At 67.9% G+C, this 55,131-nt stretch carries 56 protein-coding genes and 1 tRNA gene (2 of these 57 running past the window's edge); 22 read left to right on the forward strand and 35 right to left on the reverse strand.

The features are described from left to right. Positions 1 to 858, forward strand: the final stretch of a protein-coding gene (locus tag E0L17_RS04970) for a LamG-like jellyroll fold domain-containing protein (protein WP_167930151.1). It extends 2,739 nt beyond the left edge of the window; the window shows 858 of its 3,597 coding nt (coding positions 2,740-3,597); the start codon falls outside the window, past its left edge; it ends in the stop codon at positions 856 to 858. A 34-nt stretch (positions 859 to 892) separates the two neighbouring features. Here the strand turns inward: E0L17_RS04970 and E0L17_RS04975 are convergent, their stop codons facing one another. From E0L17_RS04975 to E0L17_RS04985, 3 genes are all read right to left on the reverse strand, one after another. After that, the gene (locus E0L17_RS04975; RefSeq protein ID WP_167930152.1) at positions 893 to 1,501 is read right to left on the reverse strand and encodes a hypothetical protein; all 609 of its coding nucleotides are present in this window, start codon (positions 1,499 to 1,501) and stop codon (positions 893 to 895) included. 79 nt (positions 1,502 to 1,580) lie between these two features. Beyond that, a complete protein-coding gene (locus E0L17_RS04980; RefSeq protein WP_167930153.1) occupies positions 1,581 to 2,018 on the reverse strand; it encodes a hypothetical protein in 438 nt (145 codons plus the stop codon). A 90-nt stretch (positions 2,019 to 2,108) separates the two neighbouring features. Continuing rightward, complete coding sequence (locus tag E0L17_RS04985; protein WP_167930154.1) at positions 2,109 to 2,594, reverse strand: hypothetical protein; 486 nt, start codon at positions 2,592 to 2,594, stop codon at positions 2,109 to 2,111. A gap of 111 nt (positions 2,595 to 2,705) precedes the next feature. Between E0L17_RS04985 and trhA the strand changes: the two genes are divergently transcribed. Both trhA and E0L17_RS04995 read left to right on the forward strand, forming a co-directional pair. Continuing rightward, positions 2,706 to 3,383 (forward strand): PAQR family membrane homeostasis protein TrhA, encoded by a 678-nt coding sequence (gene trhA, locus E0L17_RS04990; protein ID WP_167930155.1) that lies wholly within the window; start codon positions 2,706 to 2,708, stop codon positions 3,381 to 3,383. A gap of 247 nt (positions 3,384 to 3,630) precedes the next feature. Continuing rightward, positions 3,631 to 5,052, forward strand: coding sequence for a Sapep family Mn(2+)-dependent dipeptidase (locus tag E0L17_RS04995; protein ID WP_167930156.1), 1,422 nt, complete (start codon positions 3,631 to 3,633; stop codon positions 5,050 to 5,052). A gap of 134 nt (positions 5,053 to 5,186) precedes the next feature. Here E0L17_RS04995 and E0L17_RS05000 read toward each other — a convergent pair whose 3' ends face one another. From E0L17_RS05000 to nadA, 6 genes are all read right to left on the reverse strand, one after another. After that, positions 5,187 to 6,710 (reverse strand): alpha-amylase, encoded by a 1,524-nt coding sequence (locus E0L17_RS05000; protein ID WP_167930157.1) that lies wholly within the window; start codon positions 6,708 to 6,710, stop codon positions 5,187 to 5,189. A 126-nt stretch (positions 6,711 to 6,836) separates the two neighbouring features. Next, entirely contained in the window at positions 6,837 to 7,775 is a 939-nt protein-coding gene (locus E0L17_RS05005; RefSeq protein ID WP_167930158.1) for a hypothetical protein, read from the reverse strand. A gap of 251 nt (positions 7,776 to 8,026) precedes the next feature. Then, positions 8,027 to 8,581, reverse strand: coding sequence for a transcription repressor NadR (locus E0L17_RS05010; RefSeq protein ID WP_167930159.1), 555 nt, complete (start codon positions 8,579 to 8,581; stop codon positions 8,027 to 8,029). After that, positions 8,578 to 9,432 carry a carboxylating nicotinate-nucleotide diphosphorylase gene (gene nadC / locus E0L17_RS05015; RefSeq protein ID WP_167930160.1) on the reverse strand — a complete coding sequence of 285 codons (855 nt, stop codon included), beginning with the start codon at positions 9,430 to 9,432 and terminating at the stop codon, positions 8,578 to 8,580. Before nadC ends, E0L17_RS05010 begins: the two co-directional genes overlap by 4 nt. A gap of 42 nt (positions 9,433 to 9,474) precedes the next feature. Then, the gene (locus E0L17_RS05020; RefSeq protein ID WP_167930161.1) at positions 9,475 to 10,785 is read right to left on the reverse strand and encodes an L-aspartate oxidase; all 1,311 of its coding nucleotides are present in this window, start codon (positions 10,783 to 10,785) and stop codon (positions 9,475 to 9,477) included. Between the two features lies 1 nt (position 10,786). Further along, on the reverse strand, positions 10,787 to 11,713 hold the full coding sequence (gene nadA, locus E0L17_RS05025) for a quinolinate synthase NadA (RefSeq protein WP_167930162.1): 927 nt from the start codon (positions 11,711 to 11,713) through the stop codon (positions 10,787 to 10,789). 429 nt (positions 11,714 to 12,142) lie between these two features. On the opposite strand from nadA, the gene E0L17_RS05030 reads away from it, so the two are divergent. Genes E0L17_RS05030 through E0L17_RS05040 form a run of 3 tightly spaced genes read left to right on the forward strand, consistent with a single transcriptional unit; the run spans position 12,143 to position 16,661 of the window. After that, on the forward strand, positions 12,143 to 12,610 hold the full coding sequence (locus E0L17_RS05030; RefSeq protein WP_075279747.1) for a MarR family transcriptional regulator: 468 nt from the start codon (positions 12,143 to 12,145) through the stop codon (positions 12,608 to 12,610). Beyond that, positions 12,607 to 14,856: an ABC transporter ATP-binding protein gene (locus E0L17_RS05035; protein WP_167930163.1), complete on the forward strand. Its 2,250-nt coding sequence runs from the start codon at positions 12,607 to 12,609 to the stop codon at positions 14,854 to 14,856. The genes E0L17_RS05030 and E0L17_RS05035 overlap by 4 nt, the downstream gene beginning before the upstream one ends. Next, entirely contained in the window at positions 14,856 to 16,661 is a 1,806-nt protein-coding gene (locus tag E0L17_RS05040; protein ID WP_167930164.1) for an ABC transporter ATP-binding protein, read from the forward strand. Before E0L17_RS05035 ends, E0L17_RS05040 begins: the two co-directional genes overlap by 1 nt. A 184-nt stretch (positions 16,662 to 16,845) precedes the next feature. Here E0L17_RS05040 and E0L17_RS05045 read toward each other — a convergent pair whose 3' ends face one another. After that, the gene (locus tag E0L17_RS05045; protein WP_167930165.1) at positions 16,846 to 17,007 is read right to left on the reverse strand and encodes a hypothetical protein; all 162 of its coding nucleotides are present in this window, start codon (positions 17,005 to 17,007) and stop codon (positions 16,846 to 16,848) included. A 772-nt stretch (positions 17,008 to 17,779) separates the two neighbouring features. On the opposite strand from E0L17_RS05045, the gene E0L17_RS11045 reads away from it, so the two are divergent. Beyond that, the gene (locus tag E0L17_RS11045) at positions 17,780 to 17,905 is read left to right on the forward strand and encodes a hypothetical protein (protein ID WP_286163303.1); all 126 of its coding nucleotides are present in this window, start codon (positions 17,780 to 17,782) and stop codon (positions 17,903 to 17,905) included. A gap of 21 nt (positions 17,906 to 17,926) precedes the next feature. On the opposite strand, the gene E0L17_RS11050 is transcribed toward E0L17_RS11045, so the two are convergent. After that, positions 17,927 to 18,049, reverse strand: coding sequence for a hypothetical protein (locus E0L17_RS11050; RefSeq protein WP_286163304.1), 123 nt, complete (start codon positions 18,047 to 18,049; stop codon positions 17,927 to 17,929). A 335-nt stretch (positions 18,050 to 18,384) separates the two neighbouring features. On the opposite strand from E0L17_RS11050, the gene E0L17_RS05050 reads away from it, so the two are divergent. Beyond that, a complete protein-coding gene (locus E0L17_RS05050; protein WP_167930166.1) occupies positions 18,385 to 18,591 on the forward strand; it encodes a hypothetical protein in 207 nt (68 codons plus the stop codon). A gap of 32 nt (positions 18,592 to 18,623) precedes the next feature. Here E0L17_RS05050 and E0L17_RS05055 read toward each other — a convergent pair whose 3' ends face one another. Then, a complete protein-coding gene (locus E0L17_RS05055) occupies positions 18,624 to 18,806 on the reverse strand; it encodes a hypothetical protein (RefSeq protein WP_167930167.1) in 183 nt (60 codons plus the stop codon). A 638-nt stretch (positions 18,807 to 19,444) separates the two neighbouring features. Between E0L17_RS05055 and E0L17_RS05060 the strand changes: the two genes are divergently transcribed. The 8 genes from E0L17_RS05060 to E0L17_RS05100 all read left to right on the forward strand — a co-directional run bounded on the left by E0L17_RS05060 (position 19,445) and on the right by E0L17_RS05100 (position 25,333). Further along, entirely contained in the window at positions 19,445 to 19,822 is a 378-nt protein-coding gene (locus E0L17_RS05060; RefSeq protein WP_167930168.1) for a helix-turn-helix transcriptional regulator, read from the forward strand. After that, on the forward strand, positions 19,819 to 21,180 hold the full coding sequence (locus E0L17_RS05065; protein WP_167930169.1) for a hypothetical protein: 1,362 nt from the start codon (positions 19,819 to 19,821) through the stop codon (positions 21,178 to 21,180). Before E0L17_RS05060 ends, E0L17_RS05065 begins: the two co-directional genes overlap by 4 nt. Positions 21,181 to 21,244: 64 nt before the next feature. After that, a complete protein-coding gene (locus E0L17_RS05070) occupies positions 21,245 to 22,210 on the forward strand; it encodes a DUF2806 domain-containing protein (RefSeq protein WP_167930170.1) in 966 nt (321 codons plus the stop codon). 58 nt (positions 22,211 to 22,268) lie between these two features. After that, the gene (locus E0L17_RS05075) at positions 22,269 to 23,138 is read left to right on the forward strand and encodes a DUF2806 domain-containing protein (RefSeq protein ID WP_167930171.1); all 870 of its coding nucleotides are present in this window, start codon (positions 22,269 to 22,271) and stop codon (positions 23,136 to 23,138) included. 56 nt (positions 23,139 to 23,194) lie between these two features. Next, positions 23,195 to 23,470, forward strand: a complete 276-nt coding sequence (locus E0L17_RS05080; protein WP_167930172.1) for a hypothetical protein — start codon at positions 23,195 to 23,197, stop codon at positions 23,468 to 23,470. Next, a complete protein-coding gene (locus E0L17_RS05085) occupies positions 23,454 to 23,822 on the forward strand; it encodes a hypothetical protein (RefSeq protein WP_167930173.1) in 369 nt (122 codons plus the stop codon). Before E0L17_RS05080 ends, E0L17_RS05085 begins: the two co-directional genes overlap by 17 nt. Before the next feature lies 1 nt (position 23,823). Next, the gene (locus E0L17_RS05090; RefSeq protein ID WP_167930174.1) at positions 23,824 to 24,096 is read left to right on the forward strand and encodes a hypothetical protein; all 273 of its coding nucleotides are present in this window, start codon (positions 23,824 to 23,826) and stop codon (positions 24,094 to 24,096) included. 718 nt (positions 24,097 to 24,814) lie between these two features. Then, on the forward strand, positions 24,815 to 25,333 hold the full coding sequence (locus E0L17_RS05100; RefSeq protein ID WP_167930175.1) for a tyrosine-type recombinase/integrase: 519 nt from the start codon (positions 24,815 to 24,817) through the stop codon (positions 25,331 to 25,333). A 221-nt stretch (positions 25,334 to 25,554) separates the two neighbouring features. Here the strand turns inward: E0L17_RS05100 and E0L17_RS05105 are convergent, their stop codons facing one another. The 5 genes from E0L17_RS05105 to E0L17_RS05125 form a co-directional block, all read right to left on the reverse strand. Beyond that, positions 25,555 to 26,496: a polysaccharide deacetylase family protein gene (locus tag E0L17_RS05105; protein ID WP_206109011.1), complete on the reverse strand. Its 942-nt coding sequence runs from the start codon at positions 26,494 to 26,496 to the stop codon at positions 25,555 to 25,557. 106 nt (positions 26,497 to 26,602) lie between these two features. Beyond that, on the reverse strand, positions 26,603 to 27,844 hold the full coding sequence (locus E0L17_RS05110; RefSeq protein WP_167930176.1) for a coiled-coil domain-containing protein: 1,242 nt from the start codon (positions 27,842 to 27,844) through the stop codon (positions 26,603 to 26,605). Positions 27,845 to 28,201: 357 nt separating this feature from the next. Continuing rightward, positions 28,202 to 29,257, reverse strand: coding sequence for a nucleoid-associated protein (locus E0L17_RS05115; RefSeq protein ID WP_167930177.1), 1,056 nt, complete (start codon positions 29,255 to 29,257; stop codon positions 28,202 to 28,204). Between the two features lie 79 nt (positions 29,258 to 29,336). Continuing rightward, entirely contained in the window at positions 29,337 to 30,956 is a 1,620-nt protein-coding gene (locus E0L17_RS05120; protein ID WP_167930178.1) for a 4Fe-4S dicluster domain-containing protein, read from the reverse strand. 397 nt (positions 30,957 to 31,353) lie between these two features. Continuing rightward, positions 31,354 to 32,031: an RluA family pseudouridine synthase gene (locus E0L17_RS05125; RefSeq protein ID WP_353652951.1), complete on the reverse strand. Its 678-nt coding sequence runs from the start codon at positions 32,029 to 32,031 to the stop codon at positions 31,354 to 31,356. A gap of 249 nt (positions 32,032 to 32,280) precedes the next feature. Between E0L17_RS05125 and E0L17_RS05130 the strand changes: the two genes are divergently transcribed. From E0L17_RS05130 to E0L17_RS05140, 3 genes are read left to right on the forward strand one after another with little or no spacing between them, the layout of a single operon-like run. Next, positions 32,281 to 33,597, forward strand: a complete 1,317-nt coding sequence (locus E0L17_RS05130) for an efflux RND transporter periplasmic adaptor subunit (RefSeq protein ID WP_167930179.1) — start codon at positions 32,281 to 32,283, stop codon at positions 33,595 to 33,597. 2 nt (positions 33,598 to 33,599) lie between these two features. Continuing rightward, positions 33,600 to 34,418 carry an ABC transporter ATP-binding protein gene (locus E0L17_RS05135; protein ID WP_167930180.1) on the forward strand — a complete coding sequence of 273 codons (819 nt, stop codon included), beginning with the start codon at positions 33,600 to 33,602 and terminating at the stop codon, positions 34,416 to 34,418. Then, entirely contained in the window at positions 34,415 to 35,668 is a 1,254-nt protein-coding gene (locus tag E0L17_RS05140; protein ID WP_167930181.1) for an ABC transporter permease, read from the forward strand. Before E0L17_RS05135 ends, E0L17_RS05140 begins: the two co-directional genes overlap by 4 nt. A 147-nt stretch (positions 35,669 to 35,815) precedes the next feature. On the opposite strand, the gene hisS is transcribed toward E0L17_RS05140, so the two are convergent. Beyond that, positions 35,816 to 37,132, reverse strand: a complete 1,317-nt coding sequence (gene hisS, locus E0L17_RS05145) for a histidine--tRNA ligase (protein WP_167930182.1) — start codon at positions 37,130 to 37,132, stop codon at positions 35,816 to 35,818. 381 nt (positions 37,133 to 37,513) lie between these two features. On the opposite strand from hisS, the gene E0L17_RS05150 reads away from it, so the two are divergent. Beyond that, complete coding sequence (locus E0L17_RS05150) at positions 37,514 to 38,758, forward strand: hypothetical protein (RefSeq protein WP_167930183.1); 1,245 nt, start codon at positions 37,514 to 37,516, stop codon at positions 38,756 to 38,758. A 303-nt stretch (positions 38,759 to 39,061) separates the two neighbouring features. Here E0L17_RS05150 and E0L17_RS05155 read toward each other — a convergent pair whose 3' ends face one another. Next, positions 39,062 to 40,108 carry a branched-chain amino acid aminotransferase gene (locus tag E0L17_RS05155; protein ID WP_167930184.1) on the reverse strand — a complete coding sequence of 349 codons (1,047 nt, stop codon included), beginning with the start codon at positions 40,106 to 40,108 and terminating at the stop codon, positions 39,062 to 39,064. A gap of 551 nt (positions 40,109 to 40,659) precedes the next feature. Between E0L17_RS05155 and E0L17_RS05160 the strand changes: the two genes are divergently transcribed. Beyond that, on the forward strand, positions 40,660 to 41,697 hold the full coding sequence (locus E0L17_RS05160; RefSeq protein WP_286163305.1) for a threonine aldolase family protein: 1,038 nt from the start codon (positions 40,660 to 40,662) through the stop codon (positions 41,695 to 41,697). Positions 41,698 to 41,797: 100 nt separating this feature from the next. Here E0L17_RS05160 and E0L17_RS05165 read toward each other — a convergent pair whose 3' ends face one another. Then, the gene (locus tag E0L17_RS05165; RefSeq protein WP_167930186.1) at positions 41,798 to 42,427 is read right to left on the reverse strand and encodes an HAD family hydrolase; all 630 of its coding nucleotides are present in this window, start codon (positions 42,425 to 42,427) and stop codon (positions 41,798 to 41,800) included. Between the two features lie 144 nt (positions 42,428 to 42,571). Between E0L17_RS05165 and E0L17_RS05170 the strand changes: the two genes are divergently transcribed. Next, positions 42,572 to 43,279 (forward strand): helix-turn-helix domain-containing protein, encoded by a 708-nt coding sequence (locus E0L17_RS05170; RefSeq protein ID WP_167930187.1) that lies wholly within the window; start codon positions 42,572 to 42,574, stop codon positions 43,277 to 43,279. Between the two features lie 7 nt (positions 43,280 to 43,286). Here E0L17_RS05170 and E0L17_RS05175 read toward each other — a convergent pair whose 3' ends face one another. The 15 genes from E0L17_RS05175 to E0L17_RS05245 form a co-directional block, all read right to left on the reverse strand. Further along, entirely contained in the window at positions 43,287 to 43,745 is a 459-nt protein-coding gene (locus tag E0L17_RS05175; protein WP_167930188.1) for a type II toxin-antitoxin system VapC family toxin, read from the reverse strand. Beyond that, positions 43,742 to 44,044, reverse strand: a complete 303-nt coding sequence (locus tag E0L17_RS05180) for a type II toxin-antitoxin system RelB/DinJ family antitoxin (RefSeq protein ID WP_206109012.1) — start codon at positions 44,042 to 44,044, stop codon at positions 43,742 to 43,744. The genes E0L17_RS05175 and E0L17_RS05180 overlap by 4 nt, the downstream gene beginning before the upstream one ends. Positions 44,045 to 44,243: 199 nt before the next feature. Continuing rightward, positions 44,244 to 44,870 (reverse strand): DUF47 domain-containing protein, encoded by a 627-nt coding sequence (locus E0L17_RS05185; RefSeq protein WP_167930190.1) that lies wholly within the window; start codon positions 44,868 to 44,870, stop codon positions 44,244 to 44,246. Between the two features lie 43 nt (positions 44,871 to 44,913). Next, positions 44,914 to 45,963 carry an inorganic phosphate transporter gene (locus E0L17_RS05190; RefSeq protein WP_167930191.1) on the reverse strand — a complete coding sequence of 350 codons (1,050 nt, stop codon included), beginning with the start codon at positions 45,961 to 45,963 and terminating at the stop codon, positions 44,914 to 44,916. Between the two features lie 143 nt (positions 45,964 to 46,106). Then, positions 46,107 to 46,337, reverse strand: coding sequence for a helix-turn-helix domain-containing protein (locus E0L17_RS05195; protein ID WP_167930235.1), 231 nt, complete (start codon positions 46,335 to 46,337; stop codon positions 46,107 to 46,109). Positions 46,338 to 46,535: 198 nt separating this feature from the next. Further along, positions 46,536 to 46,611, reverse strand: a tRNA-Thr gene (locus tag E0L17_RS05200). A gap of 108 nt (positions 46,612 to 46,719) precedes the next feature. After that, the gene (locus E0L17_RS05205) at positions 46,720 to 48,165 is read right to left on the reverse strand and encodes a family 43 glycosylhydrolase (RefSeq protein WP_167930192.1); all 1,446 of its coding nucleotides are present in this window, start codon (positions 48,163 to 48,165) and stop codon (positions 46,720 to 46,722) included. Positions 48,166 to 48,395: 230 nt separating this feature from the next. Next, complete coding sequence (locus E0L17_RS05210; protein ID WP_167930193.1) at positions 48,396 to 49,586, reverse strand: purine-nucleoside phosphorylase; 1,191 nt, start codon at positions 49,584 to 49,586, stop codon at positions 48,396 to 48,398. Positions 49,587 to 49,596: 10 nt separating this feature from the next. Continuing rightward, positions 49,597 to 50,511, reverse strand: coding sequence for a hypothetical protein (locus tag E0L17_RS05215; protein WP_167930194.1), 915 nt, complete (start codon positions 50,509 to 50,511; stop codon positions 49,597 to 49,599). 101 nt (positions 50,512 to 50,612) lie between these two features. Further along, positions 50,613 to 51,176, reverse strand: a complete 564-nt coding sequence (locus tag E0L17_RS05220) for a hypothetical protein (protein ID WP_167930195.1) — start codon at positions 51,174 to 51,176, stop codon at positions 50,613 to 50,615. Between the two features lie 31 nt (positions 51,177 to 51,207). Further along, positions 51,208 to 51,990 (reverse strand): NYN domain-containing protein, encoded by a 783-nt coding sequence (locus tag E0L17_RS05225; RefSeq protein ID WP_167930196.1) that lies wholly within the window; start codon positions 51,988 to 51,990, stop codon positions 51,208 to 51,210. A gap of 60 nt (positions 51,991 to 52,050) precedes the next feature. After that, positions 52,051 to 53,094: an NAD(P)-dependent oxidoreductase gene (locus E0L17_RS05230; protein WP_167930197.1), complete on the reverse strand. Its 1,044-nt coding sequence runs from the start codon at positions 53,092 to 53,094 to the stop codon at positions 52,051 to 52,053. A gap of 100 nt (positions 53,095 to 53,194) precedes the next feature. Then, positions 53,195 to 54,241: a DegV family protein gene (locus tag E0L17_RS05235; protein ID WP_167930198.1), complete on the reverse strand. Its 1,047-nt coding sequence runs from the start codon at positions 54,239 to 54,241 to the stop codon at positions 53,195 to 53,197. Continuing rightward, complete coding sequence (hpf, locus tag E0L17_RS05240; protein ID WP_167930199.1) at positions 54,231 to 54,824, reverse strand: ribosome hibernation-promoting factor, HPF/YfiA family; 594 nt, start codon at positions 54,822 to 54,824, stop codon at positions 54,231 to 54,233. The genes E0L17_RS05235 and hpf overlap by 11 nt, the downstream gene beginning before the upstream one ends. 128 nt (positions 54,825 to 54,952) lie before the next feature. Then, on the reverse strand, positions 54,953 to 55,131 hold the 3' portion of the coding sequence (locus tag E0L17_RS05245; RefSeq protein ID WP_167930200.1) for a substrate-binding periplasmic protein. Its footprint extends 778 nt past the window's final position; 179 of the gene's 957 nt are visible here — the last part of the coding sequence; the start codon falls outside the window, past its right edge; the stop codon is at positions 54,953 to 54,955.

Below are 55,131 nucleotides of genomic sequence, written 5' to 3' on the forward strand. Positions count from 1 at the left end.
GGCACCAAGATCGCCCGCGCGGCCATCCTCTCCAAGGCCCCGTCCGAGGACGAGATCAAGGCCATCGCCGCCGGCTTCCCGCTCGACCCCAACGCCGAGCCCGACACCGTCACGGTGAGCTTCGCCTGGGCCGGCAGCCTCGCCCCCGAGGGCGCCGCGCTGCCCGAGGACATGACCGTGGAGAAGGGCTCCTCCGTGACCCTTCCCGCCTCCCCCGCCAAGGGCGAGACCGTCAAGGGCGAGAAGGACGGCGTCGCCGGCACCTGGACCTTCGGCGGATGGGACCACGAGGACGGCTTCCTCGCGGAGGGCAACGTCATCGTGAGCGGCACCTGGGCCTTTGTCGCCGACGAGGTCATCCCGGTGGTCGACAAGACCGAGCTCCAGAACAAGGTGGACGAGGCCGCCTCGCTCATCCAGGGCGACTACACCGCCAGCTCCTGGGCCGCCTTCGCCGCCGCCCTCTCGCAGGCCAACGCAGTTCTCGCCAACCAGGGCGCCAGCGAGAAGGACGTCTCCGACGCGCTCGCCTCGCTCGACGCCGCCCGCAACGCGCTCGTGAGGAACTCTGGCACCGGCTCTGGCACCGGCAGCGGCTCTGGCACCGGCAGCGGCTCTGGCGCCGGCTCTGGCACCGGCAGCGGCGCCGACTCCACCGGCAAGAGGCCGAGCTCCGGCACGGGCTCCGGCTCTGCCGTCCCCGACACCGGCGACGCCACGTCGATGATCGGCTCCGTGGTGGGCGCGCTCGGCGTCCTCTCCCTCGGCGGCGCCGGCATCCTCTCAGGCATCAGCCGTCGCCACGCTAGCGACGACGTGATCATCTACGACGAGGACGACGCCGACCTCGTCGACTAGCGTGACGCAGGGGCGGGGCGACAGCCCCGCCTCGCTACTCCGTGCGCGTCTGGACGATCGAGCCCACGATGGTGAGCGCGATGGTGCCAACGAGGATGGGGGTCGCATAGGCCGCGGCGAAGTCCCCGCCCACGAAGGCCGTGAGGGAGTCGAAGGTCGCGAGCGCGTCGCCGGGCACCGCGCACGCGGCGAGCTGCCCGAAGGCCAGCACGGTGGCGAGCACGTTGGGCACCAGGAAGGATGAGCCGGCCCAGGCGGTGCCGATGCGCACGGCGGCGTCGGCCCAGTGCACGGCAGCGAGGCCGAGCAGGACGCCCGCCACGACCATGATGATGCCGAGGTAGTCAGCCGCCTCCTGGGGCAGCAGCATGGTGACGATGAAGCCGAGCGCGGCGCCGGAGACGAGACCGACGATGAAGACGCCCGCCTTGTAGGCATACTTGGAGAGCAGCGCGGCCACCACGCCGAGCACCGCGCCGATCGCGAGCGACACGGGCGAGGCGTCCGTGGAGCCCAGCGCCACGTTGAAGACGCCGATGAACACGAGCACGCCGAGCAGCACGTAGAAGAGCTTCTTTCCGAAGAAGCACGCCGCGGCGCCGGCGGCGATGTTGACGAGCAGGTAGAGAATGACGAACTCCATGCGTTTCCTCTCCGCGAGAAGGGCGGTCACAGGCGAAAAACAGAATTATTAATTATAGCCGAGAAGAACGGGATGCCCCTCAACGCCCGCTTGACCCGCCCTCGTCAGGGACGTCGCCGAGCGCGGCCGGCACGACGGGCGCCACCAGGGCGAGCGAGAACATCGCCAGGAAGGGAGAGAACCCCAGCCAGTCCACCGTGAGGGCAGGCACCAGGGAGAGCGCCACGTTGCCGAGCGCAAGCGTGGTCACCACGCGACAGGCCATGCGGGCGGGCGCGGGAATCGCAATGCCGCGGCGGCGGACCCACACGAGGCCGCCCACCACGCCGACCGCGTACAGGACGCCGGGGAGGGAGTACGCCAGCAGCGCCCGCAGCGAGGGGTCCGTCGACGAGTACGTGGAGCCGTACACGTACGAGGGGGCGCTTCCCAGGCGCGAGAAGACGAGGAGCATGCCAAACAGGACGATCACGAGACCCCAGGCGACGAGGTTGATGGCGTAGGACCTCTGCTTCATGGCGACCTCCCCGTCCGAGGCCGGCAGACCATCGGGATACCACCAGTATTCCCATCGGGCGGCGCGGGCCGCCGGCACATCGCCCAGCGGCTACTCCGCGCGCTCGTCCGGCAGGTGCCTGGAGAGCGGCCCGCGCTTGGCGGCGTCGACCGGCGCGATGCCCAGCGCGTACAGGAACCCGAAGAACATGACCATGATCGGCGCCACCATCGTGACGTAGACGACCACCACCGTCGGGATCATGAGCGCCCCCGCGGTGTCCGGCGCAAGCGCGGGCACCGCGGCGAGCAGCACGAACGCGAGGACGAGCAGCGCCAGCACGAGGCAGGCCGTCCGGGAGACGCGCCCCATCCTGATGCGCTTGAACCACACGAGCAGAAGGCCGATGAGCGCGCCGATCGCATAGAGCAGCAGCGGGGACGCGAGCACGACGCCCAGCTGCACGAGCGCGGAGTCGCCAATGGCGGCGGAGACGACCTCGAAGTCGGTCATGTGGTACCACGCGAGAAACGCGACGGACGCAGCCGCTACGACGACCCACGCGGCAAAGTTACCAATGAACGTAGATTTCTTCACGACGTCCTCCCTCGACGCGCGTCGGGCTATGCTTTCCCACGGCGCAACGACAGCGTGCAACGTGAGCATTATACCCGCGTTGCGCACGGCCCTCGTCAGCGGGGAGGAAGCATGGCACACGTCAGGGAAGCCGTGACCAGCGGAATCGAGAAGGTCAAGAAGCGCTACACGCTCGGCGAGGAGATCGCCAACTCCGTCAGCCACGGCGTGGGGGCGCTGCTCGCCATCGCCGCGCTCGTGCTGCTGATCGTGGCGTCCGTCTCGCACGGCGGCGGGGTGAGGCTCGCGGCGGCCCTGCTCATGGGCATCTCGCTCATCATCGAGTACCTCTTCTCCACCCTCTACCACGCGCTCGCGCCCGAGAAGGCCAAGGCCGTGTTCCGGGTCCTCGACCACTGCGGCATCTACCTGCTCATCGCCGGAAGCTACGCGCCCTTCTCGCTGATCACGCTCGCGGACCGGGGAGGCCTCGCGCTGTGCGTGGCCGTGTGGGCCGTGGCGGTGGTGGGCATCGTCGCCGAGTGCCTGCTGCGCGAGCGCCAGCCCGTCTGGCTCACCGCGCTGATCTACGTCCTCATGGGATGGCTCGTGGTCTTCCACATCGGCGACCTCTGGGAGCTCCTGCCGCCGCCCGCGTTCTGGCTGCTTCTCGCCGGCGGGCTCAGCTACACCGTGGGGGCGCTCCTCTACGTCTTCAAGAAGGTGCGCTACCTGCACTTCGTCTTCCACCTGTTCACGCTCGGCGGCAGCGTCTGCATCACGCTCTCCGCCCTGCTCTTCGTGGTGTAGGGCGCCCCGCCCGTCCTTCTCGCCCGTTCTTCCCGCCCGCCCTTCTTGTCGGGCACGTCCTGACAGGCCGCTCACCCAGACAGAGCGTCCGGACAAAATCCTCCCCGCGCGGGGGCGTTTTTGTCCGGACGCTCTGTTTCGGCGCGCAACGGGACGAGGCGCCCGCCGCCATACTCGGGCGGAACCCGCGCTAAGATGGACAGCGAGAAGAACGCACGCGCCGCGGCGCACGACGTCAGGAGGGCACATGGTGGACGAGCAGTTCAAGCAGCAGGTGGACGCCTACGTGGACGAGGTCTGGGAGGACGTCGTCGCCGACATCAACCGCCTCGTGCGGCACGAGTCCGTGGAGGACCTCTCCGCCGCCGAGCCCGGCAAGCCGTGGGGCCCCGCCTCCAACGCCGCGCTCGTCGAGGCGGAGCGCATGGCGGGGCGCCTGGGCCTCGAGGTCACGGACGTTGACGGCTACCTGGGCTTTGCCGACGTCCCCGGCGCCTCCGGGCCCGAGCGCCACATCGCCACGATCGCCCACACCGACATCGTGCCGCTGGGCCTTGGCTGGAACTTCCCCGCGCTCGAGGTCACGCGCAAGGACGGCTACCTCGTCGGGCGCGGCGTGCAGGACGACAAGGGCCCCTTCGTGCTCTCGCTCTACGCCGCCCACTTCTTCCAGCGCCTCGTCGATGCGGGCCAGGAGCTGCCGTACACGCTCCGCTGCATCATCGGCAACAACGAGGAGACCGGCATGGGCGACGTGCCGTACTACCTCGAGCGCTACCCCGAGCCGCTCTTCTGCTTCTCCCCCGACGCCGACTTCCCGCTGATCTGCGGCGAGAAGGGCCTCTACCAGGGACGCTTCACCTCCGGCCAGGTGGCCGGCGAGATGATTGTGGAGCTCGACGGCGGCACCGTGCCCAACGCCATCTGCGGCCAGGCCACGGCCGTCGTCCGCGCGGACGCGGCGTCGCTGCCCGCCGCGGAGCGCATCGCCGTGGAGCCTGCCGGCGAGGGCCTCGCGCGCATCACGGCCACCGGCATCGGCGGCCACGCCTCGATGCCCGCCGGCACCGTCAACGCCATCGGCGTGCTCGCGCGCTACCTGCTGGCGCAGGGCCTCGCCGGCGAGGGCGAGCGCAGCTTCCTCGAGCTCCTGGTCACCCTCACCGAGGACGCCTACGGCCGCGCCTCCGGCATCGCCGCCGCCGATGACAAGTTCGGCGAGCTCACCTGCGTCGCCGGCACCATCCGCACCGTCGACGGCCGCTTCGTGCAGACCGTGGACTCGCGCTACCCCACCACCACGACCGGCGAGGCCATCACCGCGCGCCTGAGCGAGCTCGCCGCCGCGCACGGCTGCTCCTACGAGCAGACCTCCGGCGACGCGCCGTTCTACATCAGTCCTGACAGCCCGGAGATCCAGGCGCTTCTCGCCACCTACGCCGAGTATGCTGGAAAGCCCGACGCCCAGGCGTTCACGATCGGCGGCGGCACGTACGCCCGCCACTTCGCCCGCGCCTGCGCCTTCGGCCCCGGCGACTTCGACCCCGACAAGCCCGCCTGGGTGGGCAGCGAGCACGGCCCCGACGAGGCGGTCTCCGAGGAGGCCCTGCGCCGCGCGCTCAAGATCTACATCGTGGCAATCGCCCGCCTGATGGAGCTCGAGCTGTAAAAAGGGGACAGGTTTTTTCTCTCAGAGAAAATGGGACAGGTCTCAGAGCGGTCGCTCCGGGGCCTGTCCCCTTGCTGTTGCGCCGCGTGACAGAGGGGACGGGGCGATGACAGAGCCGCCGTCCCCATTTCGCGTTACGCGCGCATCTCCTCGGTGTCCTCGGCGATCTCGCGCGCGATGCGGTGGAGCTGGCGGTCGTTCTCCAGCGCGTCGGCCGTCCTCTCCGGCAGATAGACCGAGAGGCGCCCGCCGAGCGTGCGGAACGTGGCCCAGCCCTCGGCGTCCACCACCACGTCGTCCTGCTCGCCGATGACGCAGCTCCAGGTCTCGCCGGCGTGGCCCGCGCCCACGAACATGCGCTTCTCGCCGCCGGCGCGGTCGGTGAGGACCACGGCCACGCCGCTGCCCGGATGCTCGGCGTCGCCCTCGCGCGTCCAGCCGATCACGTCCGGCGCGTCCAGGAAGTCGTGCTGAGGCCCGTAGGCGAGGCGGCGGCGGATCTCCATGAGCAGCGGCAGCTCGCGCACCGCGGGGATGTTGCCGTCGTTGGGCATGCCGTAGAGGTCGCCGTAGAAGACGCAGGGGTAGCCCGCCTCGCGCAGGAGGATCAGCGCGTAGGCGGCGGGCTTGAACCACGTCTGGACAAAGGACTGCAGCGCCTGGCCCGGCTGCGTGTCGTGGTTCTCGGCGAAGGTCACGGCATGCACCGGGTCGCGCTCCACGAGCGTGCCCGAGAAGATCTTGGAGAGGTCCACGTCGCCGTTCGAGCAGCTCGCACGGTAGAGGTTGTAGTGCAGCGGCACGTCGAAGAGCGAGAGGGCCTTCTCGGCACCCAGGTAGGCCGTGAGCTCGTCCGCCGTGCGACCCCAGTACTCGCCCACCGTGAAGAGCTCGCGCCCCGCGTGCTTGCGCACGGCGTCGAGCCAGCGCAGGTAGAAGCCGCGGTCGATGTGCTTGAGCGCGTCCAGGCGAAATCCGTCCAGCCCGCAGGCGTCCACGTACCAGCAGCCCCAGCGCACGAGCTCGTCAAAGACGCGCGGGTCGTTCACGTCGACGTCGGCGCCCATGAGGTAGTCGTAGTTGGCGTTCTCCGTGCGGTCCACGGCGCTGTCCCAGTGCTTGCCGTCAAAGAGGAAGATGGCCTTGCGCTTGGCGCGGTCGTCCCAGTCCACGCCATGGAAGCAGGTCCAGTCCCAGGTGAAGTCCGAGTAGGTGCCCGCGCGGCCGGGGAACGAGAAGCGCGTCCACGCGGAGATGGTCTGCGCGTCCCCGAGCACGACCTCGCGGTTGTTGGACTGCACCTCGCGCGCGACCACGTCCTCGCAGCCGTCCGCGCCGAGCCGCTGATTGAGCACGATGTCCGCGAGCGCCTGGATGCCGTTTGCCTGCAGCGCGCGCACCGCGGCCTCGTACTCCGCGCGGGTGCCGTACTTGGTGCGCACGGTCCCCTTCTGGTCGAACTCGCCCAGGTCGTAGGTGTCGTAGACGCCGTAGCCCACGTCCTCGGCGCCCTTCTCGGCCTTGTAGGCGGGCGGCAGCCAGACGGCGGTGATGCCCTGGTAGGCGAAGTCGGCAGCCTGCTCGGCGATGCGGTGCCAGTGCGAGCCGTCCGCGGGCAGGTACCAGGAGAAGCCCTGGAGCATGGTTCCGTTGGTCATGAAAGTCCTTTCTGGTGACGTGAGACAAGGGGGACGGTGAGACAAAGGGGACGGGTTCATTTGTCTCATTACATAATGTAATGAGACAAATGAACCCGTCCCCTTTGTCTCACCGTCCCCCTTGAATCACTCCTCTTGGCCGGAGACGAGCGCGACGCCCGCGGCGGCGGCGAGCTCCTCGGGCGTGGGCTGGCGCAGCACGCGGACGGCCAGGTACACGCACACGCCCATGAACAGCAGGTCAAATACGGCGTCGAAGGTGACGCCAAGGATGCCGCGCTCGAGGAACATGCCCACCACCTGCACGAGGTCGAAGGCGCAGACGATCGACGCGAGCACGAGGAAGGGCACGATCTTCTGCGGTCGGTTGGACCCCCGGATGCCAAGCCCGCCCGCGAGCACGCTGACGCCCGACGAGAGCCCGCCGACGGCGAGCAGGGCATAGAGCGTGTCGGAGACGGTTACCGGGACGCCCGAGATGACGGCGCGCTCCCCCTCCCCGTACACGACGAGCGCGGCCGCCAGCACCACGATCACCACGACCGTCACCACGCCCTTGAGGATGATCATCTCGGAGAGCAGGTGCAGGACGCGCTGGTGGCGCGAGCGCAGGAAGGTCTCGCCGCGGACGCCGTTGTCGTGCTCCTCCTTCACCTTGTCGGCAAGGCGCGAGCAGATGAGCACGTAGACGATCGTGGTCGTGAGCACGATGGGGTTGAACAGGATGAACGACCCAACCCCCCAGCCCCAGACGATGGCAACGAGCACGGCGAGCCCGACGAGGTAGCACAGGAAGCGGTAGGGCTCGACGCGGGCGGAGTTGTTGGAGGCGACGATGCCCAGCGCCGCGGTGAGGATGAGCAGGCCCGCCGCGACGACGATCATGACGCCGAAGGTGGCAGCGGTCCAGATGTCGCCTCCCGGGAGCAGCCCCATGACGTTTCCCACGAGCACCGCGACGCCGCCGAGAAGAACGAGCAGGCCGATGATGCCCATGAGGATGGAGACCATGCGAAGCACGGCCTGGGCCGGCGTGCGGGGAATCGAGGGCTCGAGGTCCTCCATGCGCTGTCACCTCCCTGACGGTTGTCTGAACGTAGGGAGTATACCCAAACGTCATGGAGGGACTCGCGCCTTGCCGCGGTCCTTCTCGCCAGGGGCCGGCGGGCATAAGGCTGCGCGAGAAGAACGCGGGGACGCGGTCAGGCGGACGCGCGGGCCAGCCGAGCATGCCCTATGGCACGGATTTCGCCCATCGGGACGCGCATCCGTGCGCCGGGGCATGCCCGTCGCGCCCCAGATGCGCGGGCAGCCCGTCAGGAGAAGGTCGCGGCCTCGTAGTCGGTGAGCTCGGCGAGGTAGCCGCGCTCGGAGAGGGCCCGCTCGACGTCGTCCAGCACCTCCTCGCTTCCCGCGCTCACGTGATGGAAGTGGTAGCCGCTCGTGACCTCCAGGAGCGGGGCGGACACGCCGGAGGCCAGCTCGGCCATGAAGCGCTCGACGTCGCGGCGGCTGGAGATTCCCAGCTCGGAGGACACCTTCCCGTAGACGCGATGGTTCACGAAGACGTCCTCCACGCACCCGCCCAGGTCAACGACGCAGGTCAGCTCGTCGGCGGTCTGCTCGGCGGTGTGCCGGCACTTGAACAGGCGCGTGGGACGCACGGGCGCATCATCGGCGGCCAGGACGTAGCCGCGGTTGGTGGAGACGATCTTCTCGCCCCGGGTGCGCAGGAGGGCGATGTCGGTGACCACTACTTGACGGCTCACGCCGCACTTCTCGGCAAGCGCGCCGCCCGAGAGTGGCCCCTCGGCGCCGCGCAGGGCCTCCAAGATCTTCTCGCGACGGGCGTCCCCGGAGCCGGCGCTCACCCCAGGACCTCTAGGTGCTTGAGCGAGAGGTCGAGGATCGGCGCGGAGTGCGTGAGCGCGCCGCAGGAGACGAAGTCCACGCCCAGGTCCACGTAGCGCCCCACGTTGGCGGCATCCACGTTGCCCGAGGCCTCGGTCTGGGCGCGGCCGTCGATGAGGGTAACAGCGGCGGCCATGTCATCGTGGGACATGTTGTCCAGCATGATGATGTCGGCACCCGCCTCGACGGCCTCGCGGACCATCTCGAGGCTCTCGCACTCCACCTCGACCTTGTCCACGAAGGGCGCCGTGGCGCGCGCCATGGCCACGGCCTCGGCCACGCCGCCCGCGGCGTCGATGTGGTTGTCCTTGAGCAGGACGCCGTCAGAGAGGCCGTAGCGGTGCAGGCTGCCGCCGCCCAGGCGCACGGCCTCGCGCTCGAAGAGGCGCATGCCGGGCGTGGTCTTGCGCGTGCAGACGAGCGTGGTGGCCGTGCCCTCGAGCGCGGCCGCGATAGCGGACGTGTAGGTGGCGATGCCGCTCATGCGCTGCAGGTAGTTGAGGGCGGTGCGCTCGCCCTCCAGCAGCACGCGCACGTCTCCCTCCACGGTGGCCACATGCTGGCCCGCGCTCACGCGCTCGCCGTCCGCCACGTCGGCGGTGACGCGCGTGGCGGGGTCGAGCAGCGCAAAGACGCGCGAGAAGACCGCGAGGCCCGCGATCACGCCGTCCGCCTTGGCGATGAGCTGCACGCGGCCGGGACGCGGCTCGGGCATCACGGCGGCGGTGGAGACGTCGCCGAAGGGCATGTCCTCGCGCAGCGCAGCGCGGATGTGGTCGTCCATCTGCATCTGGATCATCGGGTCGGTCATTGGGTCTCCTCTCGTGAGACAATGGGGACAGGTTCATTTGTCTCATTGAGGCACATGAGACAAATGAACCTGTCCCCATTGTCTCACGGCCTCCGCAAGCTGCGCCGCGGTGTCCTCGGCAAAGCGGTCACGCATGATCTTGTCGGCCGCCCTCTGGGCAAAGACGAGCGACTCGAGCAGGCTGTTGGAGGCAAGGCGGTTCTTGCCGTGGACGCCGTTGCAGCAGGTCTCGCCGCAGGCGAAGAGGTGCGGCAGGGTGGTCTGGGAGTCCGAGTCCACATGGATGCCGCCCATGAAGTAGTGCTGGGCGGGCACCACGGGAATCGGGCGCTCGCGGATATCGTAGCCCTCCTCGAGGCAGCGCTCCAGGATGTGCGTGAAGTGTCCCTCTATCACCTCGCGGGGCACCCGCTCGAAGGAGAGCCACACGTGCTGCGCGCCCGTTCTTCTCATCTCGGCAAAGATCGCCGCGGAGACCACGTCGCGCGGCTGCAGCTCGTCCGTGAAGCGCTCGCCGGCGTCGTTCAGCAGGATCGCCCCCTCCCCGCGCGCGGACTCGGAGATGAGAAACGCGCGGCCGGGTCGCTCGCTCCAGAGCGAGGTGGGATGGATCTGCACGTAGTCCATGTGCTCAAGGAGGACCCCGTGCTCGGCGGCAATGCGGCAGCCGTCCCCGGTGAGGCACGAGAAGTTCGTGGAGCGCGAGTAGAGCCCGCCCACGCCGCCCGTGGCAAAGACCGTAGCGTCCGCGCGGATCTCGATCCTCTCGCCGTCCGGCCCCGTGGCCACGACGCCGCGGCACACCCGCGTGCCGCTGCCCTCGGAGCTCTCGAGGATGTCCGTCATGCAGGTGTGCTCGAGAATGCGCGCATGGGGCAGCCTGCGCACGCAGGCCAGCAGGTGCGTGGTGATCTCCTCCCCCGTGACGTCCTCGTGGTAGACGATGCGCGGGCGGGAGTGCGCGCCCTCGCGGGTGTAGTCGAGCTCGCCGTCCGGCCTGCGGGCGAAGCGCACGCCGCGCTTGATGAGGTCGTCGATGATGGGGCGACTCGCGCGGATCATGAGGTCCACGCTCTCCAGGCGGTTCTCGTAGTGGCCCGCGCGCAGCGTGTCCTCGAAGAAGGACTCGTAGTCGCCCGGGTCGTGCAGGACGCAGATGCCGCCCTGGGCGAGCATGGAGTCGCAGTGGTCCACCTCCTCCTTGGAGAGCAGGACCACCGAGAGCGCCTCCGGGAGGTTGAGAGCGCAGTAGAGGCCGGCCACTCCGCAGCCGACGATGACCACGTCGCAGTCGATCACGCGCGCGGGGCGCGATTCGTCCGTCGCGATGACACCGTCCTTCTCGCCCGCCATGCTACCTCCCCAGCTCGAGCATGCGGGTGAGCGCCGCGCGGGCGCCCTCGGCCACCTCGGCCGGCGGCAGGCCCACCTCTCCGGAGCCGTCGCGCAGGCAGGCGACGAGCCGCTCCACCGTGATGCGGTCCATGTCCGGGCAGGCCGGGCGCGTGGCCGGGAAGTGGAAGCGCTTGCCGGTCCCGGCCGTCTGGCGCTCCAGCTCGCCGCGGACGCCGTCCACGGTGAGGACGATGTAGTCGCGCGCCGAGCCCGCCACGGCCGCCTCGATGATCTGCGAGGTGGAGCCGGCAAAGTCCGCGAGCGCCATGACCTCCGGACCGCACTCGGGGTGCGCGAGCACCGGCGCGTCCGGGAACGCTGCCTTGAGCGCGCGGACTTCGTTAGCGGAGATGTCGCGGTGGATGGGGCAGTAGCCGTCGTTCAGGATCACGTTCTTCTCGGCCACCTGGCTCGCCACATAGCTGCCGAGATGGCGGTCCGGCACGAAGAGGACGTTTCCCTGCGGCAGCGCGCGCACGATGCGCACCGCGTTCGAGGACGTGACGCAGACGTCGGACCACGACTTCACCTCGGCCGTGGAGTTGACGTAGCAGGCCACCGCCAGGTCGTCGCCGTAGCGCTCTCGCGCGGCGTCCACCGTCTCGCGGCGCACCATGTGGGCCATAGGGCAGTCGGCGGCAGGGTCCGGCATGAGGACGGTCTTGTCCGGCGAGAGGAGTTTGGCGCTCTCCGCCATGAAGCTCACGCCGGCAAAGACCAGCGTGCGGCACGGCAGCGTGGCCGCGAGCTTGGCGAGGGCGAAGGAGTCGCCCACGTGGTCGGCCAGCTCCTGGACCTCGGGCGGGACGTAGTAGTGGGCCAGAATCACGGCGTCGCGCCTCTCCTTGAGACGCTCGACCTCGGCGCGCAGCTCGTCTGTGAGCATGTCCGCTCCCCTCGTCGACAAACCATGACAGTATACAGCTTGCTTGACAGCTGACAAGACAGTGAGGCGGAAGACACGCATTCCGTGCGCCCCGGCATGCTCGAGCGGGTCCCGGAACGGCAGGACGCCCGGCGAGAAGGGCCTGGGCATGCCCCCGCGCACGGAACGCTCGGGCATGCCTGAGCGCACGGTTTTCACTCCGTGAAGGCCTAAACCGTGCGCAGGGGCATGCTCGATGCAGACGACGGGCACTTGCCATGGCACCAGGCCAGGACCGTGCGCCGCGACATGCTCGACGACGCCCCCCAAGCGCCCTTCTCACCGTGTCGCGTTGTGGAGAACGCGTGGCGAGAAGAACGCGCGGCGCTGAGGGCGCGCTCGGCGGGTATCACCTAACACCGTAAGTATCTTCTAGTAGTAGGGAGTGAGATGGACGACTACGAACCCTCCTTCGCGCCGAGCTACGCCGAGCTCGCCCAGGAGCTCCTCCAGGAGCTCGGCCAGCTCGGACGCGCCGTGGGACCCAAGGCGCTCAACGCCACGCGCGGGGAGACCGCCGTGCTCATGACGCTTTTCCGCTCAGAAGAGCCGCTCACGCCCGGCTCGCTCGGGTCCTTCGCACAGGTCTCGAGCGCGCGCACGGCCAACATCCTTCGATCCCTCGAGGAGAAGGGGCTCGTCACGCGCACGCACTCGAGCGAGGACCGTCGCTGCGTCAGGGTGGCGCTCACCGACGAGGGGCGCCGGCGCGCGGACTCCATCAGGCAGGAGCGCACGCAGGCCGTCGCGCGCTACCTGGAGTCCCTCGGGCCGAGTGACGCGGCGGAGCTCGTGCGCATCGTGCGGCGCTCGCGCGACATCCTCGTCGAGGCGGTCACGGGGGAGGTCGCCGAATGAGGATTCTAAGGCTCTTCAAGAACCACCTCCTTGCGCTTGCCGCCGTGGCGGCGCTGCTCGTAGTCTCCGCCAACGCGGATCTGGCGCTCCCCTCCCTCATGTCAGAGATCGTCGACGTGGGGATCCAGCAGGGCGGCATCGAGAGCCCCGTGCCAGACGCCATCCGCGCGAGCTCGCTCGACGACCTCGAGCTCTTCATGAGCGACGAGGACGTCGCACTCGTGGAGGCGGCCTTTGCCCCGGCGGACGACGCCGGCATCCGCGCCTTCCAGGGAACGGACGCCGAGAGGGACGCGGACTCGGACCTCGCGCGGGCGATGGAGCTCCCCGAGGTCGCCGCCCTCGCGCTCGAGCAGGGCGTTGACGCCTCCGCGCTCGGGAACGACACCGCCATCCCCGCCGGCGCCACCCTCACGCTCGACTCCCTCCACGCCGCCGTGGACGCGGGCCTCGTTGCTCGCGACCAGCTCGCGAACGCCGCCGAGGCGCTCGGTGAGCAGATGGGCAGCATGGGCGGCTCGCTCGTCACCCAGCGAGCCATCTCCTACGTGAGCGCCGAGTACGCCGCGCAGGGCATCTCCGCCGCCGACGTCCAGAACGCCTATCTCGGCAGGACCGCGCTCGAGATGTTCGGCCTGTGCCTCGTGAGCCTGGTGGCCACGGTCCTCACGGGCGCCGTCGCCTCCCACACCGCCGCCACCATCGCACGCGACCTGCGTCGGCAGACCTTCGCCCAGGTCATGCGCTTCTCCCCCGCGGAGGTCAACCGATTCTCCCAGGCCTCGCTCATCACGCGCTGCACCAACGACATCCAGCAGATCCAGATGGCCACGACGATGTTCATGCGCCTCGTCCTTCTCGCCCCCATCATGGGCGTTGTGGCGGTCACGCGCGTGCTCGCCACCTCAACGGGGCTCGAGTGGACCATCGGCGTCGCCGTGATCGCCGTCTGCGCCGTCGTCGGCGCGCTCATGGGCCTCACCCTGCCCAAGTTCAAGAGGATGCAGCAGCTCGTGGACCGCGTGAACCTCGTGGCGCGCGAGATGCTCGACGGCATCATGCCCATCCGCGCCTTCGGCCGTCAGGGCCACGAGCTCGCGCGCTTCGACACGGCCAGCACCGAGCTCATGGGCACGCAGCTCTTCACCAACCGCGCGATGAGCTTCATGATGCCCCTGCTGATGTTCGTCATGAACTGCGTCACGGTGATGATCGTGTGGTTTGGCTCCCACGGCGTGGCCGACGGCGTCATGCAGGTGGGCGACATGATGGCCTTCATCTCCTACACCATGCAGATCGTCATGGCGTTCATGATCCTCACCATGGTCTCGGTGATCCTGCCGCGCGCCGAGGTGGCCGCCGAGCGCGTGGACGAGGTCATCTCCTGCCCGCTCTCCGTGACCGACCCGGCGAACCCCAAGCTCCCCGCCGAGGGCGCGCCGCGCGGCGAGCTCACCTTCCGCAACGTGAGCTTCCAGTACCCCGACGCCCGCAAGGACGTGATCCAGGGCGTGAGCTTCACCACGCATCCCGGCCACATGACCGGCATCATCGGCTCCACGGGCTCGGGCAAGTCCACGCTCGTGCAGCTCATCCCGCGCCTCTACGACGTCACCGGCGGCGCCGTGCTGCTCGACGGCGTTGACGTGCGCGACTGGGGCCTCTCGGAGCTGCGCCGGCGCATCGGCTACGTCCCGCAGCAGGGCATGCTCTTCTCGGGGACCGTTGAGACGAACCTCAAGTTCGCGGGGGACGAGGTGACGGACGACGACATGCGCGCCGCCGCGCGCGTCGCCCAGGCCGAGGAGTTCATCGAGGAGCGCGCCGAGGGCTACGACGCGCCCATCTCCCAGGGCGGCACCAACGTCTCCGGAGGGCAGCGCCAGCGCCTCGCCATTGCGCGCGCCCTCGCCAAGCGGCCGGAGGTCATCGTCTTCGACGACTCCTTCTCCGCGCTCGACTACGCCACGGACGCGCGGCTTCGCGCCGAACTCGCGCGCACGGTCACGGACGCTGCTGTCGTGGTGGTGGGCCAGCGCATCGCCACGATCATGCACGCCGACGAGATCCTCGTGCTCGACGAGGGGCACGTGGTCGGCCGCGGAACCCACGAGGAGCTGCTGCGCAGCTGCCCCGAGTATCTGGAGATCGCCCAGAGCCAGCTCTCCGCCGAGGAGCTCGGGCTGGACGTGCAAGGGGGACAGTCACTTTTGCACGCTGACGACACGAAGGGAGGCGAGCGCTGATGCCGCCCGTCGGAAGGGGCCGCGGAAGCGGCGAGAAGCCCAAGGACTTCAAGGGGACCATGCTGAGGCTGCTGGGATACGTGGGGAGGCACAAGTTCGCCGTCCTTCTCGCCCTGCTCTTCGCCGTGGGGTCCGTGGTGTTCAACATCGTGGGCCCGCGCGTGCTGGGCACCGTGACCACCAAGCTCTTCGAGGGCCTCGTGGCCACGGTCCAGGGCACCGGGTCCGTTGACTTTGCCTGGATCGGGACAACGCTGCTGGGGCTTCTGGGCATCTACCTGGCGAGCTCCGCCTGCAACCTCGTCCAGGGCTGGCTCATGACCGGGGTCACCCAGAAGGTCTGCCACCGCATGCGCACCGAGATTGCCGAGAAGATCGCGGTGGTCCCCATGGGCTACTTCAACGAGCACAGCAAGGGGGACGTCCTCAGCCGCATCACCAACGACGTGGACACGCTCGGCCAGTCGCTCAACCAGTCCATCACGCAGCTCATCACCTCCGTCACGCAGGTCGTGGGCGTGCTCGTGATGATGCTCTCCATCAGCCTGCCGCTCACGGGCGTGACGGTGCTCACGCTGCCGGCCTCCGTGCTCATCGTGGGCGTGGTCGTGCACTTCTCGCAGCGCTACTTCCGCGAGCAGCAGCAGGTCCTGGGGTCGGTGAACGGCATCGTGGAGGAGGACTTCGCGGGACAGGGCGTCATCCAGGTCTTCGACCGTGCCGACGCCTGCGTCGAGGAGTTCGAGCGGGAGAACGACCGCCTGTTCACGAGCGCGTGGCGCAGCCAGTTCCTCTCCGGCCTGATGATGCCGCTCATGAGCCTCGTGGGCAACATGGGCTACGTGGGCGTCGTGGTGGTGGGCGCGGGGCTCTGCCTCAACGGCGCCGCGGGCCCCGGCGACATCCAGAGCTTCATCCAGTACGTGCGCAACTTCACGCAGCCGATCCAGCAGCTGGCCAACGTCTCCAACACGATGCAGTCCATGGCGGCCGCCACCGAGCGCGTCCTCGAGTTCCTCTCTGCGCCCGAGGAGACCGAGCCCGAGGCGCCGCAGGTGCCCGCCCGTCGCGAGGGCCGCGTCGTCTTCGACCACGTGCGCTTTGGCTACGTGCCGGGCCAGACCGTCATCCACGACTTCTCCTGCGTGGCGGAGCCAGGGCAGACCATGGCCATCGTGGGGCCCACCGGAGCCGGCAAGACGACCCTCATCAAGCTGCTCCAGCGCTTCTGGGACGTGGACGAGGGCTCGCTGCGCGTCGACGGCGTCGACGTGCGCCAGTGGGACCGCGCCGCGCTGCGCGAGGAGTTCGCCATGGTGCTGCAGGACACGTGGCTCTTCAACGGCACCATCCGAGAGAACATCCGCTACGGACGGCCCGACGCCACCGACGAGGAGGTGGAGGCCGCAGCCCGCGCGGCGCGCTGCGACCACTTCATCCACACGCTCGCGGGCGGCTATGACTTCGTGATCAACGAGGAGGGCACCAACCTCAGCCAGGGGCAGCGCCAGCTCGTGACCATCGCGCGCGCCGTGCTGGCCGACCGTCCGGCGCTCATCCTCGACGAGGCCACCTCAAACGTGGACACGCGCACCGAGGAGCTCATCCAGCGCGCGATGGACGAGCTCATGCGCGGGCGCACGAGCTTTGTGATCGCGCACCGTCTCTCGACCATACGCAACGCCGACGTGATCTTGGTGCTGCGCGACGGGGACGTCGTGGAGAAGGGCACCCACGAGGAGCTCCTCGCCAAGGGCGGCTTCTACGCGGAGCTCTACAACTCGCAGTTCGACCACGCGGCATGATAATTTTGTCACATGCATCTCTAGCTGCGATTTTAGCGTTGTAAAAGCTGTAAGAGCCATAAGAATTGGCACGTAGGGACAATCTTGGGACACGGTTTTTGCATAAGATTCCGTATCTTCTAGACATGAAAAGACCCCTCCCCCACCCCGCAGGGTGAGAGAGGGGTCAGCTCTTGCTATACCGCTATTCGACCACGCTGTTCCCGTCTGCGCGGTCGTCGGAGCGCGCCTCGAGGATGTCGACCGCCGGGAAGAAGTCCGCACTGGGGATGCCGCCTCGCACGGCCTGGAGGAAGCGCTGGAATTCCGGCGTCTCCCGGCTGCCGCTCATCTCGATGACCGGCATCTCCCACCTAGATGCAGGTATACTCATTCCTAATCACTTCCGTTGGTCGCACCCCCCACCAAGCTGCATCTCAACGGGGTCTTCTTGTACTTTTTCTCGACTAGTGCGAACAAGGAGGTCCGGATGGGGGCCGCCGTTCGCACCCCGCCCTCCTCTCGCCGCCTGGGTCACGGACGCCCGTGGAGAAAGGAGGCGACCACGTTGCTGATGGCCGCGCGCCCGCCCTCGTTCGAGGGCGGGCGCGCGAGGGGAAAGCCATCATGGCGACGCCGTTGCGACGGCCGGCGATACGTTATGAGCGCGCGCCCGAGCCCTATCCCGCCGGACGAAGCCGGGCGGCAGCGAGGGACGGGCCGGTGGTGCGATGTCGCGAGACCGTTAGGACCCCCTCCTCCCTCGTAGAGGTCGCACACCTCGACGCCGAGCGCGCCCGCGATGCGAACGGCATAGTCGACGATCTCGGGGACGCCCAGCAGCTCCCACTTCTCGAACGTGGGACGCGGAATCCCTGACCGCTCGGCAGCTTCGGCAACGATTAGATTGTTTTTCTTCCTTAGACCTTTTAGGCGTGACGTCATCCTCACCTGGGGATTCACTGCCCTTCAACAACATGTAGACATGTTATCAACAATATCTTGTGCTTTTGTTAAATGAACATCCACCAGATGCGGTGTATCATGTGTCACGACCAAACAGAGGTTCGTCCTTCTCGGAACGCCTCCCACTGATCGCCACTAGCACAAATCGAAACGCACGTTAGGAGGTGAAGCGCATGGCAGTCCACCACGGCGGCAAGGTCGGCAAGGCCGCGAGCACCCTCGCCAAGAAGGCGAGCTCCAAGCCCGCGAAATCCAAGGCAGGAAAGACCCTCGCCAACCACAAGGCCGCAAAGCACTAGTAAGCGTCGTGGCCCCGGACGCTAAACGGGGCTCCACTGCGGGAAGAGGGCCATCTGCAGGCCTATCGCGAGCCCCTGCGTCAGTGTCTCGTCCTCGTACTCGTCGTTCCGCGCCAGACCATGCACCAGCTCGTGGAGGTACATCTGTGCCTCCTCCTCCGGGCACACCCCTCCCTCAGGCGTATCATCCGCGCCGACGGGCTGCAGGTACCATTCTCGTCCGGCTCGACGCCGCCGCGCTCGACGGAATACGGCACGCCGAGCACGTTCACAGCCTCGGGTATCTCAGCGTCTTTCTCTCCTCTGGTTGTGGGCGAACCGCCTCTCGCCCCCTCCGCACACGGAGAGGGTCTTCACTCGGCTCGCGGGGTCGTACCCTCGGGTGCCCCGCGTCCGGCCCGCCGCGTTCTCTTCTTGGGGTGTTGCAGTGGCATTCGGCTTTCAAGGAATAGTGACTCTGTAGATCGAAGGTGATTAGAATGGAGAAGGACTTCAGCGAGTTTGAGGCGCTGTGGGATGGGACAAAGTCGGTGACCCCCGCGATGGCCGCCCTTGAGAAATCGTTCGGAACCGCCAAGCTCGACGAGATTTCTGAGGAGTACGGGCTGTCTCACGCGGTAATCAAGGCGGCAAACGCCGTCGTCCTTGAGATGCTGCGGGAGTACCACGACTGGGCGACCTCCTAGCCCTCCGAGAGCACGGCAAGTCGCTCCGAGAATCAATCCGGCGTCTTGCCGCGCCTCTCCCACTCGTCCCTGTGCTGCTTGAGGAACTGCTGGCGAGAGGAGTTGAAGGCGCGGTCAACCGTCGCTAAAACCTTGAGCCATTGACTTCTGTCAAGCCTGCTCAACAGTTCGCAGAGCCGGTCAATGTCGTCCTTCGTCAGCCTGTCGTTCGTCATTTCTCCCCCCTGCACGCCAGCTCGTCGATCGCCTTGCCGAACACGTCGAAGACGAGGCGGCGCCATCGAGGCCCATGTCGCGCCTGCCGTACAGCCAGCCCTTGAGCGTGGAGACGGGCACGCCGAGGTGCCTGGCGGTGTCCTCGAGCGTCCAGCACGCGGCCGCCATCCAGCTGCGCAGGCTGCGGCTGACCTTGTCGTAATCTACCTAGATCACCCCCCATGAGCCAAAGGCCGAGGAGGCACGCGACGGCCCCGCATGCGAAGCACCCCGCCGTCATCAGGATGCTGACGTCAGTCCTGACCACGTCGGTCCCAGTCGCCCTGGCATACGCACGGAACGTCTTGGCGTCGTAGACCGCATTGAGAGCGTTTTCGAGCGCCTCGTCGATGTCACTCGCGCCAGTGAAGGTATACGGGACCTTCGTCTCCCGCCCCTCGTATGTGAGCTCGTTTCGGCGACCCATCGGGTGTACCTCCCTGTCTTAAATCACGTCTACTTCGTAATAAATAGACGTTATTTCGTTTACAGTCCTGCGATTAGACGTGATTCTCGTCCATGTCAACAGATTTTCGTCTATTTGTTGAAAAAAGGTCGCTATATATGTACGATTCAGCTATCGACCAAAGGAAAGAAGATGAAGCTCCAGCTCATGAGGCTTCGCAAAGAAGCTGGATACAAAAACAGAAAGACCATCGCCGATGAACTTGGAATATCTGAACGAAAGTACAAGTCATGGGAAACTGGAGAAGTAAAACTAACGCTGGCTGATGCCTGTGACATCGCCGATCTTCTCCACTGCACCCTCGACGAGCTTGCCGGCCGCGACTTCCAGCCCGTCGCGTACTCGGATCCCCGCCAGCAGGCGCTCAACCACTCCTACTCGCTCCTGGACGAGAAGAGCAAGGGCGACCTCGCCGGCATAGCGTCCACGTTCACGGCGGATCCGTCCCGCCTCGCGTCTAAATCGGGGCGGGGTGCTGAGGATGTGGTAGCCGGGGAGGGGGCGGCATGAGGAAGACCCTCGAAAAGGCACTCGACTGGTCGCTCGGCAGCGTGGTCGGCAACTTCGTCTGGATCGGCCTCGCGAGTCTGGGTACATGGCTTTTCAACGAGCGCACCGGTCTTCTCGCGACCGTAGCCGAGTTCGCAGTGGAGCACACTCAGGGGTTCGCGACATGGACGGCTTCCGTTGCGCTTGTCGGTTCCCTAGTCGGCCTTTTCATCCGACATCGAGTTGCCCTCGGTCAGCTCGCCAAGAAGGACGCCGAGATCGCATCCCTCGAGGGGGAGCTCGCGGGCCGCCCGACGCAGGAGGACGTGGACGAGAGAGACGCCACGATATCGTCCCTCGAGAGGGACCTCGGCGCGCGGGACCATGCCGACGCAGAGCGCACCGGTCTGCGCGAGACGTTCCTCCACAAGATCGACTTCGACCAGCAGGCGGCGGTCGTGGGCGCCTGGCTCTCCCCCGGGCGGAGGCTCGACGTCTCCGCGAGGCCGGTCCGCGGGCTCGGCGGGGGCTTCTCCCTCGACGAGCTCCTCGTCCCGGACGGCGACGGCTGGGCGCGCGCGACGGACAGGGCGGTGGCGCTCCTGGATTCGAGCGGAGACCTCGTCGCCCTCGTCATGGGCCGCGAGCTCGAGTCGGGCGGCGGAGCGGCGCGCGACGACTTTGCTAAGACGCTCCGGGAGATGGACTTCTGCACGAAGAGCACGCTCGTGGCCGTATGGGAGCACGGGTCCGCCGACGTCACCTGGATCGACCCCGATGACCCGGACGTCTACGACGACATGTTCAGCGAGACGGACGAGAACTTCCTGAGGCTGACCAACGAGCGGCTCCGCGACCTGGAGTCCCTCGGGCTCGTGCGCTACGAGACCGTCTCGGGGTGGGACCGCAGGTGGACGCTCGAGGACGGTGTGGCCGACCTGCTCGCCGCCCACGGGGACGCGCTCGACGTCGCCCGCGAGGACGCGGGGCTCACGTGGGAGCGCCTGACGGAGATCCCCGGACAGGGGGACCCGCCCTCGGGCGGGGCGGGGGCGAAGGAGGACCTGGACTCTCTCGAGCTCCGGTTCCGCTCCATGTCCTTCGGGGCGAAGATGCCCTGCGCGGGCATCTGGCAGAACGGTGGGATAGAGCGCGAGCCAGGTCCCACCACGCCGGCCGAGGAGGAGGTGGAGGAGGCGTCCGGGGCAGGGTTCGTGCTGGCCGAGCCGACCAGCGAGTTCGGCAGGGTCAGGTTCCTGGCGACCGGCGATCTGACGACGCTCTTCACCGAGAGACCTAAGGAGTACGAGCGGGTGAGGTCGGACTTCTCGCGGGGAAGGTACCAGATCCGCGACGGCAGGCTCGTGAGGGTCGGGTGACCGCTCGCATGGCCTTGGGAGAGGCCGCCGAACGTGGAGTTGATCAGGAAGGGGTGGATGCGTGATGGGCGAGATCAAGCAGAGCGCCTCGGCGTCGGCTGAGGCGAACGCCGTCAAGCTGTCCGGCAACACGGTGAATTTTAACCTCTCCCCTGGCGGCACGTCCGACAGGCTCGGCCCGCTCGCGAGCATCGTGAGGCTGGTCAGCCCCGCCTTCTACGAAAGGCGCGAGGCGGAGGCGAGGGCGATAAGGGCGGAGTCCGTCATTGAGGCCGCGAGGCGGATCTACGACGAGTTCCCCTGCATGAGCGAGCGCAGGGCCGTCATGGAGGCCATGGGGTACCGCATGACGAACGAGCAGGCCGACAACGTCGTCGAGGTGCTGGAAGAGGCCCAGGGAATCCTCGACTCGCGAGACCGGGAGGCGAGAGGGCTCCTTCCCGAGGCGCGCGACACGATCTTCGAAGGGTCGAGGGGGGCCTACGACAAGGACGTCCGCTCGTTGTGGGCGCGGCTCGCGGCCGAGGAGGCGTCCCATCCGGGCGTGTTCTCGCTCAGGACCCTCCGGGTCCTCTCGAGCATGGACGCGACGGACGTGAAGGACTTCTCGACCCTCTGCACCTGCATCGTGCGCAACGAGCGCGCGAAGACCTATCGGGACAAGGTCCACATCCTGCTTCACTCGAGCCGCAGCGGCAGACACCTCAACGGCGGTGCGTTCGACTATGGCAGGCTGTCCTCGCTTGAGTCGATCGGGCTGCTCTCGACGAGCGTCTTCGACGTGAAGAACCTCAACCACGGACAGACGCTCGAGCTCTCGACCGCGAGCTCCGTCATCGTCGCCCGAAACGATCACGACAAGCCCAAGGCATGCTCGTTCCATATCAGCCTGACGCGCGCGGGACTCGAGCTCTCGACCCTATGCGAGTGGGGAACCTGCCCGAACCTCGACGAGTTCGCCGCCATCAGGGTCAGGGAGTGCGGGCTCACGTTGATAGGTACATATGGCAACGACGGTTCAGAGGGGTGAAGGCGGCGCCCATGGGCCGCGTAGTCTGGTGCTGCATGCCGTTCGACTGGGGGTTCTGATGACTGCAGAGCACAGAGAAGGAAGCTCCACACTATCGGGAGTAGGGCAATTCATACAGTCCATAGCTAAGGCTTTTCCTGGCATTCCCGTGGCAAGTGAGGCGCGTGGGAAGGCCAAGGCCAACCAAGTCATGCTCGGCGAAATAGAAAGGATGCGTGGAAGTCTCATCCAGCAAGGCTATAGCCAAAGCACCGTCGACGGCATGTGCCTGCACTACATCAACGAATGCAGCAAATCAAACAACCTTGCCGAATGCCTCGCCATTGCCCAATCAGAGCTGGGTCGGGATTACGAAACAAGCAAGATTGACCACAGCTGGTTCCTCAGGTGGTCGGATGGGGCATCAGAGCAGTTCGACGACGAGATGCGGCTCATCTGGGGCAAGGTCCTCTCCGGCGAGCTCGACCAGCCGGGAAGCTACTCGAAGCGCACCCTTTCGATATTGTCAGACATGGGCGCGCGTGACGCAGGCCTGTTCCAGAGGCTGTGCTCGCTCTGCGCCAGATGCGTCGACGAATACGGAAACATCACCGGAGTCGTCCCGTGCGTATTCTTGGATAACGGTGGGGCATCGTACTGCGACGGGGAAATGACCTATTCAGAAATCGCCCACCTCGCATCGCTCGAACTCGTGGTGCTCACGTCGAAAACGTCGCTCGACGTTGGCGAGCTCATTGTGATAGATGGAGATAGATATGCGGTAGAAGGCGACGCAAAAGGACCCGTGTCTTTCAGTGATATCACGCTCACAAACTATGGCAACGAGCTGTCGCAGTTGTCTGGAGACGCGATTGGATCACACCGCGACCTCCTCAAGTTCTTTGAGCGCGAGGCACAGAGGCAGGGCGGAAGGATAGTCAGGGCGTAGCCGTGGTTCCAAGCGAACCACGACGAGTTCAAGAGATGGTAGAAAGGGGAAAGAGAATGGCAGAAGAAATCATCCCGAGCGTCAATGTCAGGCTCGACCAGGACACCCAGTCCAGGAAAGGAGTGTTCGCCGATTTCGTGATGGCAAGAACGAAGGGAGGGACAACAAGGCTCGACTTCTCCCAGCTTGACTCCGAGGCGGAAGATGGCACGAGGAAGGGGGTCATGGTTTCGAGGATTTTCATGAACAACGAGGATCTGATCTCTCTCAGGGACATGCTCAACAAGCACACCGCGCAGTGGAAGGTCGACGGCGATGGTTCGAACGAGTAGAGAGATAGACCCGTTCGACGTCGAATGGTCCGAAACAGACCCTCTTGACCGCGAGGTCACCATGCTCAAGTCGATCGTCGAGCTTCGCGAGAGACAGGGCAAGCACCCCGACCCACCAGAGTTCATCTCGACATCTGAGGTCAGGACCGTCGTTTCCGACCCGGACAGAATCGACGAATCTGCAACCCACGAGTTTCGTGAAGTCTATTACCGGAACGAGTCCGAAGAGGATTACCCGTACTCGCGCGCCGTCGTGGATTTCCGAGACAACCCGCAGAGAGGCATCGTGGTATCGTGGAGCAGATACGAGGCTCCCGTCAGCTCATACGGAGTCAAGTGGAGGAGGGGTTAGCATGAGGTCATACAGCGCCGCATCGGCAAGCTATGCCGACGTGGTCGACATGCTGTACGTCCTGATCGACCCGAGCGGGAGCCTCTCCAGATGCCATTCCGTCGAGGACACGCCGTCCGGAATCACCGTCATGTACTCAGCCGATGGCTCTGCCATAGGCGCCGAGGTCTCCGACTTCCTAGAGCGCTACAGCCTCCCGGCGACCATACACGTCGACGCGAGGGAGCCGTTCGACCTCACGATTAGCGAGGCAAACGGAATCGGCGCCGCCTAGCGCGCAGACAAACAAAAAAACCGCGCCCACCGGAACCGCCAAGTCAAGCCGGTGGGCGCACAATATTCCACCCCTCGACAGGATGGAGAACTCAATTATGCCACGGAAGCGAGGCAGGAAGTCCCGCAGCGCGTGGGGCAGCAACGACGACGCCGCGCCGGGCGCAGACGTCTGAGGTTCTACGCAGACCTCCACGACGGGCGCGGCTACACGCGCCACAGCAAGACGATCGTCGGCACCAAGACCGACGGTGACGAGGAGCTGGCGCGCCTGAGGGTCCAGCACTCCCAGGACGCGCCCGTCCCGACCGTCGGCGAGATGTGGGAGAGGTTCGAGCTCCCGCACCTCAGGGATGGGGTCAGAGACGGCAATGTCGCGAAGAGGACACTCATCAACTACGAGTCCAAGTGGCGCAATTACGTCGGCCCACGCTTCGCCGACGTCCCGTGCACGGACGTCAGGCCCATCGACATCCAGGACTGGCTGCTCGAGATGTCTGCGGCCAGCGGAAAGATATGCCGCGCCGTCCTCAAGGTGACGCTCGACTACGCCGTCATGTACGACGTGATGCAGGCGAACCCGGCCGACCGCAAGTTCAGGTATGGCGAGAACACGTCCCGCGAGCGCGGCACCTACTCTCCGGATGAGCTCCTCAGGGTGTGGGACGTCGTGAGGGGGTCCGTCTGCGAGGCTCCGTTCCTGATCTCTGCCTACGGGGGTGCGCGCGTCGGGGGGGGCGTGCGGTCTGGCGCTGGACCACATGGCCTTCGACGTCGACGTGGCGCTGGTCCTCATCAGCGACCAGCTCACTCAGGACGACGACGTGGGGGCGCAGCTCAAGACCCGGGAGAAGTCGAAGCGATGGACGGGGATAGGCGGCCCGCAGGCCGCGAGGCTGCGCGAGATAGTCGGAGGGCTGCCGGACGGGGCCCTGTACCTCAACGACCGGGGCGACGGCACGCCCGTGCCGAGGTGGCGTGTCCGCGACACGTGGAACAGGCTGCTCGAGGGGTCAGGGGTGCGACGGCTCCCGATGAAGGAGCTGAGGCCGTCCTTCGAGACCCACATGCACTGGGACAGGGGCGTGCCGATGGAGAAGCTGGCGAAGATCATGGGGCACACGAAGCCGACGACCACTTTCAGATACTATGACCGCCCGGACGACTCGCAGCTATCGCAACTTGCACGAGACATCGCCGGAAATTCCGGTCCGTTGGGACAAATTGGGACAAGTTAGCCTATATCAACCGTTCTACCTGCGGTTTTATCGATTACTATATAACTCGCAATTCGACCACGCGGCCTAGCGGAGGGCGCGGGCATGCCTGGGCGCACGGTCCTTCTCGCCCAAGGCGGGAATCCGTGCGCCGGGGCATGCTCGGCCGAGGCGTGCACAGGGGCATGCTCGAAGGGCGAGAAAAACCGGCGAGAAGGACCGGCGAGAAGGACCTGCCGCCCTTAGTTGTTGACGCCGTGGTGGCAGACGAAGCTCTCGCGGTCGATGGCGCGGAACTCGTAGCCGCGCTCCTGATAGAACTCGATGATCTGCGGCAGGGCGTCGACGGTGGTGGTCTTCGTCGCGGCGTCGTGGAAGAGCAGCATGATGTTGGTGTATCCCTCCACGCAGGAGGACTGCACGATGGTCTCCGCGGGGACGTTGTTGCCGGAGGCGTCCGCCGAGGTCACGTTCCAGTCGTAGAACTGGTAGCCGCGCGCGGGGACGTCCTCCACGAGCGCGGACATGATGCCCGTGCAGTAGTTCGCCGAGATGGTGTTGGAGGCGCCACCGGGGAAGCGCGTGAGGTACGGCACGAACCCGATCTGCTCCTTCACGACCTCGCCCACCTGCTCGAGGTCCGCAAAGAACGCCTCCTCGGAGACGTAGATCTTGTCGTAGTCGTGCGTCATCGAGTGCAGGCCGATGCTGTGGCCGCGGTCGTATGCGTCCTTGATCGAGCTGCGGTAGTCGGGCTCGTGCCCGGTCACGAAGAACGTGGCCTTGGCGCCGTACTGGTCGAGGATGTCGAGCACGCGGCCCGTGTTCTTGGAGGGGCCGTCGTCGAAGGTCAGGTAGACGATCTTCTCGCCGTTGGACTCGTAGTTCCAGTCCGTCTGGCGGTCCGGGTCGAGCGCGAGTTCCGCGGCGCGCGTGTCGTCCTGCGCGGGCTCGGGCTCGGGCTCGGGCTCCGGCTCGGGCTCGGGCGCGGCGGGCTCGACGATCGTGGGGAGCTCCCGCACCTGGGAGTCGGCCTCCCCCGACGCCCCGGCCACCACGAGCGCGCTCAGCGCGCCCACACCACCGAGAAGCGCCACGACGAGCACCATCGTCACCACGAGAAGCCCCCGTGCGTGACGCTGCTGGTCCTGTGCGCTCGGCCGCCTTCCTGCCCTGCCTGCCATGAGTCTCCTCGCAGTTGCTCGCCTTGTCGGCAGGTCATTGTACGAGAACTCCGCGACGCTCGGTCACCCTGAATCCAAGGTTGAGGGCGCCAGCGTGGGGCCCGCCCTACGAGAGCACGATGCCGCCGAGCCAGCCGCACAGCGGCGTGGCGAGCGCGCTGTAGTAGCTCACCCAGGACGAGAGGCTCATGTTCTGGATGAAGCCGACGTTGTGGCGCACGATGCCGTTGCCCATGTAGATGCCGATGTGGCCGTAGATGAGGCCGGCGGCGCTCGCCGGGGACGAGTTGACGGCGATGATCATGCCGGGCTTGATCTGCGACGTGGCGGTGTGGCACCAGCTGTAGTACATGTCGTCGGCGTTGCCCCAGAACGAGCCGAGCCCCGCGTACTGGAAGACGTCGGTGACCCAGGCGGCGCACAGGCCCGTGCCCGGCGAGCCCACGGCGTAGGCGGCGTTGAGCACGGCCTGGAGCGAGCCCGATCCGTTGGTGGGGGTGTCCCCCACCCAGTTGGAGGAGCCGCCGCCCTGCTGGTTCTGCTGCTCCTGCTGCCTGCGGGCCTCCTCTTCCTGGCGCTTGCGCTCCTCCTGGCGGCGGGCCTCCTCGGCAGCGCGCTGGGCGGCGAGGATCTCCTCGTCGCGCTGCTGCATGAGCTCCTGGACCTCGGCGGAGAGGCCGTCGACGAGGCTCTGGGCCTCCTGCTGCTTGGCACGCGTCTCCGCGAGCTCCTCCTGCTGCTGGGCCTGGAGGTCCTCGAGGTCGGCGCGCTGCGCCTCGAGCTCGGCCTTCTGGCCCTCGAGCTCGGCCTTGCTCGTCTCGAGCTCGGTCTTGAGGGTCTTGACCTCCTCGATCATCTCGCGCTCGGACTCGCTCACCTTGTCGAGGTAGAAGATGCTGCTCGTCAGCTCGTCGAAGGTCGTCGCCGAGAGGATGAGGTCGAGCGTGCCCTGCGCGCCCGACTTGTAGGCGGACGTCATGCGGTCGCCGAGCCGCTCCTGCTTCTCCTCGATCTCGGCCTGGCGCTCGTCGATCTCGTCCTGCTTGGACTCGATGTCGGCCTGCGTCTGGTCGATCTGCGCGTTGAGCTCGCTGATCTGGACCTGGGTCTCGGAGAGCCGACCCGCGACCTCAGCGGTCTCCTGGCCGATGCGGTTGAGCTCGGCCTGGGCATCCTCGAAGCTCATCTGGGCCGCGTCGAGCTTCTCCTGGGTGGTCTCGGCCCGCGCGACGGCGGGGAAGAACGTGGCGCAGATGCCCGCGCCCATAAAGAGCCTGAGGGCGTCCCGGCGCGTGACGCTGCGAGGCGTGATGCCGGCGTCGCCCATGCTGACATGCGTTCGGGGCATGAAGTGCCTCCTTGGGTACGAATAAGGTGCAGAGGAACGCTCCCCTATTCTATCCGTTATCCCCCGGGGCCACGAGATGCACACGGGGCCAAAGCGCCGTGCGAGAGCTGGATGCGGGGCGTGGCGCAGGTCGGGGCTATGGCAGCGGCAGCCGCTCGCGCGTTGCGCAAATCGGGGTCGTGGCAGCAGGCGAGAAGAACGAGCTGGGGTTCTTCTCGCCCGCGCTACAAGAAAGGGGGTCATGGCAGCCCGATTCCTGCCACGACCCCAAACGGCGCAGCGCCGGCACCGCTGCCACTGCCACAGGCCCGCGTTCCGCAGCGGCCGCGGGCGGGCGGTTCTTCTCGCCCCTCTTGCCTAGCGGTTCTCGATGCTCGCCACGTTGCCCACGGTGATGGTGATGCGACCCTCGGCGTCCGTGGAGAAGTCCAGGTAGCCGGGCTTGGTGGCCAGGTCGGAGGGGAAGGTGATCTCCACGCCCGTGTCGGTGCGGATCTTGTGGCTGCGCGTGAGGCGGTTGGCCACGCCCCGGCGCACGGGTGCCTCCTCGGGCAGGGCCGCCTCGCGGACGCGCTCCTCGAAGCGCTCCTGCAGGTCGGGACGGTCCTGGAAGACCTCGCGCCCCACCTCGGCCGGCGTGAAGGACTCCTCGACCTCGGCGGCGCGCGCCACCACGGCCTTCGCGCGCGAGACCTCGACGGCCGGCGTGAGGCCGAACTCCTCGGCGACGTCGCGCACGATGACGTTGACCTCGTCGATCACCTCGTGGCTGGAGGCCTCGCTCGAGCACTGCAGGAACCGCTCCGGAATGAGCGAGACGCTCGTCCCGCCCACGGAGCGCTCCTTGTCGTGGAAGTCGATGGCCCCGGTCTCGGCGTCCACCAGCACGTAGGAGGCCACCTTCTGCGAGGGGTTGGGCAGCGTGGCGTCCACGCGCGCGATGTCGTTGGAGTCGCCGCCCACCTCGTGCACGAAGGCCTGCCGGCGCGGCAGCAGCAGTATCGAGAAGAACCGGCGGCCCGCCGGCCCGTCGAAGGCGGCGTCCACCTCGGCGTCCGTTGAGGCGCCGTCCACGCCGCCGGCGTCGGTGTCGCAGAAGTCCGCGACGAGCAGGTCGCACTGCTCGAGGTCCTCCGTGCGGCGCAGCTCCTCCCAGAACCACTGGGCGATCTCGACCGAGAACTCCACGAACTCCCGCTCGCCGGCGAGGTAGCGCTGGAGCTCCCCGGCAAAGCCCGAGTCGGGCGCGAACTCGCCGTGGCGGCTCTCCGCGTTGGACGAGATCTTGCGCAGGTGGCGCTGGACGTAGGAGCGCGTGGCGCGGACCGTGAGGTCGAGCGGGCGCTCCGAGAGGTACGTCGACCCGGACTCGAAGTCGAAGACGTGAAGAATGGCGTGGTCTACCTTGAGCATGTGTTCTCTCTCGTGCGTCACGCAAACTCGCCTAAAAGGGGACAGGCCCCTTTTAGGCGAGTCTTGGGTGGATTTCTGCTTACTCCTTGGGACGCTTGGCCTCGATGGTCTCGGCGAGCGCCTGCTCGCCGGTCATCTTCTTGCCGTCGGCGTCGCGCTCGAGCGCCGGGATGAGCATGCGATAGGCGTTCTCGGTCGCGTTCTTGCGCGGCGACTTCTTCGCGTAGCGCTTGACGGCGGCGGCGGTGCGGTTGATGGCCTGGAGCGTGCCGGCGCCGGCGACGCAGCCGCCCGGGCATGCCATGCCCTCGATCAGGTAGCCGGGGTACTTGCCCTTGACGGCGTCCTTCATCATCTTGCGGCACTCCTCGAGGCCCTCCGCGTTGACCACGTTGACCTCGCGGTCCGGGTAGCGGCGCTTGATGGCGTTGACCACCGCGTTGGCCACGCCGCCCGCGACGGCGAAGCCGCGGCCGTCGGCCGACGCCACGCCGAAGTCCGAGCTGCCCTCGCCCTCGAGCTTGGTGTACTCGTCGATGCCGCGCGCCTTCATCATGCCCATCATCTCCTCGAAGGTGAGCACGAAGTCGACCTCGGAGCGGACGGACTTGCGCATGGCCTCGAGCTTCTTGGCGGAGCACGGCCCCACGAAGACGATCTTGGCCTCGGGGTGCTGCTTGCGGATGAGGCGGGCGGTGAGCGTCATGGGCGTGAGGGCCATCGAGATGCAGTCGGCGTGGTCCGGGAACTCGGTCTTGGCCATGACCGACCAGGCCGGGCAGCACGAGGTTCCCATGAACGGGATCTTCTCGGGCACCTCCTCGACGAAGTCCTCGGCCTCCTGGACGGTGCAGAGGTCGGCGCCGATGGCGACCTCCTCCATGCCGGAGAAGCCGAGCGTCGTGAAGGCCTGGCGGAGCTTGTCCACGTTGCCCTTGCCGCCGAACTGGCCGACGAAGGCGGGGGCGACGGCGGCGATGACCTCGTCGCCGCGGTTGATAGCCTGGATGACCTGGAAGATCTGGCTCTTGTCGGCGATGGCGCCGAAGGGGCAGTTGATGAGGCACTGGCCGCACGAGACGCACTTCTCGTAGTCGATCTGGGCGCGGCCGTTGTCGTCGGACCCGATCGCGTGCATGCCGCAGGCGTCCGCGCACGGGCGCACCTGGTGCTGGATGGCGTGGTAGGGGCAGGTGTTGAAGCACATGCCGCAGTGGATGCACTTCTCCTGGTCGATGTAGGCCTTCTTGTCCTTGAAGGAGATGGCGCCCTTGGGGCAGATCTCGCGGCAGGGGTGCGCGAGGCAGCCCTGGCAGCCGTCGGTCACGCGATAGGTGTTGTCCGCGCAGGCGTTGCACGCGAACTTGATGACGTTGATCAGGGGCGGCTCGTAGTAGGTCTCGGCGACGGAGGCGTCGGCGAGGCCGTCGGTCAGGCTCTCGCGCTTGTCGACGCTCTGCAGCGGCAGGCCCATGGCCAGGCGGATGCGCTGCTCGACGATGGCGCGCTCGAGGAAGACCGACTCGCGGTACGTTGCCACGTCGCCGGGGATGATGTCGTACGGCAGGTCGCGGATCTTGCGGCGGGTGGTCTTCTCGTCGTCGTCCTTCATGTCGTAGGCGACGCTCGCCACGGAGCTGAAGACCTTGCGACGGATCTCGGTCAGGTTGGTGTACACGCCACGCATGGTGTCGGCCATCGTTGCCCCTCTCCCGGCTCTCTTCTCCCTTGTCCGGCGCTTCCCCTCAGAGGCGCCTCTAACAGACTAGTATCGCACACGTTGGGAGGTTCTCGCCGAAGGGGGCGGCGGGCGGCGCGGGGGATTTCCCCGCCGCGACGCCGGCCGTGGGTCCGGCCACGGCGCCGGCCGTGGGTCCGGCCACGGCGCCGGCCCCGACGCGAACCGTCGCCTCTCCCCCGCAGAGCCAGCGTGCGGGGCCAAGGCGACGGTTTGCCGAGAAGAACCGTCACGAATCCCCCGCAATGCTGCCGCGCGGGGGATTCGCGACACCTCCGACCAGACGGCGCGTCAGGCACGTGCCGACCGTGCCAAACACGTCTGACGTCAGTGGCACACGTGCCAGGCACGTCTGACGTCAGTGGCACGCCCGCGCCTCCGGGGGCGGGGACGGCCAGAGGCGCTCGGGCCAGGCGGTCTCAAGGCGCAGGAGCTCGCCGGTCACGGGATGGACCACCTCCTCGCGCCAGGCGTGCAGCAGCAGGCCCTCCGTGCTTCTCGCCCCGCCGTAGAGCTCGTCGCCCACGATGGGAAACCCCATCGAGGCGAGGTGCACGCGGATCTGGTGGCGCCTGCCGGTGAGGAGCTCGACCCTCAGCAGCGAGCGCCCGCCCGAGCTCGCCACGCGCCGCACGCGCGTCTCGGCGGGCCTGCCCTGCCCCGGCCGGCAGGCGCGCATGCGCCGGGCGTCGTGGCGGTCGCGCCCGATGGGCCGGTCGATCAGCCGCTCCCCGCCCGGGAACGCCCCGCGCACCACCGCGAGGTAGGTCTTGCGCATGGCGTGGCCCGCCACCTGGCGGTCGAGCTCCGCCTGCGTGGCGCGGTCGAGCGAGAAGAGCACGAGCCCCGTGGTCCCCACGTCGAGGCGCTGCACGGCCTGCGGGCGCGCCTCCGGGCGGCCCTCTGCCGCGAGGTGCTCCGCCACGACGTCCGTGAGCGTGCGCGCGCCGGTGCCGTCCCCGTGCACGAGCATCCCCGCCGGCTTGTCGCAGGCGAGAAGGACCTCGTCCTCGTAGATGATGCGCGCGCCGTCCACGCCGCCCCCCTTTCGTCCCCACCAGCATACCCGTGAGGGGCGTCAGGCGGGCGCGGCGCGGGCGCGGCCCCGAGGGCGCAAGGCAGCCCCCAAGTGTGACAGTATCGTAAGCTCCGCCGCTCACCTGCCCTTTTACCGCCCCTCACCCCCTCGGGCACCCCGCCCGGGATGGCGCGCCGCACGCCGATGGTCTACGCTCGGCCCATTCGTTCAGCCGGCCTTCAGCCTGCCGAGAGAGGCGGACCCACCATGACGCGCGACGACCTCAAGATGAAGCTCCCCCATGCGGAGGGGGAGGACGCCCCCGACGCCGAGGAGGACGTCGAGGAGCGGCTCGCCCTCGAGAGCCTCCAGCGGCACCGCCGGGCGCGGCGGCGCAAGAAGGTCATCGCGGCGGGCGTCGTGGGCGGCATCGTGGTGGCCGCGGGAATCGCCTGGGCGGTCCTGACCTCGGCGTCGAGCCAGCCCGCGGAGGAGGCCCCGCTTCAGACGATCCCGCTCATGCGCGAGGAGTTCTCCGAGTCCGTGCAGGCCACGGGGACGGCCCAGCCGCTCACCTCCGTGGTGGTGACGCCCAAGGCCGACGGCGTCATCGCGTCCGTGGACGTGGCGCTCGACGACGCCGTGGCCGAGGGCCAGGTCCTTCTCACCATCAAGAACGACGAGCTCGACCGCGCCGTCAAGCAGGCCGAGCTCGACCTCAGGACCAAGCGCGCCGAGAACGACACGGTGCAGAAGGCCTACAACGAGCTCTACTACGCGGACGAGGTGGACAAGGACGCCCTCGCCGCCAAGCTCATCGAGCTGGAGACCTCCCGCCTCAACCTGGAGATCGCCCAGGATGCCTACGACGACGCCGTCGCAACGGCCGCCGGGCGCACCGTCAAGGCGCCGGCGTCCGGCTCCGTCGTGGCGCTGAACGCCGTCGCGGGCGCGGCCGTCGGCGCGGGCGGGACGACGTCCTCCGGCGCGGAGGGCGGCGGCTCGGGCCCGCTCGTGCAGATCGCCGACCTCTCCCAGATGACCGTCAAGGTGCAGGTGAACGAGGTCGACATCTCTCGCATCGCCGTGGGGCAGGCGGCGCGCGTGACCTTCTCGGCGCTCCCGGGCACCATGCTCGACGCGCAGGTGACGCGCATCTCCACCACGGCGGCGGCCGACCCCTACGGCGGCTCCGGCGGGGTGGTCACCTACGACGTCGAGCTCCTCATCCCCGACCCCGCGCCCGAGCTCAAGCCCGGCATGACGGCGAGCGTGGAGATCCTCATGCAGAGCGTGCCCGACGCGCTCACCGTGCCCGTCTCCGCGCTCATGACCGACGACGGCGTCTCGTACTACGTCTACGTGATGAGCGACCCCGAGACCGAGGCCGTGGAGCGGCGCGACGTGAGCGTACCCGCGCAGAGCGACACCACGGCCGTGATCGAGGGCGACGTGTCCGAGGGCGACCTCGTGGTGCTCGACCCGTTCTCCGTCGACCCGACGTCCGCCGGGGGCGACGCGGCGGCCGGCGCCGCCGAGCCCGACGGCGCCGACGTGGCGGCTGCCGACGCCCCGGCGGCCTAGCCATGTCCGCCGTCATCGACGTCCGCGGCCTCTGGCGCATCTACGAGACGGCCGCCGGCCACACCACCGCCCTGCGCGGCGTCTCCCTCCAGGTGGCGCGCGGCGAGTTCCTCGCCATCATGGGCCCGTCGGGCTCAGGCAAGTCCACGCTCATGAACACCCTCGGCTGCCTCGACCGGCCGACGGCCGGCTCCTACCGGCTCGAGGGCGTGGAGGTCTCCGAGCTCTCCGAGGACGACCTCGCGCACGTGCGCTCCAGCAGGCTCGGCTTTGTCTTCCAGTCGTTCAACCTGCTGCCGCGCGCCACGGTGCTGCGCAACGTGATGCTGCCGCTCGTCTACTCTGACCGCCCCATGCGCGACCGCGAGCTCGCCGCCTGGCGCGCCCTGCGCTCGGTGGGCCTGCCGGAGGAGCACTACCTCCACCGGTCCAACGAGCTCTCCGGCGGCCAGATGCAGCGCGTCGCCATCGCGCGGGCGCTCGTCAACGACCCGGCCATCATCCTCGCCGACGAGCCGACCGGCAACCTCGACACCGCCACCGGGGAGATGGTCATGCGCACCTTCCAGCGCATGCAGCGGCGCGGCAAGACCATCATCCTCATCACGCACGACCCGGAGGTGGCCGCCTGGGCCGACCGCACCGTGCACATCCGCGACGGCAGGCTCTTCTCGGACGAGGAGGAGCGCGCCTACCTCGCGGGCCTCGCGCAGCGCGAGAAGGACGCGGGCGAGAAGGGCGGGCACGCCGCCGGCCCCTCCCCGACCTCGCCCGCCGCTCCGAAGAACCGCTCTCGGCTCCTGGGGGTGCCCTGCCTATGAAGTTCCGCGACCTCGCCTACGAGACCTCGTCCGCGCTTCTCGCCAACCGGGCGCGGAGCCTCCTCACCATCCTGGGCATCGTCATCGGCATCGCGGCCGTCATCGCCATGACGGCGCTCATCGACGGCGTGAAGGCCCAGCTCGTGGGCCAGCTCGGCCTCAACATGTCCCGAACGGTCAGCATCACCTGCTGGCCTCCCGGCAACCAGCCGCTCGACCGGGACGACATCGAGGAGATGGGCCAGGCGCTCGCGGGCGACTACGAGTTCGTCACCGGCTACACCTACGCCGGGGTCCCGGCCTCGTCGAGCACCGCCGAGGTGGAGTACCTGAGCATCACCGCGTGCGAGCCCGCCTACTTCCAGGGCATGGGGCTCTCCGCCACGCAGGGCAGGCTCTTCACCGAGGAGGAAGAAGAGGACGGCGCGATGGTCGTCGTGCTCGGCGGGTCCTCGGTGCAGAACCTCTTCGGCTCCCCCGACGCGGACTGCGTGGGAAAGACCGTGCGCATCGGCTCGTCGCAGTACACCGTCGTGGGCGCGATCAAGACCGACACGCCCTACCAGAGCGACATCGCCTACATGCCGGCGTCGACCGCCGTCACGCGCCTCATCGGGCAGGGAGGATACAACTCCTGGCAAATCCTCGGCTTCGCGCGCGAGGGCTCTGACATGTACGCCGTGGCGGCTAACACCGAGAGCTATCTCTACCAGCGCTACAACATCCCCTACCCCGAGGAGGGGCAGACCTCGTTCTCGAGTGACGAGGGCTACGTCTACGTCCAGACGGCGCAGGCGCTCATCGACCAGCTCGACGCCACGACGGCGACCTTCCGCATGCTCGCGCTCGCGGTGGCGAGCATCTCGCTTCTGGTGGGCGGCATCGGCATCATGAACATGATGCTCACCAACGTGACCGAGCGCATCCGCGAGATCGGCCTGCGCAAGGCGCTCGGAGCCCGGCGCGGGGACATCACGGGGCAGTTCCTGCTGGAGAGCGTGACCATCTGCATCGTGGGCGGCGTCATCGGCGTGGGCGTCGGCTACGGCGGGGCATGGCTGCTCGCGAGCGTGGCGGGCTCGGCCCTGAGCTCGATGATGGGCGGGAGCGGCGAGCTCGTGCCCGTCATCTCCCCGGCGACCGTTGCCATGGCGACGGGCATCTGCGTGGGGATCGGCGTCGTCTTTGGCTGGTACCCGGCGCGCCGCGGCGCCAAGATGGACCCCGTCGAGGCCCTGCGCTACCAGTAGCGCGCCACCGGCGTCAGGCTTATGCCACGGGCGTCAGGTTTATTTGGCACACGTCGCATGTGCCAAATAAACCTGACGCCCGTGGCATAAGCCTGACGCCGGTGGCGCGCCAAATAAGCCTGACGCCGGTGGCAGACGCCCAATGTCCTACCCGAGGCGGACCCTCACGGCATCGACCAGCTCTGCCATGGGCACCTGTACCTGCTCGTGCGTGCCCATGTCGCGCAGCGTTGCCGCGCCGGCGGCCACCTCGTCGCCGCCGAGCACCACGCAGAGGCGCGCGCGCAGCTTGTCGGCCTGCTTGAACTGGGACTTGAGCGAGCGGCCCTGGTAGTCGGCCTCGGTGCGCACGCCCACGGCGCGAAGGGCCAGGCACGCGTCGAAGGCCGCCGCGCGCTCCGCCTCGCCGCCGGTCGTGGCCACGTAGACGCAGGTCGGCTCCTCGCCGCCCATCTCGACGCCGGCCGCCGCGAGCGCGAGCGCGATGCGCTCGAAGCCCACCGCAAAGCCGAGGCCCGGCGTGGGCTTGCCGCCCTCGAGCTCAACGAGGCCGTCGTAGCGGCCGCCGCCGCCGATGGCTCCCACGCCCGCGCCCACGGCCTCAACCTCGAAGACCGTGCGCGTGTAGTAGTCCAGGCCGCGCACGAGCGTGGGGTCCTCGACGTAGGCCACGCCGGCCGCGTCCAGGTAGCGCTTGACGGCCGCGTAGTGCGCCGCGCACTCATCGCAGAGGTTGTCCGGCGCGAGCGGCGCGCCCTTCATGACCTCGCGGCAGTGGTCGTTCTTGCAGTCGAAGGCGCGCAGCGGGTTGATCTGGGCGCGCTCGAGGCAGTCGTCGCACATCTCGTCCTTGTGGTCGAGGATGAACGCGCGGACCTTGTCGCGGTAGGCGGGGCGGCAGGCGGCGTCGCCCATCGAGTTGATCACGAGACGCAGGCTCTCGCGGGCAAAGCCCAGGCGCTCGAAGTACTCCATGAGCATGATGATGCACTCGGCGTCCGCCGCCGGGTCGCTCGCGCCGAGCCACTCGACGCCCACCTGGTGGAACTGGCGCAGCCGCCCCTTCTGCGGGCGCTCGCCGCGGAACATCGCCTCGGCGTACCAGAGCTTGGCCGGGGCCGCGCCCTGCGGCACGAGGTTGTTCTCCACCACGGAGCGCACCACGCCGGCCGTGCCCTCGGGGCGCATGGCCATGCGCTGGCGCGGCTTGAGGCCCGCCTCGGTGCCCTTCTCCAGAAGGTCGCCGAAGAGCGCGCCCGAGACCACGCGGAACATCTCCTTGCGCACCACGTCCGTGGACTCGCCGATGCCGTGGACGAAGGTGTCCACCTGCTCGATGGCCGGCGTCTCGATCATGTCGAAGCCGTAGGCGCCAAACAGGTCGCGCGCCACGTCCTGCATGCGCTGCCAGGCGCGCATGTAGCCGCCGTAGAGGTCCTCGGTGCCCTGAACCTTCTGTGCCATCGTGCGATTCCCTTCTCGCGCCGGTTTTCCAATCGTTCAGTATACCCCGACACGCCGCCCGTTCTTCTCGCCGCGCGACTCTCGCCACGAGCGTTGCGCGCAGCGGGGTTATGGCAATCTGGCGCCGCGGGACGTTGTCCAGATGGGGGTTGTGGCAGCGCGCCCAACCAGCCATCTGGGCCTTTGTGGCGTCATGTTGCGGAAATGCGGGTCGTGGCAGCCCCAACGCTGCCACGACCCCAATTTCGACAACGCCCTATCGCGCCGGATTGCCACGACCCCAAAGACCGCAGCGCCCTGCCCGTGCGCGCCGCGAGAAGGACGCGCCGCCCGGCACCGCTGCTACAATGTTGCCACGCCACGCCTTGTAAGGAGGCGCCCATGGGACGCGTGCGCTCCGCCCTTCTCGCCCTGCTCGCCGCCTGCTGCCTTGCCGCCTGCGGCGTCCCCATCGACTCGCCCGCGCCGAGCGAGGCGGAGGTGCTCGACTACGCCACGCTCCAGTGCCCCAACGAGGGCTTCGAGGTCGTGGCGTCCGAGGAGGTGCGCGAGCTCCCGCAGAAGGTCGTCTACACGCTGCGCTCGACCGAGCGCGACCTCACCTTCACCGCCACCGGCGAGATAACCGAGCCCGTGAGCGGCAAGTTCCCCTCCGGGCCCAAGCCGCGCGTGTCCTGCGACTACCCCTCCGCAGTCAGGGACCTCTACCACGACGACGTCATCACGGAGCTCTCGGAGCGGGTCGCCGGCCAGGGCGAGTCGGGCATCGTCTTCTCGCCCGGCTGGCCCGAGCTCTACGTGCGCAACTATGCCCAGCTCGAGGAGGCGCTCGCGCTGCTCGAGGAGGTCGACGCCCTCTACGAGCCCGAGCTTGCGTACAACCCCGCCGAGTGGGTCCGCGAGAACGCCTCCACGAGCGTGGCCATCCGCTGGTTCGACGGCACTCTCTCGGCGGAGGACGGCGATCCCACGGGCTGGAAGCAGCTGGGGGACGTCGCGCTCTACGGCGAGCTTGACGCCGAGAGGGACCTCGAGGCGCTCGCGAGCGCCTATGCCCAGCTCATCGCCGACGGCGTGGCGCCGGCCGACGCCACGCTGCCCGAGCGCCACCTGGAGTCGCTGCACCGCACCGCCATCGACCGCATCGCGGTGCGCGGCGAGGAGGTCCCCTTTGGGCTGGGCGAGACCTCCTGGGAAGACGCCACCAACCCCTACCAGCGCGACCACATCTCGGAGGGCGGGGGCGTCGTCGCCCACTGGAGCGACGAGCGTGGCTGCTACCTCGTGCGCGTCAACATGGACGGCACCGACCCGCGCGATCGCGACGAGGGCGGCTCGTGGCTCGTCCAGCAGGTGGCCCAGCTTGCGGGAGGCAGCTACGAGGATGATGCGACCGGCTTCTCGTGGGAGGTCGGCGACGTGAGCGGCCACATGGAGTACGTCGGGCTGGAGAGCGGCAGGAAGGTCGCTCGCCTTGAGCTCAACGACCGCACCAGCATGGTCAGCTGCAGCTCCGAGGAGGCGGGCCTCTCTGACGCGGTGGCGATGCCGGTCGAGGACTTCGCGGCCCTCTTCGGCCTCACGGCCCGCGTTGACGAGGCGGAGGGCGTCATTCACCTGGAGTAGGCCCCGGGCCTCCGGGTACGTACACCTCCCGCCCGGGTACGTACAATCCCAGGCCGGGTACGTACTAAGTTGTGAGTTTGATACACTTTCGCCACCATGCCTACCTGCGGATTTGTCGCACAGGTCCATGCCTCAGCAGGGAAGTCGTGTACGTACCCGGGCGGGTGGTGTACGTACCCGGCGCGAGGCTGTACGCACCCGGAGCCGGCGCGCCCCAGGGCGCGCCGACGCCCCGACGCAAGCGGCCGCCCCCACCCGGGCGGGCAGGGGCGGCCGACGGACGCCAGGTTCTTCTCGCCTGGCCTAGGCGATCTTGACGACCCAGCCCTCGGGACCGGCGACCTCGCCGGCCTGGATGCCGGTCAGGGTCTCGCGCAGCTTGGACATGACGGGGCCGACGTGCTCCATGCCGCCCTCGCCGAAGACGACCTCGGTGTCGCCGTTGACGACCTTGCCCACGGGGCTTATGACGGCCGCGGTGCCGCACATGCCGCACTCGACGAAGGCGCCGCTCGCGACCTCCTCGAACTTCACCGGACGCTCGACGACGGTCATGCCGAGCATCTCCTCGGCCACCTGCACGAGGCTGCGACGCGTGATCGACGGCAGGATGGAGTCGGTCGCGGACTGCGGCACCACGAGCGTGCCCTCGCGGTCCACGAACAGGAAGTTGGCGCCGCCGGACTCCTCAACGAAGGTGTGGGTCTGCGGGTCGAGGAACATGTTGTCCGCGAAGCCCTCGGCATGCGCCTGGACGCTCGGGTAGAGGGACATCGCGTAGTTGAGGCCGGCCTTGATGGCGCCGGTGCCGTGAGGCGCCGCGCGGTCGTACTCGGGGACCTTGACGGCCACGGGCTTGACGCCGCCGGAGTAGTACGGGCCCACGGGCGTCACGAGGATGCGGAACTGGTACTCGTCAGCGGGCTTGACGCCGATGACCTCGCCCGTGGCCACCATGAACGGGCGCACGTAGAGCGTGGCGCCGGAGCCGAAGGGCGGCACCCAGGCCTCGTTGGCCTTGACGACCATCTTGACGGCCTCGACGAACTTGTCCTCCGGGAAGGGCGGCATCACGATGCGGCGCGCGGAGTCGGCCATGCGGGAGGCGTTGAGGTCCGGGCGGAAGCAGACGATGTCGCCGTCCTTGGTGGTATAGGCCTTGAGGCCCTCGAAGACCTCCTGGCAGTAGTGGAAGATGCCCGCGCACTCGGAGAGCGTGAGGGTGTGGTCGGTGGTGAGGCCGCCCTCCTCCCAGGCGCCGTCGTGATAGTTGCAGACGTAGCTGTAGTCCGTGGGCTGGTAGGCAAAGCCGAGGCTGCCCCAGTCGATGTCCTTCTTCTCCACTGCCATGATTGCCCCCTCGTGCCGGGATTGTGTGCTGCGCAAACGATAAACCCATTCAGGGCGAGAAGAACGACGGGTTGCGGAGGTTGTAACATTGCGCGCCGCGCGGGCAGAGGGCCCCGCGGCGTGCGCGGGGCCCGGCCCGGGAATACCCACGGTCTGCGGGGTGGCCGAAACGGGTATACTCGGTATCGAGCAGAGGGTGAGCGCCCTCCTGTTCAGTGACTGACTTTGTGGGTGACACCCACGCGGAACAGCCGCCTGCCGGGGCGGCTGTTTCCATATGGATGGGGCGTCACCCGCAAGCTACTTGGTCAGAAGAGCCACGAAGGCAACCGCCAGAACCAGCACGGCCGCCGCAAGCAGCAGCAAGGTGAGCTTATCCATAGGAACCCTCCAATCTCCCCGCAAGGACTGGGAGGGCACCGCCCGCTCGATGGGCCGATTATACGCGCTTCTCATCTCATTTACAAACATGTGTTCGTAGTTCTTGAGGTTCAGACGGCGTACAATCGTGCCGACAAAAGCAGCGAGAAGAACCGAGGCACGACATGCGCATGTTCCGCAACGACTACTCCGAGGGCGCCGCGCCCGAGATCCTGGCCGCGCTCGCCGCCACCAACGACGAGCAGACCGTCGGCTACACCGAGGGCGACGCCCACTGCGAGCGCGCCCGCGAGCTCATTCGCGCCGCATGCGGGCGCGACGACGTCGACGTGGAGTTCTGCGTCGGCGGGACCTCGGCGAACGTCATCGGCGTGACGGGGCTCCTGCGCGACTGGGAGGGCGCCGTCTGCACGAAGGACGCCCACATCAACGTCCACGAGACCGGCGCCGTTGCCGCGTGCGGCCGCACCGTGCTGCCCACCGACGACGCCGACGGCTTCCTCACGCCGGAGGCCGCCGAGCGCGTCTGGCGCTTTCAGACCTCCACGGGCCGCCACATGACGCGCCCCGGGTGCGTCTACATCTCCAACACCACGGAGCTCGGCGGCGTCTGGGACCTCGAGCGCTTCGACGCGATCTGCGACTGGGCGGACGAGAAGGGCCTGCCCGTCTTCCTCGACGGCGCGCGCCTGGGAAGCGGCCTTACCTCCCCCGCCGCGGGCGGCCTCACGCTCGAGCACATCGCCGCGCGCTGCGGGGCCTTCTACATCGGCGGCACCAAGAACGGCATGCTCTTCGGCGAGGCCATGGTCATCGCCGACCCGCGTCTCAAGGAGGCCTTCCCGTTCCTGCAGAAGGAGCGCGGAGGCCTGCTCGCCAAGGGGCGCCTGCTCGGCGTGCAGTTCGAGGCCGCGTTCGAGCAGCCGGCGGACGGCGGCGAGCCGCTCTACTGGCGCCTGGCGAGAAACGCCAACGCCTGCGCGTTCCGCCTGCGCGAGGGGCTCGTGCGCCGGGGGTTTGAGCCCTACGGCGAGGCGCCCTCCAACCAGCAGTTCTTCGTCATGACGCCCGCCCAGCGCGACGCCTTCGAGGCCGCATGCGGCTGCGAGACCTTCTACGAGCTGCCGGACGGCAACGTGGTCGCGCGCTTCGTCTGCTCCTGGGCCACGGCCGAGAAGGACGTGGACGAGCTCCTCGCAGCCGTGTAAAAGGGGACGGGTTATTTCTCTCAGAGAGCCTGGGACAGGCCCCGGGGAGCGCTCCCCGGGGCCTGTCCCAGGCTCTCTGAGAGAAATAACCCGTCCCCTTTTACACGAACGAGTCGATGACCTCGTCGGCGGCGCTCACGTCCTGGACGATGTCGCAGCCGGTATAGGCGATGACGTAGCAGCCGGCCGCCTTCGCCGAGGCGATGCCCGTCGGCGAGTCCTCCACGGCCACGCACTTCTCGGCGTCCACGCCCAATAGCTCCATCGCGCGCAGGTACGGGTCGGGCGCCGGCTTGCGGCTCTCGACCATGTCCCCGCAGACGATGACGTCGAAGCGGCTCAGGACCCCCAGCCGCGCGAGCGCCGTGAGGATGCAGCGGGAGACCGTCATCGACACGAGCCCCACCCTGACGCCACGCGCCCGCAGGTCGTCCAGCAGTTCGGTCGCTCCCGGCTCCATCACGAGCGGCGCCTCCGCGTAGGTGCGGTAGCAGTCGTCCCGCAGGCGCTCGTAGTCGTCGATGGATCCCGCCACGTGATGGCGCTCGAGGATGGGCGGCACCGTCACGCGGTCCTCCCCGCCCGTGAGCACCTCGAGCTCCTCGCGCGAGACCTCGGCGCCCATCTGACGCAGGATATCCTGCACCAGATAGAGGTTCTCGACCTCGGTGTTGCAGAGCGTCCCATCAAAGTCAAAGAGCACGGCGTCAATGCGCTCCGGGCGCGCCATCGCGGCCTCCTTAGGGTCGGCGGTTGGTGGCAGAAGTGTACCAGACCCCCGCTGACCTGCATGTCAAAGCATTTTGACACGTATGCGAGCGACGGGCGCCCACACAACGGGTACCCTATGTGCAACCGAGGAAAGCGGGGAGCCATGGACGTTGGGACGCGCATACGAGAGCACCGCGAGGCCGCCGGCATGCGCCAGGACCAGCTCGCCGAGCTCTGCCGGGTGAGCCGCCAGACCATCAGCAACTGGGAGCGCAACAAGACCCTGCCCGACGTCGTGAGCCTCAAGGTCATGGCACACGAGCTCGGCACCACGGTGGACGCCCTCATCGGGGACGACATACCGGAGATCAGGCGCCGAGCCGACTCGGAGGCGCGGAGGTTTCTGACACTCTATCTCCTGAACCTCGCCTTCATGCTGGCAAGCGACGTCATGAACATGGGGTCAAACTGGGGCGGCCACGCCTTCGACGCCCCTGTCTGGACCTACCTCCGCGCCGCCGTTGCGGGTGCCTGGCTGGTCGTCCTCGTCCCCTACGTGCGGCTGGTCAGGCGCCACAGATTCGCCTATATCGGCGAGATCGGCCGCTATCTCGACAAGAACCTCGTTCTCGAGGAGTCGCGCGTCACGAGGGTCGCCCGGTCGATGCTCCGTCACATCCAGGTCTGGAACGGCGTGCTCCTCACGCTCGCCGCCCTCGCCGGGCTCGCGGCAGGGGGCGTGCTCACCCCGGGCATGGCGGCCTGCCTCGTCGCCGTGTGCGCCGCGCTCGTCGCCCTCGGCGTCCACCTCGACAAGGAGCGCCAGCGCTGGGGCGGATCGGTCAACCCGCCGCTCCCTCCGCAGCGCTGATGCGCCCTCAGAGCTCGATCTCGGCGTACGAAACGTGGTTGCGCCGCTCCATCCACGAGAAGAACTCCTCGGGCGTACGCACGGGAATCGCAGAGCGCCCGAAGTCGCGCGCGTTTCTCGTCACGATGACGGACGCGTCGATGCTCGTGGCGACCTGGTACGCCAGCGCGTCCTCGAAGTCAGGCCAGTCAGACTCCAGCGCCCGGTCCACCTCGCGCTCCCCCGGCGCGCACACGCGCACGAAGCGGCGCAGGGCAAGCAGCGCCTCGCGCGCAGCGGGCGCGCAGGACGGACGCCCGCCGTTGCTCAGCACGTAGAAGATGTCAGTGACCTGCGATGAACTCGCCCAGAGCTCGTAGTCCCCCATCTCGGCAAAGATCATGAGCCTCCGCGCGAGCTCGTAGAAGCCACCGCGCCGGGCGAGAAAGTCAACGAGCACGTTGCTGTCCACGAGTACGCGAATCATCGGCCGTCCCCCATCAGACCGGCGTCGGCAAGCCGCTCCGCCCGCGCCTGCCTCACGTCCATGGCCGCGAACCGCTCATCGAGCTCGACTCTGGTGACGGCGTCCACCGCCGCGACGGCAGCGCGCAGCCGCGCCTCCCGCGCCTCCCCAGAGGCAGAGAAGGGCAGCGCACGCCTCGAGATGACATAGTCGTACAGCTCGTTGATCGCCTGAGAGGCGTTGGTCCCCAGCTCCCTGAGCACCTGGTTGCCCAGCTCCTTCTTGGCCTGCGACATCCGCCCCGTAACCATCGCGTCCACAGCCGGCCTCCCCAAATCGTTGTACCGTACAACACTATACCACATCACATCACCCACCCCCCCGGCGGTAAGAGAGCCCGTCGACGCGAGCCGCCCCGGCAGCCTCCCGATTTCCTAAGCAGAAGTTTCACGGAGTGCACTTCTGCGTGGAAATCGGGAGGCTGCCGGGGCGGCCCCACGAGCGAGACGTTCTTCTCGCCTACGCGTCCTTCATGATGATGTCACGCACGATGGCGGAGACGCGGTCGCAAGCGTCGAGGCAGAGCTCCATGCGGTCGAAGATGCGCAGCCAGCTGACCGCGTACTTGCCGCTCGCGTCCTCCTCGTCAGAGAAGAGGCGGCGCAGCGCCTTCTGGTAGACGGTGTCGCCCTCGTCCTCCACGGTGCCGACGCCGATGGCCTTCTCCAGGACGATGCGGTCCTTCTTGTAGTCGGGCAGGTGGTTGATCATCTCCTGCATCTCGCTCACGGCGTGCACGGTGAGCTCGGAGATCTGCTTGGCCTCGAGGCGCAGGTCGGAGAGGTTGAAGAGGTCGAGCCGCACCGCGACGCCGTACATGGAGTCGACGACGTCATCCATGGCCAGGGCCAGGTTGGAGATGTCCTCGCGGTCGATCGGCGTGATGAAGGAGGTGTAGAGCTTGGCCATGATGGCCTTCACGCGCTCGTCGCAGGTGGACTCGTAGACCTTCATCTGCGGGATGCTGCTCATCGACTCGGGGAACTCCGTGATGATGGTGTTGTACTCGTTCGCGGCCTCGGTGATGAGGGCGGCGAACTCCTTGAGCATGGTGTAGAACTCGTCTTCCTTCTTGATGCGGGGCATGTCAACTCCTTTGTCTGTGGCGAGAAGAACGCGCGCTCGGCGCTTAGAACAGGACCAGGAAGAGCTTGGCGAGGATGAAGCCGATGACGCCGCAGCCCGGGAACGTGAAGACCCAGGTGAGGACCATTTCCTTGGCGACGCCCCAGTTGACGGACTTGGGGTCCTTGGCGGCACCGGCGCCCATGATGGCCGCGGTCTTGGTGTGCGTGGTGGAGACGGGAAGGCCGGTGAGCGTGGCGATGAGCAGGCTCGCCGTGGCCGAGACGGAGGCGGCAAACCCCTGGTACTTGTCCAGGCGCACCATCTCCATGCCGACCTTCTTGATGATCTTCTTGCCGCCGACCGCCGTGCCGATGGCCATGACCGCGGCGCAGAGGACCATGATCCAGAGCGGGAAGCCGCCCATGTCGCCGACCGTCATGTTGAGCGAGAGCGCGATGGCGAGCATGGCGGTGGACATGAACTTCTGGCCGTCCTGCGCGCCGTGCATGAGCGCCACGCCCGCGGCGCCGAGCACCTGCATGCGGCCGAAGAAGTTGTTGGCCGTCCGGCGATCTGCGTTCTTGCACGCGATGGGGATGATCTTGGAGATCGCCCAGCCGGCGATGAAGCCGAGGACGGTGGAGAGCACGAGGCCGTAGACGACCTTGATCCACTCCCCCATGTTGACGCCGTCGAGGCCGCCGGAGACCGCGAGGGCGGCGCCCGTGAGGCCGGCGATGAGGGCATGGCTCTCGGAGGTGGGGATGCCGAAGGCCCAGGCGCCGAGGCCCCAGGCCACGATGCCCACCGTCGCCGCCGCGAGCGCGATGAGCGCCGCGTGGGAGTCCCCGCCGAAGTCGACCATGCCGGAGATGGTGTCCGCAACGGCGGTGGAGATGAACGACATGGCGACAAGGCCGACGAAGTTGCAGATGACGCTCATAAAAATCGCCGAGTCCACGTCGATGGAACGAGTTCCGACGGGCTCGGCGATGGCATTGGCCGCATCAGTGGCACCGTTGACGAAGATGGTGCCCATGACGAGGACCATGACGATGATCAGAAAGGGATTGCTCGACAGGACGCCGAGAAACTGTTCAAAGCTAATCAAGGGCGTGCTCGCTTCCTCACCGGCCGCCGTGGCGGCCATTTGTCACAGCTTTGTTAACGCTTGATAAGGATAGCGTAAGGTCGCCGCGAATAGCTCGGAAAGCGGCCAACGGCGGCCTCCGTTCGCCGTTGCTTACAGAGAGCTTACAATGCGCGCCGCGAAGGCCCCTCGGGCTCGACGTAGTCGATGAGGTCGCCCGGCTTGCAGCGGAGCACCTGGCAGAACGCCTCGAGCTGGGCAAACCGTATGCCGTGGACCCTCCCCCGCTTGATGCAGGACACGGTCACCGCGGAGATTCCCACGCGCTCGGCGAGCTCCTTTGAGGTGATCTTCCGCTGTGCGAGCATCCTGTCGAGCCTCATCACGATGGGCATCACGATCCCGTCCTCTCATATCGGCCTAAACCCGCTTCTCGTAACCTCTTTCACCCTAATCCGTCACAGACTTATTCTATTGCATGTAGTCACTAATACTATCTATAAAACGATTCAAAGGATATATTTCTCGGATCGAAGCCACCGAGATACGAGAGCAGCCCGGGGGCCTCAGGCCTCCGGGCTGCGAGATTACGCTGGAGCCAGCTACCAGACTCGAACTGGTGACCCCCGCTTTACGAGAGCGGTGCTCTACCAACTGAGCTAAGCTGGCGTGTCAGCAGATAAGTACTATACGAGAAGGACGAGCGTGGCGCAAGCCCCGTTTTTCTCGCCCTGCGGGCAGGGGCGCGGGGACGAGCTTTGCCCCGCTCGCGAGGGGCTAGGAGAGCTCGAACTCGAGGAAGTCCACGTACCCGGCCCCCACGTACCTGAAGAAGAGGGCGGAGCGCTCCTCGGCCGAGCTCACGTCCGAGCTGAAGGCATGCCATCCGGACCCCGACAGGGCAAAGTCGATGGTGCCGATGACGTCCCGGAACCGCTCGTCCGTGGCCACGACAAAGCCTCCCCGCCCGGACCCGCGGACCGTCACGCCCACGCGGCCGAGGCGGGAGAGGTCGAAGTACTTGAAGCCGACGACGGATCCGTCGCTCAGGTTGGCGACGTACTGGCGAGCCGCCTCGTCGCCATCGCGGCCCGTCTGCGTCAGATAGGGGTGCCGCGCGAGACGCCGCCTGGGGCTGCTCCCGTCGACGCGCCCGGCGCCCTCCGATGACCAGAGGTTGCAGGCGATCCTCGCCCCGTAGGTGCCGATGCCGGCGAGCGGGGCCCCGTTGAGGCCGCAGCTCGTCACCTCGGCCTGCGCGAAGGAGCCGTCCGCGTTTCGCACGAGGCGCTCCGCGCATGCCTGGCGCGCATACGAGCTCCGGTTGGTCTGACGATGGTAGAAGATGTAGAAGTCGTCGCCGAGGCGCAGCATGCCGCCATGCGTGTTGCCGGTGTAGTTTGACGCGCCCCTCTCGTCGGGATGGCCGGGAAGCCCGACGTCGCCCACCGAGACGAGCGTCCCGCCGAAGGCGAAGCCGCCGTCCGGTCGGTCGCTCGTGGCATAGCAGAGCTCGTGGTTGAGCCGCGAGCTGTAGACGAAGTAGTACGTGCCGTCGTACTTTCGGATGGAGCTCGCCTCGAAGAACTCGTGGCCGGCGAAGGACCCGGGGCCCTCCTTGGGGAAGAGCAGGCGCTGCTCGCCCTCGATGGTGCGCATGTCGCTTCGCAGCTCCACCATGTAGCCCCCCTCGAAGCCGCACGGACGGCCGCCGGTGACCAGGCGGGGAACCGGCGTGTAGAACCCCGAGTAGAGATAGACCCGGCCGTCGTCGTCAACGAGCACGGCGGGGTCAAAGCCAAAGCCGTCGCCCGCGCGCCGACCGTAGGGGGTGCCGTCCGGCCAGCTCACATGAGCATAGAACTCGTAGCTTCCCGCGGGCTCGTCGCACACCGCGACGCCTATCGTCCCCATGAAGTCGAAGGCGTAGAAGAGGTAGTAGCGCCCGTCCGCGCCGCGCGCCACATCAGGCGCGAAGAGCAGGCGCAGCCCCAGGCGGTTCCTGGGGTCTTGCCCCTTGCGATAGATCACGCCCTCGTAGCGCCAGTCCGAGAGGTCGTCCACCGGCGCCGACCAGCACACGTAGTCGTTCATGCAGAACATCGGGGCGCCAAAGCGGTCATGCGACCCATACACGTAGACGCGCCCCCCAAACACGTGCGGCTCTCCGTCGGGGACATACTCCCACTCGGGGAGATAGGGGTTCAGGGCCTGGCTTCTCATGGGGCCTCCAGTCACGACGATATCGGAGAAAACCTATCACCTGCCCATCGCACGAGGGGAAGCGTGACCCAACCGGTTGGTTTGCTGACACAAGCAAGGGCCGTCGAGCCGCTGGGCGGGCGGGACGCGGTTTCGCCCAGATGCGGCACGCAAAGGCCACCCGGCAGGAGCCAGGTGGCCCTTTTCGTCGGGTCGGAAGTCCGCCCCAGGCAGTGCGCGGCGCCCGGGCGCTACAGCAGGCGCAGCACGCCGCGCACGAGTCGCTCGAAGTCCTCGGCATAGCCGCCCGCGGCCTCGAGAACGGTCTCGTGGCTCACCGCAGGCGCGCCGGACTCGTTGGCGGCCAGCGTGAGCCCGAGCGCGTTCATGCCCAGCGCACGTGCCATGATGACCTCGAGCACCGTGGACATGCCCACGTAGGAGACGCCGAGCGCGCGCAGCGCCGCCACCTCGGCCGGGGTCTCGAAGCAGGGGCCGAGCACGCCCGCGTAGACGCCCTCCTCCACGGCGATGCCAAGGTCGTCGGCCACGCCGCGCGCGATGGTGCGCAGGTAGGGGGAGTACGCCTCGTTCATGTCCACGAAGGGGCTCTCAACGTCACGCAGGCCGTCCCACTCGGCGAGCGGGTTGCGCCCGGTGAGGTTGATCTGGTCCGTGAGGATGCCCAGGCCCACGTGCGCCTGGCCGGGCACGGCGCCCGTCGCGCAGGCGAAGACGATGTCGCGGCAGCCCAGATGGTGCGCATGGCGCACGAGCGAGGTCACCTCGGCGGCGGAGTAGCCCTGGTAGAGGTGGATGCGCCCGGGGTAGACCACCACGGGGACGTCGTCGATCGTGCCCACGGTGGCCTCGAAGCGATGCCCCGGCACGGGGCGCGCCGTGGCAGGGAAGCCGTCGATGTCCTGGTAGTCGATGCGGCGGACCGGGCGCACGAGCGTCCCCAGATGCCCCAGCCCGCTCCCGAGCACGATGGCGACGGGGTGCTCCACGCTCGGCTTGCAGGCGCGGACGGTGTCCTCGGTGACCATGCAGATCCCCTCCCTCGCGAGCCTGTCGGCAAAGACGCCGCGGCCCGGAACAAGTCTTCCAGAGTAGGTTCCATCGTAGACGAGTCCGACGCCGCATGACGGGCTCTTTGCCTTGAGCACGGCGAGCGTCGCCCCAGAGCGGGCGACCGAGGCGGCACAGGCCTCGGCGCCGCGGGCGAACGCCTCCGTCACGTCCTCTCCCGTGGCGAGAAGGACGCGCTCCCCCACCCGCTCGGCCGGGGGCCGGGGACACGGGAGGCCCGCCGCGCGCTCGGGGCAGACGCGGCAGGCCTCGGTCTTTGACGCCAGCTCTATGACCTCGCCCGCGGGCTTGGCTCCCCCGTCGTAGCGGACGGGCTCGCCGAGCAGGCAGGCGCTCACGCAGACGCGCACGCGCGCCCCGCTAGGAGGCCACGAGCGAGCCAACCTGGACGGTGGCGTTGGAGAGCAGGTTCCTCGTGTAGGCGACCCACTCCTCGCTCACCTGCGTGGCCACCTCGGAGTAGTTGTTCGACGCCACCTGATAGGCCGCCTCCGCCGCGGCGTAGGTGGCGGAGTCGTTGGTGATCTCGTAGCTCGAGAGCGTGGCGTAGTAGTCGCCGTCCTGGCGCGCCCAGGTGCCCGCCTCGGAGTCCCACTCGTCGCCAAGAAGGCCGATGATGTAGCTCGCGTAGTCGGCCGTCGGGGTGTCCTCCGCGCCCTCCTCGGGCTCGGTCGGCGCCGTCGGCACATCGGGCAGCGGCGTGGAGACCACCGAGTCGCGCAGCTTGGACATCGTCGCGGAGTCGGCGATGGTCGCCTTTGCGATCTCCTCGTCGATGCCGTAGTTGCTCGCGATGGTGGCGTAGTCGCTCGTGCCGAACATCTGCTCGGCGAAGGCGGCCACCTCGTCGTCCGAGACCGTGACGCCCTGCGCGGCGGCGTCGGCCAGGACCACGGCGTTCTGGGCGTAGGCGACGACGTCGCTCGCGACGGGCACGTTGTAGGTGCCGTCCTCGTTGGCGGCGTCCTCGACGGCGGAGTTCTGCTCGATGACCTCGCGCGCGGTGATGTTGGTCGTCTGGCCGTTGTAGGTGTAGGTGGCGATGGTGCTGTCGAGCTCGTCGGCCGAGAGCGTCGTCTTGCCCTGGAGCGCCACGCCGGCGGGGCTGGACGTCGCGGACGTCCCTCCGATCAGGAAGTGGCCGCAGAGCACGCCCACCACGAGCGCGACCACGCAGATGGCCACCCACGCCGGGGTGCCGAGGCCCCGGCCCTTCCCGTCGGCGGCCGAGAACGGCGTGTTCTTCTCGCCCGCGGTGCTGTTCTTGTCTGCCATGGGTCTCCCCTCACGTCGGCCGCGCCCCATGGCGCGGCCCCAGTCGGTCAATCCGTCTGATTCTAACCCCGTGCGCAGGCGCTCCGCGCAGGGCCCACAAGCTATGAAAGAGCCTGAATGATCTCCGCCGAGAAGGACTTGATGTAGCCCGAGCCGCTCTCGGAGTCGAACTTCACGCGCGCGGCGAGCGCCTTCCTCGTGGCGTCGGAGGCGTTCCCCTGGGCGAGGGCGAGCAGCGCGGCGAGCATGTCGCGGTACTCGGCGTCACCGTGGTAGCACTGGATGGCCTCGTCGATGAGAGGCCAGACCTCGTCGGAGCGCTCGGGGGAGCTCGCGCCGAGGCGGCACAGGAAGACGAAGGCGGCGAGCCGCACCGTGGCCGACCCGTCGTCGAAGAGCGACGCCTCGGCTCCGTCGAAGGCGCCCGTCACGCTGTCCGGGTCCTTCTCGGCGATGGAGGAAAGGGCGTCGAGCACCTCCCAGCGCGTCTGCGCCTCGGGGCGGAAGAGCGCGTCCACGAGCGCGTCGACGTGCGGCAGGAGCGTCTCGGGCTGGCTGCGCGCCACGAGCGCGAGCGTGTGCGCGACCTCCTGGCGGCGGCGCCTGCTCGCGCCGGAGAGCTCCTCGACGAGGCCGGAGACCTCGGTAGCTGCGGTATCTGCCATGTTCCTAACTCCCTTGCTTGTAAAGCCGAACCTACTCGCTGAACCCGTCGACCACGGCCGTGCCGCTCTTGGGGTCCTGGTGGATGTCTATGAACCCGAGCTTGGACGCCTCGCGCAGGAGCGCCGTGAACGAGCGGTAGCCGTACGACGCCTCAGAGAACTGCGGGCGCTTGCGCTTCATGGTGTCCTTGAGGCGCGAGGCGAGGATGAACGAGTCGCTCTCGCGCTGCAGCGCGTCGATGGTCTCGAAGAGCAGCTGGTAGCACGTCTCGCGCTCCTTGGGGACCTTGCCCTGGAAGTCGGGGATGCCCGGGCCGCGCGTGATGTCCTCGTAGAAGATGAACTCGTCGCAGACCTCGGCCAGAAGGGTGCTCGTCGCCTCCTTCATGCCCACGCCGATCACGGTCTTGCCGAACTCCTTGAGCTTGGCGACGAGCGGCGAGAAGTCCGAGTCCCCGGAGAGGATGGCGAAGGTGTCGATGTGGTCCTTGGTGAGGCAGATCTCCATCGCGTCAACCGCGAGGCGGATGTCCGCGGAGTTCTTGCCGGTGTAGGCGCGGTCGGGAATCTCTATGAGCTCGATGCCGAGCTCATGGAGGGGCGTGATGGCGTCGGTGAAGCGCTGCCAGTCGCAGTAGGCGCGCTTGGCCGTGATGCGCCCCTTGTCGACGAGGCGCTCGAGGATGAGCTTCACGTCGGGGAGCGGGCCCGGCTCCTGGTGGCCGTTGCGCTTGCGCCGGCCGGTGCCGAGGGCGAGGTTCTCGTAGTCGATGAGCACCGCGATGGAGCTCTGGGGAGTGTCAGTTGAGTTCAAGGCCGATGGTTCTCCTTATGTGAGTCGGGGACCGTCCCCGATCTGCAGACATGTCTGATATTACTCGTGGTGGTGGCAGTGGCACTCATGGCCGTCGCCGTGGTCGTGGTGGTGGCCGCCGCAGCACTCGTGGCCGTCGCCGTGGTCGTGGCCGCAGGAGCACTCGTGGCCCTCGTCATCGCCCTCTCCCTGGTCGAGGAGCGACCAGTCGAGCCCGGCCGCCTTGCAGGTCTCCTCCTCCTGGTAGAGCAGCGTGAGCGCCTGCGTGCCCATGCGCGACCCGCCGATCTGGCAGAGCATGTCGAGCAGGGTGAAGGCGGTCTCCGCGCCGGGCAGCGTGATGTCGAGGTCCTCCGAGCGGCGCAGCGCCAGCGCGACGTCCTTGCGCAGGTGCTCGACGAGGAAGCCCGGCTTGTAGTCGCCCGCGAGGGACTTGGGCGCGAGCGTCCTGGAGGCGCCGGAGCCGCCGGTGCCGTTGGCGAGCACCTCGAGCATGAGCTCCGGGTCGATGCCGGACTGCTGGGCGAGCGCGAGGGCGTCGGCGTAGCCGACCATGCACGAGACGAGGCTCACCTGGTTGCAGAGCTTGGCCGTCTGCCCGCCGCCCGGCTGGTCGAAGTAGAAGCGGCGGGACGAGAAGGACTCGAGCACGGGCAGCACGTCCGCCACGTCCTTCTCGGCGGCGCCGACGATGAGCGTGAGGGTGCCGTCGATCGCGCCCTGCTCGCCGCCCGTGACGGGGCAGTCGAAGGCGTGCTTGTCCTCGACCTCGGCCGCGTCGTGGATGTCGCGCGCGAGCTCGGGCGAGCTCGTGGTGAGGTCGATGAGCCAGGCGCCCTTCTTGGCGGTGCGGATGAGCCCGTCGGTGGCGAGGTAGACGTCCTCGACGTCGGTGGGATAGCCGAGCATCGTGAAGACGACGTCGGCGTCTGCGGCGGCCTCGGCGGGGCTGTCCGCCCAGTGCGCGCCGCGGGCGAGAAGGGCCTCGGCCTTCTCGCGCGTGCGGTTGTGGACGGTGACGTCATAGCCGGCGTCCATGATGTGGCCGGCGATGGGCGCGCCCATGATGCCGGTCCCGATGAAGGCGATCTTCCTGATCTGCAAGGGTGTTCCTTTCTGGATGGGCGTGCCACTGGCGTCAGGTTCGTCTGGCACGCGCGCCGCGCGTGCCAGACGAACCTGACGCCAGTGGCATACCTCCTGCCTACTGCCCGCGGACCTTGCGGGCGATGCGGTCGGTGAACGAGAGGGACTCGCGGCGGTCCTTGCCCCAGAAGAGCAGCGCCACCATGCCGGGCCCCACGTGGGCGCCGATGACCGGGCCCACGGAGCTGTAGATGATGGGGACGTCGGCGCAGCCGGGCTCCTTGCGGATCTGGTCGGCGAGCCAGAGCGCGTCCTTCTCGGCGTCCGCCGAGACGATGGCCATGGGGAGCTTCTCGTCCCCGCCCTCGGCGCCGAGGTAGTTGGCGCGGAAGTCCGCGATGATGGCGCGCAGGGCCTTCTTGCGGCCGCGGCACATGCCGCGCAGCGTGAGGGCGCCGTTGGTGTCATAGGAGAGCTCGGGCTTGATGTCGAGCTTTCCGCCCACCGTGGCGGCCGCCGGCGGGATGCGCCCGCCGCGGGCGAGCGCGTCGAAGGAGTCGAGCGTGAAGTAGCCGTGGACGTAGTAGCGCGCCTCCTCGGCCCAGGCCACGAGCTCGGTCGCGGTGAGGCCGTTGGCGACCTGTCGCACGGCCTCGATGGCGAGAAGCTCGGCGGCGGCCGACGGGCAGACGTTGTCGACGACGTGGATCTGGAACTCCGGGTGCGCCTCGCGGACCATGTCCGCCGCCTGGCGCGCTGCGTCGACGCTCGAGGAGAGGCCGCGCGTGAAGGCCAGGTAGACCGTCGGGGTGCCCTCGGCGGCGGCACGCTCGAAGACCTCGAGGTAGTGGCCCGGCGTGACGGCCGAGGTGGTGACGTGCTCGCCGGCGCGCATGCGCTCGTAGAACTCGTGCGCGCTCATGGTCTCCCACAGGTCGTCGGCGTGCTCTCCGTCCGACATCACGTAGGGAAACGGGATGATCTCCACGCCGAGGGCGCGCGCCACCTCGGGCGCGAAGTCGGCGCAGGAGTCAACGACGAGGTTGACGTTCCCGCGCGCGTGATACGCGCGGCCCAGGCGCGCGGCCTCCCGCGACGCCTGGGCGTTGGTGTCGACCTCGTTCTCGGCGGCCGTGACCGCCGCGGACTCAGTGCTACTGCTCATTCTCTTCCTCAATCTTGGGCTTGATGATTCCGTACCCGCCATTCTTTCGATGATAGATGACGTTGACAAGCCCGGTGGTGGCATTGGTGAACACATAGAAATCGTGACCGATGAGGTCGGTCTGGACGAGCGCCTCCTCCTCGGTCATGGGCAGGAGGTCGACGTACTTCTCGCGGACGAGCTGGTCGTCCTCGGTCTCGTCCTCGGAGGGCTCGATGAGGGCGGCGAGGTCCTCCTGGGTGACGGCGCCCGTCTTGGCGGCGGCGACGCGCTGACGGCGGTCGATGACGCGCGTCTTGTACTTGCGCAGCTGGCGGGTGACCTTGTCGGCGGCCTCGTCGATGGCGGCGTACATGTCGTCGGAGCTGGCGACGACGCGGACCACGTTGTCGCGCACGAAGACGGTGACCTCGCAGGTCTTCCGCTCGGGGTTGGAGGGGTTCTTGTCAACGCGAAGGACGACATCGCAGGTCATGGGCTTGATGTCAAACACCTTGAGGGCGTTGCCGACCTTCTCCTCCACCTGAGCGCGCAGGGAGTCGGAGACACCTACCTTGCGACCAGAGATCTTGATGTCAACCATGCTTGCCTCCTTACGATTGCCTTGGACGGGGCGAATGGGCGCCGGCGTCCTTACGACTCCTATACCCAAAAGCGTCGCGCGCGTTGCGCCGGGCATCGGCGGGCGCGCGGGAGGGGCGAGCGGACCCGCTAGGCGGCGACCCCGGAGATGCGCGAGGCCTCGGTGAGCGCCGGGAAGACGCCGATCCAGCGAGTCTTGGCGATGTCGGCCACGCCGTTGCCCTGGATCGCGTCGAGAGCGGCCTGGACGGAGGACTGGAGCTCCTGCGAGGCGCTCGACGAGACGCCCACGCCCACGGCGACGGGCG

The sequence above is a fragment of the Olsenella sp. SW781 genome, from assembly GCF_012027725.1.
In the GTDB taxonomy this organism is placed as follows: Bacteria; Actinomycetota; Coriobacteriia; order Coriobacteriales; family Atopobiaceae; genus Thermophilibacter.

Coding starts and splice junctions, on each gene's coding strand:
- E0L17_RS05220 (WP_167930195.1), bottom strand. CDS start 51,176: ATGGCAGATACCGCAGCTACCGAGGTCTCCGGCCTCGTCGAGGAGCTC.
- E0L17_RS11050 (WP_286163304.1), bottom strand. CDS start 18,049: ATGTACCTCCACGAGCTGGTGCATGGTCTGGCGCGGAACGACGAGTAC.
- hpf (WP_167930199.1), bottom strand. CDS start 54,824: ATGGTTGACATCAAGATCTCTGGTCGCAAGGTAGGTGTCTCCGACTCC.
- E0L17_RS05115 (WP_167930177.1), bottom strand. CDS start 29,257: ATGCTCAAGGTAGACCACGCCATTCTTCACGTCTTCGACTTCGAGTCC.
- E0L17_RS05065 (WP_167930169.1), top strand. CDS start 19,819: ATGAGGAAGACCCTCGAAAAGGCACTCGACTGGTCGCTCGGCAGCGTG.
- nadC (WP_167930160.1), bottom strand. CDS start 9,432: ATGACCGACCCGATGATCCAGATGCAGATGGACGACCACATCCGCGCT.
- E0L17_RS05235 (WP_167930198.1), bottom strand. CDS start 54,241: ATGAGCAGTAGCACTGAGTCCGCGGCGGTCACGGCCGCCGAGAACGAG.
- E0L17_RS05205 (WP_167930192.1), bottom strand. CDS start 48,165: ATGAGAAGCCAGGCCCTGAACCCCTATCTCCCCGAGTGGGAGTATGTC.
- E0L17_RS05165 (WP_167930186.1), bottom strand. CDS start 42,427: ATGGCGCGCCCGGAGCGCATTGACGCCGTGCTCTTTGACTTTGATGGG.
- E0L17_RS05215 (WP_167930194.1), bottom strand. CDS start 50,511: ATGGCAGACAAGAACAGCACCGCGGGCGAGAAGAACACGCCGTTCTCG.
- E0L17_RS05020 (WP_167930161.1), bottom strand. CDS start 10,785: ATGGCGGGCGAGAAGGACGGTGTCATCGCGACGGACGAATCGCGCCCC.
- E0L17_RS04995 (WP_167930156.1), top strand. CDS start 3,631: ATGGTGGACGAGCAGTTCAAGCAGCAGGTGGACGCCTACGTGGACGAG.
- E0L17_RS05120 (WP_167930178.1), bottom strand. CDS start 30,956: ATGGCCGACACCATGCGTGGCGTGTACACCAACCTGACCGAGATCCGT.
- E0L17_RS05090 (WP_167930174.1), top strand. CDS start 23,824: ATGAGGTCATACAGCGCCGCATCGGCAAGCTATGCCGACGTGGTCGAC.
- hisS (WP_167930182.1), bottom strand. CDS start 37,132: ATGGCACAGAAGGTTCAGGGCACCGAGGACCTCTACGGCGGCTACATG.
- E0L17_RS05070 (WP_167930170.1), top strand. CDS start 21,245: ATGGGCGAGATCAAGCAGAGCGCCTCGGCGTCGGCTGAGGCGAACGCC.
- E0L17_RS05140 (WP_167930181.1), top strand. CDS start 34,415: ATGAAGTTCCGCGACCTCGCCTACGAGACCTCGTCCGCGCTTCTCGCC.
- E0L17_RS05150 (WP_167930183.1), top strand. CDS start 37,514: ATGGGACGCGTGCGCTCCGCCCTTCTCGCCCTGCTCGCCGCCTGCTGC.
- E0L17_RS05075 (WP_167930171.1), top strand. CDS start 22,269: ATGACTGCAGAGCACAGAGAAGGAAGCTCCACACTATCGGGAGTAGGG.
- E0L17_RS05045 (WP_167930165.1), bottom strand. CDS start 17,007: ATGCCGGTCATCGAGATGAGCGGCAGCCGGGAGACGCCGGAATTCCAG.
- E0L17_RS05110 (WP_167930176.1), bottom strand. CDS start 27,844: ATGCCCCGAACGCATGTCAGCATGGGCGACGCCGGCATCACGCCTCGC.
- E0L17_RS05000 (WP_167930157.1), bottom strand. CDS start 6,710: ATGACCAACGGAACCATGCTCCAGGGCTTCTCCTGGTACCTGCCCGCG.
- E0L17_RS05085 (WP_167930173.1), top strand. CDS start 23,454: ATGGTTCGAACGAGTAGAGAGATAGACCCGTTCGACGTCGAATGGTCC.
- E0L17_RS05195 (WP_167930235.1), bottom strand. CDS start 46,337: ATGCCCATCGTGATGAGGCTCGACAGGATGCTCGCACAGCGGAAGATC.
- E0L17_RS05155 (WP_167930184.1), bottom strand. CDS start 40,108: ATGGCAGTGGAGAAGAAGGACATCGACTGGGGCAGCCTCGGCTTTGCC.
- E0L17_RS05055 (WP_167930167.1), bottom strand. CDS start 18,806: ATGACGAACGACAGGCTGACGAAGGACGACATTGACCGGCTCTGCGAA.
- E0L17_RS05040 (WP_167930164.1), top strand. CDS start 14,856: ATGCCGCCCGTCGGAAGGGGCCGCGGAAGCGGCGAGAAGCCCAAGGAC.
- E0L17_RS05185 (WP_167930190.1), bottom strand. CDS start 44,870: ATGCCCCGCATCAAGAAGGAAGACGAGTTCTACACCATGCTCAAGGAG.
- E0L17_RS05050 (WP_167930166.1), top strand. CDS start 18,385: ATGGAGAAGGACTTCAGCGAGTTTGAGGCGCTGTGGGATGGGACAAAG.
- nadA (WP_167930162.1), bottom strand. CDS start 11,713: ATGCTCACAGACGAGCTGCGCGCCGAGGTCGAGCGTCTCAAGGAGAGG.
- E0L17_RS05135 (WP_167930180.1), top strand. CDS start 33,600: ATGTCCGCCGTCATCGACGTCCGCGGCCTCTGGCGCATCTACGAGACG.
- trhA (WP_167930155.1), top strand. CDS start 2,706: ATGGCACACGTCAGGGAAGCCGTGACCAGCGGAATCGAGAAGGTCAAG.
- E0L17_RS05130 (WP_167930179.1), top strand. CDS start 32,281: ATGACGCGCGACGACCTCAAGATGAAGCTCCCCCATGCGGAGGGGGAG.
- E0L17_RS05080 (WP_167930172.1), top strand. CDS start 23,195: ATGGCAGAAGAAATCATCCCGAGCGTCAATGTCAGGCTCGACCAGGAC.
- E0L17_RS11045 (WP_286163303.1), top strand. CDS start 17,780: ATGGCAGTCCACCACGGCGGCAAGGTCGGCAAGGCCGCGAGCACCCTC.
- E0L17_RS04975 (WP_167930152.1), bottom strand. CDS start 1,501: ATGGAGTTCGTCATTCTCTACCTGCTCGTCAACATCGCCGCCGGCGCC.
- E0L17_RS04980 (WP_167930153.1), bottom strand. CDS start 2,018: ATGAAGCAGAGGTCCTACGCCATCAACCTCGTCGCCTGGGGTCTCGTG.
- E0L17_RS05175 (WP_167930188.1), bottom strand. CDS start 43,745: ATGATTCGCGTACTCGTGGACAGCAACGTGCTCGTTGACTTTCTCGCC.
- E0L17_RS05160 (WP_286163305.1), top strand. CDS start 40,660: ATGTTCCGCAACGACTACTCCGAGGGCGCCGCGCCCGAGATCCTGGCC.
- E0L17_RS05170 (WP_167930187.1), top strand. CDS start 42,572: ATGGACGTTGGGACGCGCATACGAGAGCACCGCGAGGCCGCCGGCATG.
- E0L17_RS05060 (WP_167930168.1), top strand. CDS start 19,445: ATGAAGCTCCAGCTCATGAGGCTTCGCAAAGAAGCTGGATACAAAAAC.
- E0L17_RS05035 (WP_167930163.1), top strand. CDS start 12,607: ATGAGGATTCTAAGGCTCTTCAAGAACCACCTCCTTGCGCTTGCCGCC.
- E0L17_RS05005 (WP_167930158.1), bottom strand. CDS start 7,775: ATGGAGGACCTCGAGCCCTCGATTCCCCGCACGCCGGCCCAGGCCGTG.
- E0L17_RS05030 (WP_075279747.1), top strand. CDS start 12,143: ATGGACGACTACGAACCCTCCTTCGCGCCGAGCTACGCCGAGCTCGCC.
- E0L17_RS05105 (WP_206109011.1), bottom strand. CDS start 26,496: ATGGCAGGCAGGGCAGGAAGGCGGCCGAGCGCACAGGACCAGCAGCGT.